This window comes from Lentilactobacillus laojiaonis (assembly GCF_020616595.1).
Taxonomy (GTDB): Bacteria; Bacillota; Bacilli; order Lactobacillales; family Lactobacillaceae; genus Lentilactobacillus; species Lentilactobacillus laojiaonis.
This window is the reverse complement of record NZ_CP085278.1, coordinates 173,015-230,685: the sequence shown is the minus strand read 5'-3', so window position 1 is coordinate 230,685 and position 57,671 is coordinate 173,015. Positions and strand designations below refer to the sequence as shown.

The 57,671-nt window shown below is 34.4% G+C and carries 48 protein-coding genes, 8 tRNA genes, 1 pseudogene and 1 riboswitch (2 of these 58 running past the window's edge); of the genes and pseudogenes, 6 read left to right on the top strand and 51 right to left on the bottom strand.

The genetic code is table 11. From position 1 onward, the window contains the following. From rpsJ to rpsL, 4 genes are all read right to left on the bottom strand, one after another. Positions 1-245, bottom strand: partial view of a 30S ribosomal protein S10 gene (gene rpsJ / locus LHL71_RS01120; RefSeq protein WP_227361217.1) — the 5' portion only. Its footprint begins 64 nt before the window's first position; the window shows 245 of its 309 coding nt (coding positions 1-245); the start codon lies at positions 243-245; its stop codon lies beyond the left edge, outside the window. 260 nt (positions 246-505) lie between these two features. Next, positions 506-2,602: an elongation factor G gene (gene fusA, locus LHL71_RS01115; protein ID WP_227361216.1), complete on the bottom strand. Its 2,097-nt coding sequence runs from the start codon at positions 2,600-2,602 to the stop codon at positions 506-508. A gap of 95 nt (positions 2,603-2,697) precedes the next feature. After that, positions 2,698-3,168 carry a 30S ribosomal protein S7 gene (gene rpsG / locus LHL71_RS01110; protein WP_227361215.1) on the bottom strand — a complete coding sequence of 157 codons (471 nt, stop codon included), beginning with the start codon at positions 3,166-3,168 and terminating at the stop codon, positions 2,698-2,700. 47 nt (positions 3,169-3,215) lie between these two features. Next, complete coding sequence (gene rpsL / locus LHL71_RS01105; RefSeq protein WP_227361214.1) at positions 3,216-3,629, bottom strand: 30S ribosomal protein S12; 414 nt, start codon at positions 3,627-3,629, stop codon at positions 3,216-3,218. Between the two features lie 246 nt (positions 3,630-3,875). Here rpsL and LHL71_RS01100 point away from each other — a divergent pair, with 246 nt between their 5' ends. Then, on the top strand, positions 3,876-4,538 hold the full coding sequence (locus LHL71_RS01100; RefSeq protein WP_227361213.1) for a prepilin peptidase: 663 nt from the start codon (positions 3,876-3,878) through the stop codon (positions 4,536-4,538). Between the two features lie 34 nt (positions 4,539-4,572). Here the strand turns inward: LHL71_RS01100 and rpoC are convergent, their stop codons facing one another. The 30 genes from rpoC to LHL71_RS00950 all read right to left on the bottom strand — a co-directional run bounded on the left by rpoC (position 4,573) and on the right by LHL71_RS00950 (position 34,891). Further along, the gene (rpoC, locus tag LHL71_RS01095) at positions 4,573-8,223 is read right to left on the bottom strand and encodes a DNA-directed RNA polymerase subunit beta' (protein ID WP_227361212.1); all 3,651 of its coding nucleotides are present in this window, start codon (positions 8,221-8,223) and stop codon (positions 4,573-4,575) included. Positions 8,224-8,240: 17 nt separating this feature from the next. Then, the gene (gene rpoB / locus LHL71_RS01090; protein WP_227361211.1) at positions 8,241-11,858 is read right to left on the bottom strand and encodes a DNA-directed RNA polymerase subunit beta; all 3,618 of its coding nucleotides are present in this window, start codon (positions 11,856-11,858) and stop codon (positions 8,241-8,243) included. A 213-nt stretch (positions 11,859-12,071) separates the two neighbouring features. Continuing rightward, a complete protein-coding gene (locus LHL71_RS01085; protein ID WP_227361210.1) occupies positions 12,072-14,537 on the bottom strand; it encodes an ATP-dependent Clp protease ATP-binding subunit in 2,466 nt (821 codons plus the stop codon). Positions 14,538-14,556: 19 nt separating this feature from the next. Next, complete coding sequence (locus LHL71_RS01080) at positions 14,557-15,021, bottom strand: CtsR family transcriptional regulator (RefSeq protein ID WP_227361595.1); 465 nt, start codon at positions 15,019-15,021, stop codon at positions 14,557-14,559. Positions 15,022-15,221: 200 nt separating this feature from the next. Beyond that, a tRNA-Pro gene (locus LHL71_RS01075) sits at positions 15,222-15,295 on the bottom strand. A 28-nt stretch (positions 15,296-15,323) separates the two neighbouring features. Continuing rightward, a tRNA-Arg gene (locus LHL71_RS01070) sits at positions 15,324-15,397 on the bottom strand. Between the two features lie 20 nt (positions 15,398-15,417). Next, a tRNA-Leu gene (locus LHL71_RS01065) sits at positions 15,418-15,503 on the bottom strand. A 12-nt stretch (positions 15,504-15,515) separates the two neighbouring features. Then, a tRNA-Gly gene (locus LHL71_RS01060) sits at positions 15,516-15,587 on the bottom strand. Positions 15,588-15,591: 4 nt separating this feature from the next. After that, a tRNA-Thr gene (locus LHL71_RS01055) sits at positions 15,592-15,665 on the bottom strand. Positions 15,666-15,685: 20 nt separating this feature from the next. Next, positions 15,686-15,767: transfer RNA gene (locus tag LHL71_RS01050), tRNA-Leu, on the bottom strand. 28 nt (positions 15,768-15,795) lie between these two features. After that, positions 15,796-15,868, bottom strand: a tRNA-Lys gene (locus LHL71_RS01045). Between the two features lie 8 nt (positions 15,869-15,876). After that, positions 15,877-15,949, bottom strand: a tRNA-Val gene (locus LHL71_RS01040). A gap of 235 nt (positions 15,950-16,184) precedes the next feature. Beyond that, positions 16,185-19,838, bottom strand: coding sequence for a YhgE/Pip family protein (locus LHL71_RS01035; RefSeq protein ID WP_227361209.1), 3,654 nt, complete (start codon positions 19,836-19,838; stop codon positions 16,185-16,187). A gap of 198 nt (positions 19,839-20,036) precedes the next feature. After that, the gene (locus LHL71_RS01030; RefSeq protein WP_227361208.1) at positions 20,037-20,699 is read right to left on the bottom strand and encodes a Crp/Fnr family transcriptional regulator; all 663 of its coding nucleotides are present in this window, start codon (positions 20,697-20,699) and stop codon (positions 20,037-20,039) included. A 20-nt stretch (positions 20,700-20,719) separates the two neighbouring features. Beyond that, complete coding sequence (locus LHL71_RS01025; protein ID WP_227361207.1) at positions 20,720-21,253, bottom strand: DNA-binding protein; 534 nt, start codon at positions 21,251-21,253, stop codon at positions 20,720-20,722. Beyond that, positions 21,253-21,483, bottom strand: coding sequence for a heavy-metal-associated domain-containing protein (locus LHL71_RS01020; RefSeq protein WP_227361206.1), 231 nt, complete (start codon positions 21,481-21,483; stop codon positions 21,253-21,255). Before LHL71_RS01020 ends, LHL71_RS01025 begins: the two co-directional genes overlap by 1 nt. 2 nt (positions 21,484-21,485) lie before the next feature. Further along, complete coding sequence (locus tag LHL71_RS01015) at positions 21,486-23,393, bottom strand: heavy metal translocating P-type ATPase (protein WP_227361205.1); 1,908 nt, start codon at positions 23,391-23,393, stop codon at positions 21,486-21,488. A gap of 80 nt (positions 23,394-23,473) precedes the next feature. Then, positions 23,474-24,748 carry a serine--tRNA ligase gene (gene serS / locus LHL71_RS01010; RefSeq protein WP_227361204.1) on the bottom strand — a complete coding sequence of 425 codons (1,275 nt, stop codon included), beginning with the start codon at positions 24,746-24,748 and terminating at the stop codon, positions 23,474-23,476. A 262-nt stretch (positions 24,749-25,010) separates the two neighbouring features. Further along, positions 25,011-25,649: a deoxynucleoside kinase gene (locus tag LHL71_RS01005; protein ID WP_227361203.1), complete on the bottom strand. Its 639-nt coding sequence runs from the start codon at positions 25,647-25,649 to the stop codon at positions 25,011-25,013. Positions 25,650-25,729: 80 nt separating this feature from the next. Next, positions 25,730-26,773, bottom strand: coding sequence for a tagatose 1,6-diphosphate aldolase (locus LHL71_RS01000; protein WP_227361202.1), 1,044 nt, complete (start codon positions 26,771-26,773; stop codon positions 25,730-25,732). 125 nt (positions 26,774-26,898) lie between these two features. Further along, the gene (locus LHL71_RS00995) at positions 26,899-28,338 is read right to left on the bottom strand and encodes an amino acid permease (protein WP_227361201.1); all 1,440 of its coding nucleotides are present in this window, start codon (positions 28,336-28,338) and stop codon (positions 26,899-26,901) included. Between the two features lie 114 nt (positions 28,339-28,452). Then, a riboswitch (Lysine riboswitch) is annotated at positions 28,453-28,634 on the bottom strand. A 63-nt stretch (positions 28,635-28,697) separates the two neighbouring features. Next, positions 28,698-29,363 carry a phosphatase PAP2 family protein gene (locus LHL71_RS00990; protein ID WP_227361200.1) on the bottom strand — a complete coding sequence of 222 codons (666 nt, stop codon included), beginning with the start codon at positions 29,361-29,363 and terminating at the stop codon, positions 28,698-28,700. A gap of 105 nt (positions 29,364-29,468) precedes the next feature. Next, positions 29,469-29,918 carry a threonine/serine exporter family protein gene (locus LHL71_RS00985; RefSeq protein ID WP_227361199.1) on the bottom strand — a complete coding sequence of 150 codons (450 nt, stop codon included), beginning with the start codon at positions 29,916-29,918 and terminating at the stop codon, positions 29,469-29,471. Positions 29,919-29,929: 11 nt separating this feature from the next. After that, positions 29,930-30,691: a threonine/serine exporter family protein gene (locus LHL71_RS00980; RefSeq protein ID WP_227361198.1), complete on the bottom strand. Its 762-nt coding sequence runs from the start codon at positions 30,689-30,691 to the stop codon at positions 29,930-29,932. Positions 30,692-30,703: 12 nt separating this feature from the next. Next, complete coding sequence (locus LHL71_RS00975; RefSeq protein WP_227361197.1) at positions 30,704-31,351, bottom strand: metal-dependent transcriptional regulator; 648 nt, start codon at positions 31,349-31,351, stop codon at positions 30,704-30,706. Continuing rightward, positions 31,352-32,251: a cation diffusion facilitator family transporter gene (locus LHL71_RS00970; RefSeq protein ID WP_227361196.1), complete on the bottom strand. Its 900-nt coding sequence runs from the start codon at positions 32,249-32,251 to the stop codon at positions 31,352-31,354. A 329-nt stretch (positions 32,252-32,580) separates the two neighbouring features. Then, positions 32,581-32,805, bottom strand: a complete 225-nt coding sequence (locus tag LHL71_RS00965) for a MerR family transcriptional regulator (RefSeq protein ID WP_227361195.1) — start codon at positions 32,803-32,805, stop codon at positions 32,581-32,583. 12 nt (positions 32,806-32,817) lie between these two features. Further along, positions 32,818-33,216: a hypothetical protein gene (locus LHL71_RS00960; RefSeq protein ID WP_227361194.1), complete on the bottom strand. Its 399-nt coding sequence runs from the start codon at positions 33,214-33,216 to the stop codon at positions 32,818-32,820. A 132-nt stretch (positions 33,217-33,348) separates the two neighbouring features. Continuing rightward, on the bottom strand, positions 33,349-33,939 hold the full coding sequence (locus tag LHL71_RS00955) for a GNAT family N-acetyltransferase (RefSeq protein WP_227361193.1): 591 nt from the start codon (positions 33,937-33,939) through the stop codon (positions 33,349-33,351). A gap of 85 nt (positions 33,940-34,024) precedes the next feature. Next, complete coding sequence (locus LHL71_RS00950) at positions 34,025-34,891, bottom strand: RluA family pseudouridine synthase (RefSeq protein ID WP_227361192.1); 867 nt, start codon at positions 34,889-34,891, stop codon at positions 34,025-34,027. Between the two features lie 158 nt (positions 34,892-35,049). Between LHL71_RS00950 and LHL71_RS00945 the strand changes: the two genes are divergently transcribed. Further along, positions 35,050-36,393: an FAD-dependent oxidoreductase gene (locus LHL71_RS00945; RefSeq protein ID WP_227361191.1), complete on the top strand. Its 1,344-nt coding sequence runs from the start codon at positions 35,050-35,052 to the stop codon at positions 36,391-36,393. Positions 36,394-36,696: 303 nt separating this feature from the next. On the opposite strand, the pseudogene LHL71_RS00940 reads toward LHL71_RS00945, so the two are convergent. The 7 genes and pseudogenes from LHL71_RS00940 to helD form a co-directional block, all read right to left on the bottom strand. Beyond that, positions 36,697-37,245: pseudogene (locus LHL71_RS00940) on the bottom strand (NADPH-dependent FMN reductase); the annotation flags it as partial. A gap of 25 nt (positions 37,246-37,270) precedes the next feature. Next, positions 37,271-37,870, bottom strand: a complete 600-nt coding sequence (locus LHL71_RS00935; protein ID WP_227361190.1) for an NADPH-dependent FMN reductase — start codon at positions 37,868-37,870, stop codon at positions 37,271-37,273. A gap of 91 nt (positions 37,871-37,961) precedes the next feature. Next, positions 37,962-38,876, bottom strand: a complete 915-nt coding sequence (locus LHL71_RS00930) for an FAD:protein FMN transferase (RefSeq protein ID WP_227361189.1) — start codon at positions 38,874-38,876, stop codon at positions 37,962-37,964. Positions 38,877-39,350: 474 nt separating this feature from the next. Beyond that, positions 39,351-40,901, bottom strand: a complete 1,551-nt coding sequence (gene guaA / locus LHL71_RS00925) for a glutamine-hydrolyzing GMP synthase (RefSeq protein ID WP_283812374.1) — start codon at positions 40,899-40,901, stop codon at positions 39,351-39,353. Positions 40,902-40,983: 82 nt separating this feature from the next. Then, positions 40,984-41,907 (bottom strand): type I pantothenate kinase, encoded by a 924-nt coding sequence (gene coaA, locus LHL71_RS00920; protein WP_227361187.1) that lies wholly within the window; start codon positions 41,905-41,907, stop codon positions 40,984-40,986. A gap of 439 nt (positions 41,908-42,346) precedes the next feature. Next, on the bottom strand, positions 42,347-43,273 hold the full coding sequence (locus tag LHL71_RS00915) for a magnesium transporter CorA family protein (RefSeq protein WP_227361186.1): 927 nt from the start codon (positions 43,271-43,273) through the stop codon (positions 42,347-42,349). 11 nt (positions 43,274-43,284) lie between these two features. Continuing rightward, positions 43,285-45,579, bottom strand: a complete 2,295-nt coding sequence (helD, locus tag LHL71_RS00910; protein WP_227361185.1) for an RNA polymerase recycling motor HelD — start codon at positions 45,577-45,579, stop codon at positions 43,285-43,287. 130 nt (positions 45,580-45,709) lie between these two features. Between helD and LHL71_RS00905 the strand changes: the two genes are divergently transcribed. Then, positions 45,710-46,366 (top strand): histidine phosphatase family protein, encoded by a 657-nt coding sequence (locus LHL71_RS00905; RefSeq protein WP_227361184.1) that lies wholly within the window; start codon positions 45,710-45,712, stop codon positions 46,364-46,366. A gap of 93 nt (positions 46,367-46,459) precedes the next feature. Then, positions 46,460-47,743, top strand: a complete 1,284-nt coding sequence (gene hflX / locus LHL71_RS00900) for a GTPase HflX (protein WP_227361183.1) — start codon at positions 46,460-46,462, stop codon at positions 47,741-47,743. Between the two features lie 39 nt (positions 47,744-47,782). Here the strand turns inward: hflX and LHL71_RS00895 are convergent, their stop codons facing one another. The 10 genes from LHL71_RS00895 to LHL71_RS00850 all read right to left on the bottom strand — a co-directional run bounded on the left by LHL71_RS00895 (position 47,783) and on the right by LHL71_RS00850 (position 55,013). Then, positions 47,783-48,451 (bottom strand): amino acid ABC transporter permease, encoded by a 669-nt coding sequence (locus LHL71_RS00895; protein WP_227361182.1) that lies wholly within the window; start codon positions 48,449-48,451, stop codon positions 47,783-47,785. An 11-nt stretch (positions 48,452-48,462) separates the two neighbouring features. Further along, positions 48,463-49,101 carry an amino acid ABC transporter permease gene (locus tag LHL71_RS00890; protein WP_227361181.1) on the bottom strand — a complete coding sequence of 213 codons (639 nt, stop codon included), beginning with the start codon at positions 49,099-49,101 and terminating at the stop codon, positions 48,463-48,465. Continuing rightward, on the bottom strand, positions 49,098-49,931 hold the full coding sequence (locus tag LHL71_RS00885; protein ID WP_227361180.1) for a transporter substrate-binding domain-containing protein: 834 nt from the start codon (positions 49,929-49,931) through the stop codon (positions 49,098-49,100). Before LHL71_RS00885 ends, LHL71_RS00890 begins: the two co-directional genes overlap by 4 nt. Positions 49,932-49,949: 18 nt before the next feature. Then, positions 49,950-50,693: an amino acid ABC transporter ATP-binding protein gene (locus LHL71_RS00880; RefSeq protein WP_283812373.1), complete on the bottom strand. Its 744-nt coding sequence runs from the start codon at positions 50,691-50,693 to the stop codon at positions 49,950-49,952. Between the two features lie 115 nt (positions 50,694-50,808). After that, entirely contained in the window at positions 50,809-51,627 is an 819-nt protein-coding gene (locus LHL71_RS00875) for a DUF6681 family protein (protein WP_227361179.1), read from the bottom strand. Continuing rightward, a complete protein-coding gene (locus LHL71_RS00870; RefSeq protein WP_227361178.1) occupies positions 51,627-52,235 on the bottom strand; it encodes a hypothetical protein in 609 nt (202 codons plus the stop codon). The genes LHL71_RS00875 and LHL71_RS00870 overlap by 1 nt, the downstream gene beginning before the upstream one ends. 85 nt (positions 52,236-52,320) lie before the next feature. Beyond that, the gene (locus LHL71_RS00865; protein WP_227361177.1) at positions 52,321-52,761 is read right to left on the bottom strand and encodes a Fur family transcriptional regulator; all 441 of its coding nucleotides are present in this window, start codon (positions 52,759-52,761) and stop codon (positions 52,321-52,323) included. 96 nt (positions 52,762-52,857) lie between these two features. Continuing rightward, a complete protein-coding gene (locus tag LHL71_RS00860) occupies positions 52,858-53,430 on the bottom strand; it encodes a guanylate kinase (protein ID WP_227361176.1) in 573 nt (190 codons plus the stop codon). Then, positions 53,417-53,857 (bottom strand): bis(5'-nucleosyl)-tetraphosphatase, encoded by a 441-nt coding sequence (locus LHL71_RS00855; protein WP_227361175.1) that lies wholly within the window; start codon positions 53,855-53,857, stop codon positions 53,417-53,419. Before LHL71_RS00855 ends, LHL71_RS00860 begins: the two co-directional genes overlap by 14 nt. Position 53,858: 1 nt before the next feature. Then, entirely contained in the window at positions 53,859-55,013 is a 1,155-nt protein-coding gene (locus LHL71_RS00850; protein WP_227361174.1) for a cation:proton antiporter, read from the bottom strand. 145 nt (positions 55,014-55,158) lie between these two features. On the opposite strand from LHL71_RS00850, the gene LHL71_RS00845 reads away from it, so the two are divergent. Next, on the top strand, positions 55,159-57,576 hold the full coding sequence (locus tag LHL71_RS00845) for a Xaa-Pro dipeptidyl-peptidase (protein ID WP_227361173.1): 2,418 nt from the start codon (positions 55,159-55,161) through the stop codon (positions 57,574-57,576). Positions 57,577-57,630: 54 nt separating this feature from the next. Next, positions 57,631-57,671, top strand: the 5' end (the start) of a protein-coding gene (locus tag LHL71_RS00840; protein WP_227361172.1) for a proline-specific peptidase family protein. 871 nt of this gene lie beyond the right edge of the window; only the first 41 of its 912 coding nucleotides appear in the window; its start codon is at positions 57,631-57,633; its stop codon lies off the right edge, out of view.

The following is a 57,671-nucleotide window of genomic DNA, read 5'->3' as shown; positions in this document are numbered from 1 at the left end:
TTTGGAGTAGGGTTTAAGATATCAATTAAACGCTTGTGAGTTAAAATTTCAAATTGTTCACGAGCATCTTTGTATTTATGTGGTGAAGCTAAAACAGTATAGATAGTACGTTCAGTTGGCAATGGAATTGGGCCAGAAATAGTAGCACCAGTTCTTTGCGCAGTTGCAACGATCTTATCTGCTGATTGATCTAAAATACGGTGTTCGTATGCCTTTAAGCGAATACGAATTTTTTGTTTTGCCATTTGTGTTACCTCCTTCGTCTATTTTAAAAATAGGACTAACTCCGTGGAAATTACCGATTCACCCATGGCAAAGCATCCGGGTGTGTCGCAACCTTTCACATCAACGCTAAATTCCTTATGTTTTTGGGTAAACTAATCCCGCAAAAACAAGTACTTAAATAGTTTACTAAATTTATTCGGTTAAATCAATACTATTTTAAATTTAATATTAAAAATAAAAAAAGAGCGATTAATATCGCTCTTTTTTCGCTTTTTATATATTAAGCTTCGGCGTTGCCACCATTTTTCTTAATAATTTCTTCTTGGATACTCTTAGGAACAGCTTCGTAGTGATCCATTGTCATAGTAAATGTACCACGACCTTGAGATGCTGAACGAAGTGTTGTAGCGTAACCAAACATTTCTGATAATGGAACAAATGAATGAATAACTTTAGCGCCACCACGGTCTTCCATACCTTCTAGACGACCACGACGAGCAGTTACTTGTCCCATGATATCTCCCATGTATTCTTCTGGAACAGTGATATCAACTTTCATAATTGGTTCTAAGATAACTGGAGCAGCTTTCTTAGCAGCATTACGTAAAGCCATTGATGCAGCAACTTTAAAGGCTGATTCATTAGAATCGACTTCATGGTAACTACCATCATATAACTTAGCTTTTAAGTCAATTAATGGGAATCCGGCAAGAACACCATTGTTCAAGGCTTCTTTTAATCCTTGTTCAACTGAAGGAATGTATTCACGAGGAACAACACCACCAACGATGGCATTTTCAAATTCGAATCCTTTACCTTCTTCGTTTGGAGTAAATTCAATCCAAACATCACCATATTGACCTTTACCACCAGATTGACGAACAAACTTACCTTGAGCAGAAGTTTGTTTAGTAAATGCTTCACGGTAAGCAACTTGAGGTGCACCGATGTTAGCTTCAACGTTAAATTCACGTTTCATACGATCAATTTGGATATCAAGTTGTAACTCACCCATTCCGGCAATTAAAGTTTCACCAGTTTCAGGGTTAGTTTCTGCTCTAAATGATGGATCTTCTTCTGCAAGTTTTTGAATTGCATCTTCCATCTTATCACGGTCAGCTTTTGATTTTGGTTCAACAGCCACTTGGATAACAGGATCAGGAATTTCCATTGATTCAAGGTGTAATGGGTGATCTGGATCAGTTAAAGAATCACCAGTAGTGGTATTCTTCAAACCAATAGCAGCAGCAATATCACCAGAGAACACTTCAGAAATTTCTTTACGTTGGTTAGAGTGCATTTGAACTAAACGACCAACACGTTCACGTTTGCCTTTAGTTGCATTAAGCACGTATGAACCTGATTCCAAAGTTCCTTGGTATACACGGATGAAAGTTAAACGACCAACGAATGGATCAGTTGCAATCTTAAATGCTAAGGCAGCAAATGGTGCATCATCGTTAGCTTTTAATTGAACTTCTTCACCATTTTCAGGATCAGTAGCGTTGTATGGCTTAACATCAAGTGGTGATGGTAAGTAATCAACAACTGCATCAAGCATCATTTGAACACCTTTATTCTTAAAGGCTGAACCAGCTAATACTGGGAACAATTCAAGGTTAAGGGTACCTTTACGGATGGCAGCCTTAATTTCTTCAATTGATAATTCTTCACCTTCAAGGTATTTTTCCATGATGTCTTCATCGATGTCAGCTAATTTTTCAATCATAATTGTACGACGTTTTTCAGCTTCTTCTTTGTATTCATCAGGAATTTCAACAGTATCCCATTTAGTTCCTAAGTCATCTTCATCATAAAGATCGGCTTTCATTTCAACTAAATCAATAACACCTTCAAATTCATCTTCGGCACCGATAGGCATTTGAATTGCTAAAGCATTAGCATTTAAACGTTCACCAATTGAGTCAACTGAAAAGTCAAAGTTGGCACCCATTTTGTCCATCTTGTTAGCAAAAACAATACGAGGAACATTGTATTCTGATGCTTGACGCCAAACAGTTTCAGTTTGAGGTTCAACACCAGCTTGGGCATCAAGAACGGCTACAGCACCATCTAAAACACGAAGTGAACGTTCAACTTCCATAGTGAAGTCAACGTGACCTGGGGTGTCAATGATGTTAACACGGTAACCTTTCCATTGTGCAGTAGTTGCAGCGGATGTAATAGTAATACCACGTTCTTGTTCTTGATCCATCCAGTCCATTTGTGAAGCTCCATCATGAGTTTCACCAATTTTGTGAATTTTACCAGTGTAGTACAAAATACGTTCGGTTGTAGTTGTCTTACCAGCATCGATGTGGGCCATGATACCGATATTACGAGTTTTTTCTAGTGGAAATTCTCGTTTGTTAGCCATTTAGTAGTACTCCTCTCGAAATAAAATCTCTTGCAAAAAGGTGGCCAATATTAGCCACCAATTTTAATTTAACTAAATTAAGATTTAGTTTACTCTTACCAGCGATAGTGAGCAAAAGCACGGTTAGCTTCAGCCATTTTATGAGTATCTTCACGTTTCTTAACTGATGCACCAGTGTTGTTAGCAGCATCCATTAATTCACGAGCAAGACGTTCGCTCATAGTGTGTTCACCACGTGAACGTGAGTAGTTAACGATCCAACGTAATGCTAAAGTTGAACGACGTTCTGGACGAACTTCGATCGGAACTTGGTAGTTAGAACCACCAACACGGCGAGCTTTAACTTCAAGAACTGGCATAACGTTCTTCATTGCTTCTTCAAATACTTCAACTGGTTCATTACCAGTTTCTTCTTTAATTAAATCAAATGCATCATATAAAATTTGTGATGCAGTTCCTCTTTTACCGTCTAACATTAAACGGTTGATTAAACGAGTAACCAATTTTGAATTGTAAATTGGATCAGGAAGTACTTCCCTTTTTTGAACATTCCCTTTTCTAGGCATTTGTTTTCCTCCTCATGGATCTAAGCGTAATTTTACGTGATTAGAAATTAGTCTTTAGGTTTCTTAGTACCGTATTTAGAACGACTTTGACGACGGTCAGTAACACCGGCAGTATCAAGCGCACCACGGATAACGTGATAACGAACCCCAGGTAAATCTTTTACACGACCACCACGGATTAAAACAACACTATGTTCTTGTAGGTTGTGTCCAATACCGGGAATATATGCAGTAACTTCGATTAAGTTAGATAAACGAACACGGGCATATTTACGTAAAGCAGAGTTAGGTTTCTTAGGAGTCATAGTACCAACACGGGTAGCTACGCCTCGTTTTTGTGGAGCTGGTGTATTAGTTTGTTTTTTCTTAAAACTATTGTAACCAAAGTTTAAAGCAGGTGCATTTGATTTTGAACTTCTAGATTTACGTCCTTTACGGACCAATTGATTAATTGTAGGCATCTAAAAATTTCTCCTTTCTGAATATCATAAATGTAAGTCCACACATCCAGGCGGTTCTTTTTTATGTAAAAAAGAATAGACAAACCCGCCGTAACATTTTTGTTAATAACAGTCAGTATGTCTGTTGTCAGGAATCTGTGATAAAAAGTACCTTGTATAATTTAACATACCATTAAAATTGAGTCAATACGTCTAGTGAATTAAATTTATTTATCGTATCTAACCTTTTAGGAGGTTTAAAGTACAATGATATTATTTTTTAAATTTATATTGGGAACGATTGTCGCTTCATTCTTAAATTTAGTGGTCATGCGTAAATTAAGAAATGAATCAATTATTTTTCCCGCATCACATTGTGATACCTGTCAGACAAAATTAGCTTGGTATGAATTAATTCCTATTTTTAGTTATTTATTTTTACAGGGTCATTGTCGCTACTGCAAAGCCACAATTTCCTCAGCAATTTTCATCTCAGAAATCACCTTAGGATTAACCTGTATTTTGTATACTAAACAATCCTGGCTAGATTATTTAATGCTGGGGTTACTATTTTATATCAGCATTTGGGATTTGCTCTCGTATACTTTTCCTAGCTGGGTATTAGCTCCCCTAACATTAATCGCAGTCTACCAAACAATTTATTCTTGGAAAATGTTAGTTATTATAGTCTTTATCTACTTTTTAATTCAATTGATTAATTTAGTGTTCCATCAATTTGGCAATGGTGATATTGATTTAATTGGTATTCTATCAATCATGTATTCATTTTATACCGTCACCAAGATTATTTTAGTAGCATGTGGATTAGCGTTACTATTTATATTTTTAAATCCCAATCATAAATTTAAATTACCATTTATTCCGTTTATAACTTTAGGATGGATCTGCATTAATTTAATTACCAAATAAAAAAGACGAATGCCTTTAGCATTCGTCTTTTTTATTATTTAGAATTTTCTTCTTCAGCTTTCATGCGCGCTTCAAGTTCACTAATTGAATATACGCCTTCAGTTAAAGATTTACCAATTTCTTCTGGTTTGATACCACGATAATCAGCCATTCCTGTACCAGCAGGGATAAGCTTACCGATGATAACATTTTCTTTTAATCCGACAAGTGGATCATTCTTACCACGAATTGCAGCATCAGTAAGTACACGAGTAGTTTCTTGGAATGAAGCAGCTGATAAGAAACTGTTAGTTTCAAGAGCGGCTTTAGTAATTCCTAAGATAACTGGTCGTGCAGTTGCAGGAATTCCGCCTGAAACAACCATATCTGCATTACTTAGTTTGAAGTCATTGATATCCATCAAAGTACCTGGTAGAAGTTCAGTATCACCTGGATCCATAATACGAACTTTACGAAGCATTTGACGAATCATAATTTCGATATGTTTATCAGAAACTTCTACCCCTTGCATACGGTAAACTTTTTGTACTTCATGCAATAGGTAATTTTCTGTTGATAAAACATCACGAACTTTCAATAACTCTTTAGGATCAACAGAACCATCATTTAATGCAGAACCACGGCGAATGAAGTCACCTTCAGTAACGCGCATTCTAGCATTAATATTAACAGTATAGTTTCTTGTATCTGCATCACCTTTAATAGTGATTGATTTAGTTCCTTCAGCAGGATTTTCTTCAATTGATTCAACCGTACCAGTAACTTCAGTAATTTCTGCCTTACCTTTTGGATTACGTGCTTCAAAAATTTCTTGAACACGAGGAAGTCCTTGAGTAATATCGGCGTTACCAGCAACACCACCGGTATGGAAGTTACGCATGGTTAATTGAGTACCTGGTTCACCAATTGATTGAGCAGCAACTGTACCAACTGCTTCACCAACTTCAACTTCGTCACCAGTAGCCATATTACGACCATAACATTTTTCACAAACCCCATGGACAGTATTACAAGTGAATGCTGAACGAATAGTTACTTTTTCAATTCCTAAATCATCAATTTGTTGTGCCATCTCTTCATCAATCATTTGATTTGCGGCAACTACAACTTCACCATTATTAGGATTAATAACTGATTTCATTGCATAACGACCAACAATACGATCAAATAATGGTTCGATCATTTCGTTACCTTCAGCAATTGAATGAACTGTTAAACCACGATCAGTTCCACAGTCTTTTTCACGAACAATAACATCTTGAGCCACATCAACCAATCGACGAGTAAGATATCCTGAGTTGGCAGTCTTAAGGGCCGTATCAGTCATACCTTTACGAGCACCGTGGGTAGAAATAAACATTTCCAAAACAGAAAGTCCTTCACGGAAGTTTGAAGTGATTGGCAATTCCATGATTTCACCATTAGGAGCGGCCATCAATCCACGCATACCAGCAAGCTGAGTAAAGTTTGATACGTTACCACGAGCTCCTGAATCACTCATCATAAAGACTGAGTTATATGAATCGAAACTTTCCATTAATTTGCCTTGAATTTCATCTTTAGCGTCATTCCAGATACCAATAACTCTTTCATAACGTTCTTGATCAGTAATTAATCCTCGACGGAATTGTTTAGTTACCATGCTTACTTTCTTGTGAGCATCATCAATGATTGCTTGTTTTTCTGGAAGTTCAATAATATCAGCGATACCAACAGTAAGTCCAGATTTAGTTGAGTCATTGTATCCAAGATCTTTCATGCGATCAAGTAATAATGAAGTCTCAGTAACTTTATATTGCTTGTAAACTTCAGCAATAATATCACTTAAGAAACCTTTCTTAAATGGAGGAACAATTTTAGTATTTTTAAGGTGTTCATGAATATCTTCACCAGCATCTAAGAAATAGCTATCCGGAACATAACCATTTAAGTTAGTTACAGTAGGTTCATTTAAATATGGGAAGCCATCAGGAAGGATCATGTTAAACATAACCTTACCAGCTGAAGTAACCATAATTTTATCTCTTTGTTCATCAGTAAATGGTTTTTGTTCATAAAAGGCTGTCTTAATACCAATACGAGTATGCCAGTGAACTAAACCATTACGATATGCTAATTCAACCTCACTAGGTGAGTTGAAGATCATACCTTCACCTTCACGACCAGATTCTTCAGTAGTTACATAGTAATTACCAATAACCATATCTTGAGAAGGTGCCACAACTGGTTTTCCATCTTTTGGTGCCAAAATGTGACCAGCAGCGAGCATCAATAATCTTGATTCAGCTTGAGCTTCATCAGATAGTGGAACGTGAATAGCCATTTGGTCTCCATCGAAATCCGCATTATAAGCTTCACAAACCAATGGATGTAATCGCATAGCTTTACCACTAACCAATGTTGGTTCAAAGGCTTGAATACCAAGACGGTGAAGTGTAGGGGCACGGTTTAATAAGACTGGGTGTTCTTTAATTACATCTTCTAAGACACCGAATACGTCGTCATCTTGACGTTCAATCTTACGTTTAGCATTCTTAATGTTAGAAGCTAATCCTCGACTAACTAATTCTTTCATGATAAATGGTTTGAATAATTCCATAGCCATAGGCACAGGAAGTCCCATTTGGTTCATTTTTAAGTTAGGACCAACATCAATAACTGAACGTCCAGAATAATCAACACGTTTACCTAATAAGTTTTGACGGAAACGTCCTTGCTTACCTTTAAGCATGTGAGAAAGAGATTTCAATGGACGGTTACCTGGTCCAGCAACTGGACGGCCACGACGTCCATTATCAATCAATGCATCCACAGCTTCTTGAAGCATACGTTTTTCATTTTGAACGATAATTCCAGGAGCATTTAAGTCTAGTAATCTCTTAAGTCGGTTATTACGGTTAATTACACGACGATAAAGATCATTTAAATCTGAGGTAGCAAAACGGCCACCTTCAAGTTGAACCATCGGACGTAAATCAGGTGGAATAACTGGAATGGTATCCATTACCATCCATGATAATTCATTATCTGAATTAACAAATGCTTCTAAAATATCTAAACGACGTACTGCACGAGTACGTTTTTGACCAGTAGCATTTTTTAATTCTTCTTTTAATTCAGCAACTTCTTTTTCAACATCAACATTGTTTAACAATGTTTTAATTGCTTCAGCACCAACTTGTGCTTCAAAACGTGGACCATATTCGCGTTTCTTATCACGATATTCACGTTCAGAAAGTAATTGTTTATTTTCCATTGGTGTATTACCTGAATCGGTAACAACATATGATGCAAAATAAATAATTTCTTCAAGTGCACGAGGACTCATATCTAAAACTAATCCCATACGACTTGGAATTCCTTTGAAATACCAAATGTGAGTTACGGGAGCAGCTAATTCAATATGACCCATTCTTTCACGACGAACTTTTGATTTAGTAACTTCTACACCACATCGATCACAAACGATTCCTTTATAACGGATACGTTTGTATTTACCACAGGCACATTCCCAATCTTTAGTTGGTCCAAAGATTCGTTCATCAAACAAACCATCTTTTTCCGGTTTTAAAGTTCGATAGTTGATAGTTTCTGGTTTTTTAACTTCACCATATGACCAACTACGAATTTTATCAGGAGATGCTAGTCCGATTTGCATACTTTCGAATTTATTAACGTCGACCACTAATTCAACCTCCCTAATTAATCGTTATTATTTAAATTTGTTGATTTAGTATTTTGATCAGCTTCCGGTTGTTTAGCACCAGTTACTTTTTGTACTAACTCTTCTTGTTGTTTAGCAATTTTACTTAGAGCATCAACGTTTACCACGTCATCATCTTCTTCATCTAAGTCACGAAGTTCAATTTCTTGTTTGCTATTATCAAGAACTTTCATGTCTAATCCTAATGCTTGTAATTCTTTAACAAGAACTCGGAATGATTCAGGAACTCCTGGCTTAGGAATTGATTCACCCTTAACAATTGCTTCATATGTCTTAACACGACCAACAACGTCATCAGATTTGTAAGTTAGAATTTCTTGAAGGGTATAAGCAGCCCCATAAGCTTCAAGAGCCCAAACTTCCATTTCACCGAAACGCTGTCCACCAAATTGAGCTTTACCACCAAGTGGTTGTTGGGTAACTAATGAGTATGGTCCAATTGAACGGGCATGGATCTTATCATCAACCATGTGGGCAAGTTTCATATAGTGCATAACCCCAACTGCGATTCGTTTATCAAATGGTTCACCAGTACGACCATCATAAAGAACAGTCTTACCATCTGAAGCCATTCCGGCTTCCTTAACTGCATCCCAGATATCACTATCTCTAGCTCCATCAAAAACAGGAGTAGCCATGTGAATTCCTAATTTACGAGCAGCCATTCCCAAATGAATTTCAAGAACTTGTCCGATATTCATACGAGAAGGAACACCCATGGGACTTAACATAATGTCGATTGGAGTACCATCTGGTAAGAATGGCATATCTTCTTCAGGAAGAACCACGGAAACAGTACCTTTATTACCATGACGACCGGCCATTTTATCTCCAACTTGGAGTTTACGTTTTTGAGCAATGTAAACACGAATCATTTTGTTAACACCTGGTGATAATTCGTCACCATTTTCGCGAGTGAAGACTTTAACGTCTTGAACGATACCGCCACCACCATGTGGTACACGTAATGAAGTATCACGAACTTCACGAGATTTTTCACCAAAAATAGCATGTAACAAACGTTCTTCAGCAGATAATTCAGTAACCCCTTTAGGAGTAACTTTACCAACTAAGATATCGCCATCATTTACTTCTGCACCAATGCGAATAGTACCAGATTCATCAAGGTTCTTAAGCGCATCTTCACCAACATTAGGAATTTCACGAGTCATTTCTTCAGGTCCTAATTTAGTGTCACGAGTTTCTGATTCGTATTCTTCAATATGAATTGAAGTATAAACATCATCAGTAACTAATCTTTCATTAATAGCAATGGCATCTTCGAAGTTGTATCCTTGCCAAGTCATGAAGGCTACAATTGGGTTTTGACCTAATGCTAATTCACCATTTTCCATTGATGGACCATCAGCTAAAACTTCATCAGCTTCAACACGGTCACCAGTTTTAACGATTGGACGTTGGTTATAATTCTTACCACCATTTGAACGACGGAATTTCATTAATTTGTAAGTATCTAGAGCACCATCGTCACGTCTAACACGAATTTCTCGAGCATCAACGTATTCAACAGTTCCATCAAATTTACAAATTAAAGCAACTCCTGAATCATGAGCAGCAGTGTATTCAATACCAGTACCAATAAGTGGAGAATGTGGATTAACCAATGGTACAGCTTGACGTTGCATGTTAGCACCCATTAAGGCACGGTTTGAATCATCATTTTCCAAGAAAGGAATACATGCAGTAGCAACTGCAACTACTTGTTTAGGAGAAACATCCATATAATCAACGTTATTGATACTAATTTCAACGTTATTTGATTTTGCACGAGCCATAACAATATCATTTTCAAATGAACCATCTTCATTTAATGGTGAGTTAGCTTGTGCAATTACAAAGTTATCTTCTTCGTCAGCAGATAAATAATCAATACGGTTAGTAACTTTATGAGTACTCCAGTCAACACGGCGATATGGAGTTTCAATAAAACCATATTTATTGATACGTGCATAACTTGAAAGGTTATTAATAAGACCGATATTTGGTCCTTCAGGAGTTTCAATTGGACACATACGACCATAATGAGTATAGTGAACGTCTCGAACTTCATATCCAGCACGATCACGAGTTAAACCACCAGGTCCAAGAGCAGATAAACGACGTTTATGTGATAATTCGCCAAGTGGATTAGTTTGGTCCATGAATTGAGAAAGTTGTGATGAACCAAAGAATTCTTTGATTGATGCAACTACCGGACGAATGTTAATTAATTGTTGTGGAGTTACTGTAGAAGTGTCTTGGATTGACATTCTTTCGCGAACTACACGTTCCATTCGTGATAAACCAATTCTAAATTGGTTTTGTAGTAATTCACCAACGGAACGAATTCGACGGTTACCCAAGTGATCAATATCATCAACTGATCCGATACCTTCTTGTAAATTAAAGAAATAATTCATTGAAGCAATGATATCGGCAGGAGTAACATGCTTAAATTCTAGATCGATATTATCGTTACCAATCATTGGAATAACATGCTCTGGATCCTTTTCTGAGTAAACCTTAATAATTTGAACAGTCATAGGTTCAGTAACAACAGCTTCTTCAGATGGATTAAAAGTATATGCCTTAAAGTCCTTATTATCTAAATAAGGTGACAATTCTTTCATTACATCTTTATCAATTACTGTGCCCTTTTGTGCAATAACTTCACCAGTTTCAGGATCAGCTAAAGTTTCAGCTAAAGTTAGTCCTAATAAACGAGTCTTTAAGCTAAGTTTTTTATTGGTTTTGTAACGACCAACTGGAGCCATATCATAACGTTTAGGATCAAAGAATCTTGCTGTCAATAAACTTCTTGATGAATCAGCAGTCTTAGGTTCACCTGGACGTAAACGTTCATAAATATCTTTTAATGATTCTTCAATACGTGAATCATCAGTATCTTTATGAACATCTTTTTCTAAAGTTAGTTCCAAACTATCATTGTTACCTAAGATATCAATGATTTCTTCGTCACTACCAAATCCTAAAGCACGAACAAGTTCAGTTAAAGGAATTTTTCTTGTACGATCAATACGTACATATGAAACATTTTTAGCATCGGTTTCAAATTCTAACCAAGCTCCACGGTTAGGAATCATAGTAGTACCAAATGAAGTACGACCATTCTTATCTTTATCTTTGTGATAATAGACACCTGGAGAACGTACTAATTGAGAAACGATTACTCGTTCAGCACCATTAATGATAAATGTTCCTTGATCAGTCATTAGTGGGAAATCGCCAAAGAATACGTCTTGGGTTTTAATTTCACCAGTTTCATGGTTAGTTAATTTTAAGGTGATGTGTAGAGGAGCAGAGTAATTTGCTTCATGTTCTCTTGCTTCTTCAACAGTGTATTTTGGTTCTAAAAGTTGATAACCAACATACTCCAATGATAATTTTCCTTGAAAATCTTCAATCGGCATAATGCCATCGAAAGTCTCTTTAAGTCCTTCATCTAAAAACCAATTATATGAATTAGTTTGAACTTCGATTAAATTTGGTAAATCAAGAACTTCTTTAATTCTTGCATAACTTCGTCTTGTACGGTGTTTTCCATATTTAACTAAGTGTCCAGCCAAGTTTTTCACCTCTCCTAAAAATTCCATGGTCGAAATATTACATTTTGATTACAATTGCCGTTTTACCCTATTTTTAAGCAAAAAAAAGCCAAAAGCAAACTATTTTGTTGCTTGCTTTTGGATTTTTATTAGGGTTAATCCGGACAATAGATCGCATTAACCATTTCGATTTACAATAAATACAACTTATACTTTAACAAATAATTTTTTAATAGTCAACAGTTACACTTCAGTTTTTTGTGTTACCTTTTTTGTGGGTTTTTTGACTGAAATATTAATTTTATTATTTCGTCCTCCAACAGTAACTGTATCCCCTGGTTTAATTTGTCCAGATAGTAATTGTTCACTTAAGGCATCTTCAACTTCAGTTTGGATAGCGCGACGAATTGGACGAGCTCCATTTTCTGGATCGTATCCTTTATCCGAAATAACACTAATAGCCGCTGGAGTTAATTTAACATCAATTCCTTGATCGTGAATACGATTAATTACTGGTTTAACCATCAAGTTAACAATTTGACTTAATTCATCCTTAGTTAATGGATGGAATACAACAGTTTCATCGATACGATTTAAGAACTCAGGTCTGAAACTCTTTTTAAGGGTTTCACGAATAGTTTGATCCATTGCTTGATAATTATTTTCAACTTCTTCAGCACCGAATCCAACTGTCTTTTTATCTCTTAAAACAGTTGCTCCTAAATTAGAAGTCATAATAATGATTGTGTTTCTGAAATCAATTTTACGACCCTTAGAATCCGTTAAATATCCATCATCTAAAACTTGTAGTAATAGATTAAAAATATCCGGATGAGCCTTTTCAACCTCATCAAACAAGACTACTGAATAAGGATGTTGGCGAACTTTTTCAGTTAATTGACCACCCTCTTCAAATCCAACATATCCAGGAGCTGAACCTACTAAACGACTAGCAGAATATTTTTCCATGTATTCACTCATATCAACTCGAATAATATCTTCTTCTGAGCCAAATACTGATTCTGCAACCGCCTTAGCCAATTCAGTTTTACCAACCCCGGTAGGTCCAAGGAACATAAATGAACCAATTGGACGATTAGGATCTTTAAGACCACTTCTAGCACGACGAATTGATCTAGCAATCGCTGAAATCGCATCACGTTGACCAATTACTCGATTATGGAGAATAGATTCTAAATTAACCAATCGTTTAGCTTCCGTATCAGTAAGCTGTTTAACCGGTACTCCCGTCCATTCTGAAACAATATCTGCAATATCTTGAGGAGTTTCTTCAATTGAATAATTAGTAGTTTCGCTTTGTTCTCGTGCTGAATCAATTTGTTGCTGAATTTCATTAGCATTTTTTCTAAACTCAGCAGCCTTATCATATTCTTGATTCATTAAAGCATCGTTTAAGTTTTTTAACGCTTCATTTAATTTAGTTTCTTCTTCTGCAATTGGAGAAGTGCCTATTTTATCAATTCGGACCTTAGCTGCTGCTTCATCCATTAAATCGATGGCCTTATCTGGTAAATATCGGTCACTAATATAGCGACTTGATAAGTTAACCGCTTCTTCAATGGCTGCATCTGTAATTTTTACATGATGATGTTGTTCATATTTAGGACGTAAGCCTTTTAAAATATTAATTGCTTCATCACTAGTTGGTTCATCAACTAGCACTTTAGCAAAACGACGTTCAAATGCAGCATCTGCTTCAATATATTTTTGATATTCATCTAAGGTAGTAGCTCCTAAAAGTTGAACTTCACCGCGAGCTAAAGCCGGTTTTAAAATATTAGATGCATCAATTGCTCCTTCAGCACCACCTGCACCAATTAATGTGTGCAATTCATCAACAAATAAGATTACGTTACCATCTTGATAAATTTCATCAATGACTTTTTTTAGACGATCTTCAAATTCACCACGATACTTGGTTCCTGCAACTAGTGAACCCATATCAAGCAACATTAAACGCTTGTTAACTAAATCAGCAGGAACTTCCCCATTATTGATTTTAAGGGCTAACCCTTCAGCAATCGCGGTTTTACCCACTCCGGGTTCTCCAACTAATACTGGATTATTTTTAGTACGGCGAGCTAAAATTTGAATAACTCTTTTAACTTCTTTGTCACGTCCAATCGTTGGGTCCAAACCACCTTGGCGAGCAATTTCAGTTAAATCACGTCCTAACGAGTCTAAAGTAGGTGTTCCTTTATCTGTTTTATTACTTTTGTTTTTAGTAGTAGCTAACACGCTACCACTAATACCCATTTTTCTTAAGACAACTTTTCTAAGTTGGGCAATATCCACGCCTAAGTTCATTAAGATTCGAGAAGAAAGGATTGAGTCATCTGTTAATAAAGCAAGTAAGATGTGTTCGGTACCAACTTTTTCAACACCGGTTTTTTTAGCTACATCACCAGCTATTGAAAGGATTTCTTTTGATTTTGGTGAGTAAGGTAAATAATCGTTTGATCCTAAGTTAGTTAAATTACCATATTCTGTAAATTGTTCAATTTCTTCGACTACATCTTCTACGGTAATAGCAAACTGATTTAATGACTTGTAAGCTACACCATTTTGTTCCATTAATAATCCCAAAAGTAGATGTTCGGTGCCAATTGCTTGATGTTTAAAATTTTTCGCTTGTACTTGAGCAATTGATAGTACGCTTTTTGCACTAGGTGTAAATAAATTATCCATTAATGATAACCCTCACTTTCTATTTTTCGTATCTTAAATGGTTTAATATCGATATCATTATATTAGCCCTAAAAATATCAATTAGGTCATTATTTGAATCAACTTCATCTGGAATCAAAGCTGCCAAAATAATGTTAGCCTCTCGCTTGCTAATAAGACCACTATTATACAAGGTTTTTACGATAGTTTCACTATCTCTTAATGATAGTTGATTACCAATCATTTCAATTAATGTATCTAAAACATCAACATCATCAAGTAAATTGACTTTCTCAATACGGATATATCCACCGCCACCTCGTTTACTTTCAACTAGGTATCCATTTTGAATGGTGAACCTAGTATTAATTACGTAATTTATTTGAGATGGAACTACATTAAATAAATTTGCAATTTGTGAACGACTTATTTCGATTTTTTCGTCTTCAGCAAGGATCTTTTTCAAATAATGTTCAATCATATCTGAAATATTTTTACCTGCCATTATATCACCTAATCCCTGACCATTTTTGACCATTATTATACAAATCCAGCTAAAAAGCAAATAAATACATTCAATATTAAAAATTAAGACATAAAAAAACGAGAAATATCTTTACCTTATTATAGTAATTAAGTAAATATCTCTCGAAATCATAATCTACAATTAATATTATAGATTTAGTATTTAAATGTAAACAAAAATCGGGAAGACAGGATTCGAACCTGCGACCCCCTGGTCCCAAACCAGGTGCTCTACCAAGCTGAGCTACTTCCCGATATTTTTTATTTTATAAAATAAAAAAATGCACCCAGTAGGAGTCGAACCTACAACCTTCTGATTCGTAGTCAGACACTCTATCCAGTTGCGCTATGGGTGCAAAATAAAATATTAAGTTAATGCCGAGGACCGGGATCGAACCGGTACGGTCATCACTGACCGCAGGATTTTAAGTCCTGTGCGTCTGCCAATTCCGCCACCCCGGCAGGGTGATACAAAGCGGAAGACGGGATTCGAACCCGCGACCCCCACCATGGCAAGGTGATGTTCTACCACTGAACTACTTCCGCATAATGCCGACTAGACGATTCGAACGCCCGACCTCTTCATTACTAGTGAAGCGCTCTAACCAACTGAGCTAAGTCGGCAACATATGCATGTTGCATAATGCGGGCGAAGGGATTCGAACCCCCACGTCATAAGACACTAGAACCTAAATCTAGCGCGTCTGCCAGTTCCGCCACGCCCGCATAACGTTAAAAAATATGAAACTGGCAATGAGTCGTGGCAGGCTCGAACTGCCGACCCTCTGATTAAAAGTCAGATGCTCTACCAACTGAGCTAACGACTCATATTAAATGGAGGATACAGGGATCGAACCTGTGACCTCCTGCTTGTAAGGCAGATGCTCTCCCAGCTGAGCTAATCCTCCATAATATGAGATAAGAAAATATGTACTTCCTTATGACAACTATTTAATAATACATTACCAAGTGACAAATGTCAATGACTAATTTAATTAGTTAATTTCGATCAACCACATGTTTCATCATTTTTCAACAAAAAATATTATATCGTATATTTTGAACTAAAGCTAGTGTTTTTTTAATTTTTTTCAATTTTATTTTAATATATCAAAAAAGACGACTAAATTAGTCGTCTTTTTTCTACATATCTAATTCTTCATCGGGAATGTTAACATATCCAGACTTAGATTTTGGTTTGGTCTTTATAATTACCAAAGCGATTAAAGCAATCGTTAAAATTAAGGCTGCTTCAATTCCATGAGCTATGGTTAACCCACTTATACCGGAACCAATGGCTGCACTTAAGCCAGCATTTGAGTATGTTATTGGCATAAATTTAGCAATTCCAGCATAAGCTGTTTTAACTGTTTGACTTGGGAAGATGTTATTTGAAACACATAGTTGGACAAAAATAAGAACACTTGCAATTCCAAAAGCAATCTTTCCGAGGTAAAGCCATAAGGCCGTTTCTAATGCCATTACAAAGGTTGCTAAGAGCATGGTAACTGCCATAAACCCTACTACATGATTTGCTTGAGTAATTAGGCCAAATACTAAACCTAATGCTGCAGATTGTGCGATAACTAATCCCAGTAATTTTAGTAATTGTTTACGATCATTTAAGGATCTTAAATAGGCAAAGGCGGCAACTAGTGCAGTGACGCCTATAAAGGTAATTAACGAAACAATAAATGGAATCATGGCGGTTCCAAAATTCTTATTGGTACTTATACTACTGTGTGTTAATGCTGATGGATCTGCAAACATTTGGGCTGTTTTATCACTTAATGGTTGTGCATTAACTTGGTCTGCTCCCGCTTGTAGAGAAGTTGCCAAAGTTTTATTTCCATTACTGATTTTTCCAACCCCATTTAATAATTTAGCATTATTGGTGGTTAATTGGTTACCACCATCGACTAATTGATTAACCCCATCCATTAAGGCCGGCGTACTTGAATTTAGTGTTGATAAACCAGTAGTTAATTGGTTACCACCATTAGCTAATTTAGAAACGCCGTTAGTTAGTGTAGGTACTTTACCATTTAAGGTAGTTAAGCCGTTAGAAATTTGAGTTGATCCAGTAGTTAATTTATTAACTCCACTACTTAAAGTAGGTACTTGTGATTTTAATGAACCTAATCCATTAGATAATTGGTTAGATCCAGTAGCTAATTTGCTTACCCCACTAGTTAGTGTAGGTACTTTACCATTTAAGGTAGTTAAACCATTAGAAATTTGAGTTGAGCCGTTTAATAATGACATAACTCCATTAGTTAGTGTAGGTACTTTACCATTTAAGGTTGAAAGTCCAGATTCTAAACTACCAGACCCAGTATCTAATTTTTTAACTCCTGAAACTAAAGTTGGAACTTGTGAGTTCAATTGGGTAAGACCAGTTGATAGCTGGTTAGTTCCATCTAACACTGCTGAACCATTATCAGCCAATTGTTGGGCACCATTATGCAATTGTGGTAATGATGGTACATTTTTATTTAATCCTGATAAATCAATATTATTATTCTTAAATGAATCCATAACCGAAACTAATGCATCTTTATTGGCTAATAAACTAACTAAGGTTGGTTCCATGGTAGAGATAGTATTTACTAACGTTCCATTAGGATCACTATCTTTTAACACTGATTGTAATTTGGTTAAAGTATTTAACGCCTTACTTAATTTACTTAAATTACTTGCGTCTGTTAATCCTGAACTATCCATTTCCTTTTGAACAAATGAAATAACATCCTCAGAAGTTTTTATGTGACCCTGAATCTTCTTAAGTTGTTCATCGCTTAAGCTACCACTCTGTTTATCAGTAGATGTATCGTTAGATAACGTATCAAGTTCTGATTCTGCTGACTTAATTTCTGATTCTGCTTGATCAACTGTCGAATTACCAGTACGTTGACTAGTAGAATTTACAGACTTGGTCTGGTTTGACAAATCATTAATATCTGCAGTTAATTTATCCTGAGCAGTTTTAACATCATTATTATTAGATGCCGAATCTACCGCAGCTAACATCGCACTTTTTTGGGCGCTCGTTAAATTTAATTTATCAGCAGTAGCACTAACTTGTTCTTTCGTCTTACTTTGAGTTGCTGTACTATCTGCAATTTTTGCTTCATCAGTTTTAATTTCTGCAATTTTTGATTGAATTGCACTATTATCCTGAGAAGAATTTGTATTAGTAGCAGTTTGACTATTTTTAATATTTTCATTAGCTTTAGCCAAGTTTGCTTTTATAGTATCGGTTGAATTTGAATTATCTGAAGCATTATCTTTATCATTTGATTTTGTCGTTATATTCAAATCATTTTTAATTAATCCCAACTCACTCTTTAATGAGAATAATGCCATATTTAGTGAACTTAATTTACTTAATCCACTATTTAAACTAGTTAAATCAATACTAGTTAATGCTTTTAAATCGTCCGACGTTATTCCAGCACTACTTAATTCAGTAAATAGTTTACTTAAGGTAGCTAAATCATCACTGCTTAAATTTTTCAAACCACTAGTATCAATATCTTTTAGCTTATTTAATTGATCAGCATTTAAATTACTAGTAGCGTTTCCATCACTATCAATCGAAACTAAACCAGAATCAACCATAGAATTGTATAGAGTATCAATTCCATCATTTACCTGATAAACACCATTGACATAGGTAACCATACTAGAATTTAAAGTTTTCCCACCATCATTTAATTGTTTTACTCCACTTGATAATGTCGGTGTGCTTTTGTTTAGGGTATTTAACCCAGTATGTAATTCCTTTGAACCCGAATATAGTTTAGAAACTCCATTAGCTAATTCTGGTGTGCTTTTATTTAAAGTCTTCAAGCCAGCGGTTTCTTTTTTAGAACCCGTAGTTAACTTCGATACCCCACTAGCTAATGCTGGCGTACTTTTATTTAACGTTTTTAAACCGTTATTTAGTTGTAAGCCACCATTATTAAGTTTAATAACTCCACTAGATAGTGCAGGAATACTTGCACTAAGTGTATTTAGTCCCGCAGTTTCTTTTTTAGAACCCGTTGCTAATTTAGAAACCCCGCTAGCTAAAGTTCCGGTACTGCCATTTAAGGTATTTAATCCGTTAGACAAAGTTTTAGAACCGGTGGCCAACTTGGACACTCCACTAGGCAAAGCGCTGACACTTGATTTAAGTGTAATTAAACCATCATCAACTTTACTTACTCCCGATGTATATGTATGTAATCCATCAGATAAGGTTACTGAACCATCTTTTAATTGAGTTGCACCACCTGCTGCCCTTTGAAAACCGGCACCAGCGGTTTTAACTGATTCAAACGTTGCCAAAGCATACGCCTTAGTGACTGCTGACTTAACTTGTGAATTTAATTGTGAAGCTGCTGTGTCACTAATTATGCGACCAATGTAATTATAGGAATCGTTAGTTTTATACGATAATTGCATTTGCTTGGGCGTTTTAGCCGTTGCTGTAGTAGCATTTTGAGAAAAATTCTTAGGAATCGTAATTACCGTATAATATTTATTTTTACTCATCCCGTCTTTAGCCTGTTCTGGTGATACAAACTTCCAGTTCAATTGCTTATTGTTCTTCAATTGACTGACTAAATTTTTTCCAACCGCCATTTGCTTTCCTTGATAGTTGACCGGTTGATCTTGATTAACTACCGCAACTGGTAATTGACTTGTCCGACCAAATGGATCCCAGATGGAATGGACAAATAAAACTGCCGCTCCGATTGGTGCAATAATTGCTGCACCAATCGCAAGCCACTTAACGTTCTTTTTATTCATATTTTTCACTCCAATAAAAATAGTTAACCCCATGTTGAATAACATATAAAAATAGCGTGATATCATCAACAAATTAGTTAATGCCATCACGCATTTTAGTTTATACCTAACTTTTTTATTAGGCAACCTGTTTTTTACCAAATAAATTCATAGAATATTCAAATTACCTACGAAAACAACCGCGTCTTCACACTTTGTTCACATAAATAAGTCTTCTAATTTATCTTGATTAATTATTTTTATCTGGGTTTTATTCCTAATAATCACATCCTGATTTTCAAACATCGTTAATTTTCGCGATAAAGTTTCTGGAGTAGTTCCTATAAAATTAGCTAATTCCTTTAACTTCATTGGTAATTTAATCGTATTGCTAGAATTAGTAATCTCTAAATCATTTAAAAATGTAGCTAAGCGCTCCTCAACTTTAGTCATTGTTAGAAAACTAGTTTGCTTTTCGAGTCGGTGTAATTTTTGAGCCATTAAATTCATGATTTTGATGCTAATATCTGGATGCTCTTTTAAAACTAGCTGAAAATCAACTTGAGTCAAATAGCAAATAGTCGTTTCCACGGTAGCTTCTCCAAAAACATTAGAGTTAACTTGGTCAAATAATTCTGCTTCACCCTCATATTCTCCCGGATGGATGAACCTAATTAGCTGTTCCTTGCCAGTAGGTGCTAATTGATAAAGTTTAATTAATCCTTTAGCTACAATCACTAACTTTTTATCCTGGCTTGGCGTTATAACTTGTTCACCTCTATTAAATTCACGATGTTTTACTAAACGATCAATTTTAGCTTGGTCACTTAACGATAGCTGTCTGAACAATGGCACTAAATTAACACAGTGGTGAACATCCATAACCCTAACCTCCTAAAAAGTTAATCTTCATCTTCATCAAAAGCTGCTTGAACATTCTTACCTCGTAGTCCTTGAATAATTTTAACTTGGTGGACTAACCAGTTATGCAAATCTAAATTAATTTGTCTTAAGCCTAACTTATCTTCTTTTTCTGCTAACTTAATCGCACGACTAGTAAATAAAGTTTGGGTTACTAAATCCGCACTAATTTCAGCTAACAAATTTTCATTGGTTTCGTATTTTAACGATCCATTTTCTTGTAACATAGTATATTCAATAAATTCATTAGTCATCGTTGGAACCGACTCACCTAAATCCCATAGGTTTTGTAATAAATTAAGATACCACTTACCTTCTTGTTCGGTCAAATCCATCAATAACCTTCTAAGCATTAAGGATTCCATTCCACTGACTGCATTAGCTGCTTGCAATAGCTTTTGTTGATGAATTTTAAGATTGGCCAAAACATGACCATCCATGGCACCAGCAGTTGGAGTATGGTGATCTTGTTCAACTTGTACTTGTTCTTGAGTAAATTTTTCTTGTGGGGTCATTATGATATCTCCTTAATTTTATAATCTTTAACTGTAAAACCTTGTTTCAAAATAGCTTGTTTTAAAGTTTCACTATCAACTTGATTTTCATCGTATTCAGCTTTTACCTTGCTAGCATTAAATAAAACTTTGACTTTAGCTACTCCATTTTCATGGGTAAGTGCATTTTGAATTTTTTGCATACATGATGGGCAACTCAATTCATCTAGTTGCATAATAACTTTTTGCATAACTATTCCTCCAATTTTTGATTTAATTTTAATTTATCCATTGCGGATTTTCCTTGATCATCATCAAGTTTGGGATGATATTTTAGTAAACGCATTCCATTTAGGATTACCAATAAAATGCTAATTTCATGAATAAACATTCCGCTAGCCATATTGACTTTATTAAAGATAAGGCCTACCAACAAAAGAACCACTGTAGCAATAGCTAACACAATGTTTTCAGTCATGTTTTTCATGTTAGCTTTACTTAAACCATAGACGTGCACCAAGGAACTTAATTTGGATCTCATTAAGACGATATCTGCTGACTCGATGGCTACATCCGTTCCACTACCAATTGCGATACCTACATCGGCTTTAACCAAGGATGGACTATCATTAATTCCATCACCTACAAAGGCTACTCGCTGGTGATTAGCTTGAAATTTACTAATTAGCTGTTCTTTATCTTGTGGCATTAAATTGGCATAAACTGCATCTAAATTTAACTCTTTAGCAATTTGATCAGCCACCTTTTGATCATCCCCAGTTAGCATTACTAATTTTTGGGCTCCCAAGTTCCTTAATTCGTTTAACGCTGAAACAGCATCAGCTCTTAAGACATCTCCGATTCCTAAAATGCCAGCCAACTGCTGATTTACTGCCACAATGACTGTAGATAATCCCTGGTCTTGAATTCGGTTTATGGTTGTCAGGTTTTCGGTCGATAATTGAATGTGCGAATTAAGCATTAATTGTTGATTACCAACTATTAATTCATGACCATCTACTTTTCCAACAACCCCTTGGCCCTTAATTACATCTGAATGTGTAACTTGATAATCCATTGATGCATCACCAAATCGTTTGATAATCGCTTCCCCTAAAGGATGTTTTAAATGGTTTTCTAAACTGGCAGCATACATAAAGGCTTGTAGGGCTTGGTCATTAAATTTTTCGACTACTTTAACTTGGGCATTTCCCTGGGTTAAGGTACCTGTCTTATCAAAGACAAAGGTGTCAATTTGATGCAAAGCATCCATTGCATTGTTACCTTTAACCAAAATTTGATTTTTAGCACCATTACCGATTCCTGCCACATTAGAAATTGGAATTCCAATCACTAAGGCCCCCGGGCATCCCAGCACTAAAATCGTGATGGCTAAGTTAAGATCTTTAGTTATAAAACCAACTATCACTCCTAGCACTAAAACTAACGGCGTATAGTAGGTGGCAAATTTATCAATAAAAGTCTGTTGTTTAGATTTACTATCCTCAGCCTCTTCAATTAACTCAATGATTTTACCAAACGTAGAATCTTCACCAACTTGAGTCGCCAGCACTTCTAAATCACCGTTATCAACTACCGTTCCTGAATAAACCTCTGTATCTAAAGTTTTACTAACTAATTTAGATTCTCCCGTAACACTGGCTTGATTTACTAAGGCCGAACCATCAACGACGGTACCATCAACGGGAATTTGTTGTCCCGTTCTAACTATCACGTGATCCCCTACCTCGACCTCATCAACATCCACTTCGACTTCTTGACCATCAGTCAATAAAATCGCTGTTTTGGGCGCTAAATCAGTTAGCTGCTTAATGGCCGAGCGAGTCTTTTTTAACGTAATTTTTTCTAGCCATTCACCAATTAAAAATAAAAATGCAACAATCGCCGCTTCATGGTATTCACCAATTAAAAGCGCCCCGATCATGGCGATACTGACTAATAAATCGATACTAACTACTTTAACTCTCAGAGCAGAAATAGCTGTACTAATAATTGGTAGTAAACCAATTACCCCAGCAATTAACATACTTAATTGTGCTATTGAAGTTAATTTAAAACCATAACTAGCTAAGGAAATTAAAATCAACCCGCCGTTAGCAATCATAATTTGGTTTTTATGTTGATTTAACCATATACTCATCTTGTCACCTCCATTTAAGTTATATCCAGTATAAAAAAAGGCCACAAAAAAAGACTTGATACTAATCAAGTCTTTTTAATTTATTTGATAATAGTTTGTCCATTCATGTAAGGTTGTAAAACTTCGGGAATATTTACTGAACCATCTTCATTTTGGTAGTTTTCTAAAATAGCAGCTACAGTTCGACCAACTGCTAATCCAGAACCATTTAGAGTATGCACAAATTTAAGTTTACCATCATCATCGCGATATTGGATATGTGCACGACGAGCTTGGAAATCAGTAGTATTAGAACAACTAGAGATTTCGCGGTAACGAGCTTGAGCTGGGAACCAAACCTCTAAATCGTTAGTTCTAGCGGCTGTAAAACTCATATCACTTGTAGTTAAAGTAATTACATGGTAGCTAAGACCCAATAATTGTAATAGTTCTTCCGCATGGTGAGTTAAAGCTTCTAAAGCATCCCAAGAATCTTCTGGCTTAGTAATTTTAACCATTTCGACCTTATTAAATTGGTGCAAGCGAATTAATCCCTTAGTGTCTTTACCGGCACTACCAGCTTCTGATCTAAATGCTGGTGATAAAGCAGTTACTGAAATTGGTAATTGTTCGCTTGGAATCACTTCATCACGGTAATAGTTAACTAGCGGAACTTCAGCAGTAGGAATTAATGATAGTTCACCATCATCCACTTCATAACCAGCCTTAGTTTCTTTAAATTTAGGAAATTGGCCAGTTCCATACATAGAAGCTTCATTTACCATGTAAGGTGTTAGCATTTCCGTGAAACCAGCTTTGTTATTTTGGTCTAAGAAGAAATTATAAACCGCGCGTTCTAAGCGAGCTCCATCACCAACATAGTAAACAAAACGACTACCTGAAACTTTAGCAGCACGTTCAAAATTTAATATCCCTAAATTCTCACCAATTTCATAGTGTTCTTTAGGTTGGAATGAAAATTCCTTAGGGGTTCCCACTTTTCTAAGTTCTTCTGATCCTTCTTCAGTTAAACTAACTGGTACTTCGGTAGCCGGAATATTTGGTAAATGAGCTGCTACACTAGTTTGCTTTTCCTCAACTTCACGCAATTGGTCATCTAAATCTTTAATTTGTTGACTAACTGATTTCATTTTATTGATAGCTTCACTAGCATCTTCTTTGTTACGTTTTAATTGTCCAATTTGATCAGATACTTCATTTCTTTGAGCCTTTAAAGTTTCTGATTCAAGAATTAAATCACGTCGTTTAGCATCAAAAGATAATAATTCATCAATCATTTCAGGCTTAACATTACGTTGAGCTAATTTCTCTTTAACAAAATCTGGTTTTTGGCGAATCATTTTAATATCTAACATAGTTAATTCCTCCTAAATTGTAAATAAAAAAAGGAATCCTCGTCTATGGGACGAAGGATTCCTTTTCGCGGTACCACCCAAGTTTGCAGAATTTCTTCTACACTCTTTAAAGTAATAACGGTTACTGTCCGTGTAGCATTACCTACCCGTTTTAAATTGTACTGGAATTTTCGATAGCAGTTCTCACCTATCTGCCTCTCTTTAATCTACTTATGGGTACAAATGAACGTTTTATATTGAATATAATTATATCAAATTTGGTTTATAAAGCAAGTTCCGCTATTTTATCTTCAATCATACTAATAACGGCTTTACGATCTTCAAGATTTTCAACAAAGTCGTAACGATCACCATTAATTTGAATTTTAGGTGATTTATTATATTGTTCATACCAATTGTTATAACGACTGTTTAAGTCTTTATAATATTCGTACAATTCAGGATCTACATCAACCTGTTCAAATGAACGACCTCGTTTTTTAATACGTTCAAGCATCGTTTCAAATGAAATATTAATGTGGATTAAAAGATCGGGATTTTTTGAATGTTCTGTATCGGCTAATTCTTGCATCATATTTTGAAGAAGTGAATCATAGATCTCAACTTCTGTTTCAGTAGCTCGACCAAGATCGGCATTTAAATGAAATAGTAGAGAATCTTCAAAAATTGAACGATCCATAATACTTCCATCATATTTCCAGGCATTTTTAATATCGCCTAAGCGTTTATTTAGAAAATCAATTTGAAGTAAGAAACCATACTTCTTCGGATTCTCATAAAACATTGGTAATATCTTGTTATCATCTACTGATTCGTAAAATGCTGGTTTTTCAAAATGTTCAGCTAACATTTGGGTCAATGAGGTCTTCCCCGCACCAATTGTTCCGGCTAATACAAGCATAATTCAACTTCCTTTTTCTTTTAATTTAACACAATATATTGTACTAATATTTGTCGATAGGTGCAATATATTGTGAAAAATTAAAGTTTGGGACGTTTGATTATTTCTAGTTCATCCATCCCACCATAGATGTCATACCAAGGTTTAGCAGTAGTACTTAAAATTTCATTTAAGTCTTCAACATTTTGTTTTCCTTGAGTTTCAAGCCAAGCTGTTAAACCAGCTTCACCTTCATTAACGAAGATGTCAACTCCATCGGCCCAAGTAGCACGGCCACTTAAAACTCCTGAGAAGGCAACATTTGCATCACCGGCTAATTTTAATTCACGTTGGTAAACATTAGTAGGTACCCCACCACTCAAGAAAATAAATGGACGAGTAGCAGCATCACTTAAATCTCTAAGATACTTCTTAGCATCCTCTTCAGTGTAAGCACTTTGTCCATCAGGATCGTCATTCCAGCCAGCAATATATTTGTAGTTAAATGGCATTTCCATTTTTAAAACATCAATATGGTAAATATCCTTAGTAAATTCTTTCATCGAATCAATTACTAATTGTGGTTTTTCTTTAGCAAATTCTAGTGAATCACTAGCATATTTATCATCATAAGTAACTACTTCAAAGAAGGTTGGTACTTCCGCAGCCATAGCTTCCGTACCATATCGTTGTGCGAAGGCTTTCTTAACATCATTGATTTCATCACTATCATTAGGATTGTAGTAAATTAGGACTTTTAAAGCATCAGCGCCTTTTTCAATCATAATTTGAGCAGATTGATTTGGAATTAAGCGAGGTAGTCTACCGGGAGTGTCTACATCATATCCGGTTTCTTCGTAAGACATGATTAAACCAGTTTTAGGGTCTTTAGCCTTAATTGCTTTAAAGCCCATTTGTTCATCTAATAACACTGCCGAACTATAAGAACTTAAAACGCTAATTACAATTTTTTTAAAATCATAAACCATTTCCATATCAAAATCTTTGCCAGCGTTTTTGGTTGCTTTTTGTAAAGCTTTAACTAATGAACCCCTTTGGTCTAAAGCTAAAGCAGTAATAATCCCCTTATCATTAGCTAATTTTTGCATTCTCTTCATTTTATTTTCAGTAATATTTTTACTCATAATTATGAAGCCTCCCCTAAAAATAATATTTATACCAATTTTTATATTATTTTATCACTTCACAATATATTATCAAGTAATTAGGATTTTTCATTTATAAATCAATCTATACCAATTTTGTATATTTATCTATCATGTGGTTTAACATCTACCTGATCCAACGGAATTATACATGTGTGATGTTTGATTTTGTAACCAAAATATAATACCAATGCCAATGGCACACTCATGTACGTTACTAAAATTTCTTGCCAATCAAAATGAATAAAGGCTGAAGGATTTTGACCAATAATTACCATAATACATAGAATTAAACAAAGCGCTGGTCCAAACGGGAACCATTTAGCATGATATTGAAGTTCATCAAGATGATGACCTTGTTTGATAAACGCTCTTCTAAATCGATAATGAGAAATGGCAATCCCAAACCAAGCAATAAAGCCAGTCAATCCAGATGCTGCCACTAACCATAAATATAGTTGTGGTCCAAAAATACTAGAAATAAAGGCTAATAATGACACTATTACAGTAACTAGTAAGGAATACATAGGAATCCCATTTTTAGCTGTTTTACCCAGTATTTTAGGTGCAAACCCATGTTGAGCTAGTGAATATAACATTCGTGTCGAAGCATACATCCCTGAATTAGCGGAAGAAATCACGGAGGTTAAAATCACTGCGTTCATTACACTAGCTGCCGCTGCTAGCCCGGCTCTTTGAAATACGATTGTAAATGGACTGATCGCCACATCTTGGGCGCCTGATCCGAGTAGCTGGGAGCTACTATAAGGAATAATGGCCGCAATGACGGCAATTGCTAAAATGTAAAATAAAATGATTCTCCAGAAAACTTCGTGAATGGCCTTGGGAACATTTTTATGGGGATCTTCAGATTCCCCAGCTGAAATTCCGACTAATTCAGTACCTTGAAACGAAAACCCTGCAACTACAAAGACTCCAATAATAGCGGGAATTCCTCCCACAAAGGGAGCTTTTTTATAGGTGAAGTTATGCAAACCAACAAAGTGTCCACCCATAATTCCCAAAATAGTTAAAACTCCAATTCCTAAGAATAAAAAGATCGTTACGACTTTAATTACCGACATCCAAAATTCAGTTTCTCCAAAGACTCCAACTGACATTAAATTGATCCCCAGAATGATGACTAAGGCAATCGCACTCCAAATCCAGGAAGGAAAGTTAGGTAACCAATAACGCATTACTAAAGCCACGGTGCTAATATCAACCGCTACCGTAATCGCCCAGTTAAACCAGTAATTCCAGCCCATGGCAAACCCTAACGCTGGATCCACATACTTAGAAGCATACGCTGCAAACGAGCCGGAAACTGGCATATTAGTAGCCATTTCTCCTAAGCTAGTCATTAAAAAGTAAACCATAATTCCCATTAAGGCATAAGCTACTAAGGCCCCACCAGGTCCAGCCTTACTAATTGCTGATCCACTGGCTACAAATAATCCGGTACCAATACTTCCCCCCAGGGCAATCATTGAAATATGTCGTGACTTTAATCCACGCTTTACATCATTACTAGTATTTTCCATAAGTAATTCTCCTATTAGCTTCAAATTTCATTATCATTTGAATTCAAATATGCTAATAAAAAAGGCCTCTTCTAAAAATTAGAAGAGGCCTTAGCCTAGAAATTAATCCCAGCTTTTATTAATAGCACTCCGCATCAATCCAATTGATGCGACAGTCCTTGGCTTATTCAGTCAAGACCCAACAATTAATTCGAAAAGTAATTAATCATTTCGGCGAATTCACCTTTCAACATTAATCATGGCTTCTTTTCAAGCTCATAATGTCTACTCATCGTTTTCGCGCCTCTATATGAAATATTAAATTAATAATGTTGATCACAATATAACTTAAATTAGTCAATTAGGCAAGTATAAGGTTCTTAATACTTAGTATTTCTCACTATACGTAGCTTAGCTAATTTAGGAGAAATAATTGGATAAAGACTTTCTGAGATTTGTAGCCAAGTATATCCAATAATCAATGCTCCTAAGGTATCACTTGGAAAATGAGCATTTAGGTAAATTCTAGAAAGCATTACTAAACACACAAAAATTACCAAGATAATTTTAAGTAATATATTGATTAAGTGATTTTTAATTAACGGTAAAACCATTACCCAAAGAATTCCACAAACTAGGACTATTCCCAAGACATGGCCACTAGGGAAACTATAACCATCATCTGAAATTAAGTGAGCTAAAGGACGCGTACGCTTAACGGCATTCTTAATCACAAAACCAATAATGTCACCAAAACCTAAGGTAAATAATGCCCAAAGAGCTGGAATTTTATATTTAAAGCCCCAAAGAAAAAATGACGTAACTAATATCCAAAAAATATCAAATTTTGGGCTAGCTATTGAGGTAATAAATGTATAAAATCCGTTCAAAAATCCAGTTACATTTTTTTGAACTAGTTGAATTACCGTTGAATCTAAAAATTGCATATAATCTGAATTTAAAACTATAAAAAAGCAAGCAAGGATTGAAAAAATCAATCCAACAATTATTTTGGCAGTTCTATTTTTACTTTTCTCTATTAACATAGTAAACTCGACCCTCTCAATTAATACAAATTCTTTATGAGTATATCATATTTACCGTTTTAATGGGCCCTTTCCCCATTTAACATATAAAAAAAGACCTAAAATTTAACTTTTAAGTCTTTTTTTGTTTAGTTTCATATTTACCTTAAAAACAATCTCAGCCACAATAAATCCCAAAGCAATAGCCCCAGCAATCCAAATAACTTGTGATAAGTAATCTAGCGCCATGACATATTTAGACATCGCAAAGTTTTTAATAAATTGGTAAGCTTGTCCTCCAGGAACTAACGGAACTAAAGCGGGAATTTGAAAAATAATTCCGGGCATTTTTTTAAATCGAGCAAATCCAATGGATAGTAATCCAATTACTAGCGATCCACCGAAATTAGCCGTACCCATCCCTCCACCAAAATAGGTAATTCCATAATAAACTAACCAACCAATCAAACCAATTATTCCAGCTTCATTTAAAGCCCGACGAGGCAAGTTAACAATCAATCCAAAGCCCACGGTTGATAAATATACACAAATAACTTTTAAAATAAACATTGTCATAATCGCATACCTCAAAGTAATTTAAGTACTACTGCAATGCCAAAGCCTAATGCCGTAGCACTAATTAGGGCTTCCAGTGCTCGCGCCTGCCCACTAACCAAATTGCCATATAAAATATCACGAACAGAATTAGTCAGTGGCACTCCCGGAACTAGCGGCATTAAACTGCCAATAATTATGTCATCACTATTAAGCCCAATGCCTAGCCTCACAGAAAGAATCGCACACACACCAATGACTAGGGCAGCAATAAATTCACTTAAAAATCTAATTTGGACATACTTACTCAGAAAATAAAATACTGCCCAGCCGAGCATACCTACCAAACAAGTAATCAAAAAATCATGCACATTATTTTGAAAAACTAAAGCTAGGGGACCACTAACTAATGCAGCCCCAATCAATTGAACCCACAAAGGAAAGACCATGATATATTTATCAATTGCTTTTAAACGATCATAAAATAATTGCAAGTCAATTTTTTTCTCTCCAAATTCTCGAGATAATTCATTAACTAAGGTTACCTTTTCTAAATCAAAGCTTCGTTTCTTGATAATACTCACACGGGCCCCAAAATCTGACGAAATGGATAATACAATTCCAGTAATCGTAATATATGATTGTGATTCATAGAATCCCGCATTACAGGCGATATGATTAACCGTATCATTAACTCGATCCATATCGGCCCCACTTTCAATCATGATTCTAGCTGCGCTTAAACAGGTCTTCATAACCATATTTTTATAATCATCGGTAAATTGTTGATCCATCTTCATCACTCCTTATTTTACAAATACATAGTGAGCCGTTTTGTACCCAATCATTAATTCTTTATTATCAGTTAGATTTTGAACTTGCATCGATTTATCAAAAGAATTTCGACTTAAAATTTTTAATTGATCCCCTAAATCTAATTTAATGTCTCCCATGTAAGTTAACAAATCATGATTATCAATGAATCGATCTACGGTAACAATTTGTCCGACCTTAGTGTCATTTAAAACTTGATGCGTCTCAATGTCATAATTGCCATTACGATCAGGAATCACTCCACCATGCGGACATTTTTTAGGGTTACCAATGAAATCATCTAAGTGATCAATCATTTCATCACTAGTAACATGCTCTAACTTTTCAGCCTCCATATGGATATCAGGTAAAGCAAACCCAAGTTTATCAATTAAAAAAGTTTCCCAAATGCGGTGTTTTCTAACCAATTCTTCAGCCAATTTAATTCCTTGATCCGTTAATTTAACACCCGCATATGGTTTATGCGTAACTAATTTTTCATCGACTAACTTGTTAACCATTTCGGTTACTGAGCCAGCAGCAATACTTAAGCTGATAGCAATTTGTTTATTACTTACTTGGTTTTTAGTGCCTCCTAATTCAAAAATAATTTTAAGATAATCTTCCTTCATCGGAGTCATTTATGGGATATCCTTTCCACGATTGTAAATTATACTTTCATCCTTACCACGGTTAACTTCCGCTTGCAGGGTAACATGAGCAATATGGTACTTTTTCTTCAAAATTTCAGTAATCTGATTATAAATTATTTCGGCTTGACTAATCGGCATATCACTTAAATTAATATGGGCTGAAAATACAATGTTATTTTCATCAATTAACCATGCATGAATATGATGTACACTTTTAACATCTTTAATCTTTAATAGATCCATTTTAATTTGATCATAATCCAGTTTAGGAGCGTTTTGCATCAAAATCACTAGCGATTCTTTAACAATCGGAATTGATTCGTAAATAATATATACCGCTACTAAAATAGTCACTAACGGATCAATAAATTCCCAATCAAAGGTCTTAATTAAAACGCCACCAACAATAATCGCTATTGATGATAAAGCATCACTTAATACATGTAAATATGTGGATTTAATATTTAAATTATTTTTGGTTCCTTTAGCTAATATAAAGGCAGAAATAAAATTAGCCAGTAAGCCAATAATTGCTACTACCAACATCAGATTTCCATTAATGGGACTAGGATTAAAGGAACGTTTAACGGCTTCATAGATCAAGCCTAAACAAATAATTACTAAAAAGATTGAATTTAAAAAAGCGGCAATTATTTGCGCACGTTTATAACCAAATGTATTAGTTTTACTCTGCGGTTTTTTACTAATTTCACTGGCAAAATAACTTAACACAATTGAAAAGGAATCTCCTAGGTTATGAAATCCATCAGATATTAATGATAGACTACCGGAAAAAACTCCCCCGATAAATTCGACAATTGTAATTAGAACATTTAATAAAGTTACAAATAGAAATTGCTTACTAGACAAGTTCTGGTGTTCATCCATAGCTTCCACCTCCTACCTTGTTTTATTATTACATTTGTCATCAAAATAAGCTATTAAAAATAAAAAAGGACATAGATTACTATGTCCTTTCGACCAGCTGCTATAAAGTTTTAATCAAATTAACTCGTTCATAATCGAAATCTGATCCAAATTTATTTGGATTCTCAATGTGCTTTAACGCACTGTTGATTCACTTCTTTTGTTACATTACCTACGCAATTTAACATACAAACGATTAAATTTCATTCAACAATAATTGTCAATAATTAACATGCAGCTGGCCTATTACTAGAATATCATCTCAAAAAGATTGAGACAATTGATTTGCCTTAGTTTAGCTGACAATGACCAATGATTGAACGTAAGTCATCAAGAGTTGAACCATTACTGATAAAACATTGAATCAAATCAAACCAATATTTATCGGTTTCATCAAAATTATTGACTTTTTCACCAGGTTTACGTCCTGATATTAATCCCAAATCAATATATTTAACAATTGTTTTTTCATCCAAATTTACTTGATTAGAAAATTCTTCTAATGTCCATTTCATGACAATCTCCTCTTAGTCCTCAATCATTCGCCAGTCGCCTTCAGCGGCTTTTGAAATTTGATTAATAAAATGCAAAATAGATTGAGCATGCTTTTCATCATGTTCATTAGCTAGATTTAAACCAGCTCCAGTGGTCATTGGTTCACTTAAAGCAAAGTTACCATCATGATTTTCACCAGTTGAAAACGCAATTACTTCTTCCCCAGTTTCAATTTGAGTAATAATGAAAAATAAACTAAATTCATCATCTTCTACCATATAAGCTGGCATGGCCCAAATTCCATCACTAATTTCGGCTAATTCATATTGATCATATTTATAGTCTTTAAAATTATCTTTAGTGACTGGTTGATCTAAAACAAACATCATTTTATTAAAAACTGGATCACCTAGTTTAATATTGTCTTCCATAACTATTTATTTCCTTTTTCCTTAGTAGATGATATTAACGCGATATAAGTTGCACTAATTGCTAAATTTACACCTAAAGCAACTATTGCAACTACCATTGTTGAAGTATTTGCACTCATGTATTTCTTTCCTTTATGCACTGATTAATTCGTTTTGATTTACCTTTTTTTGCATATGAAAATATTGGTGATCGCCAATCATTTGGGTTTGAATGGTTTTAAATCCCATCTTTTCATATAAACGTTTGGCATTCGGATTTTCATAATCCACATTTAAACCAACTACTGCTTTATGATCGTTCTTTGCTAAATTAGGAACGGCCCTTAATAACTTACTACCAATTCCATGCCCTTGGTAATTAGGATCTACTGCAATGGAATCTAAATACCATTCGTCTAAGTTAGTTTCTGAATCAGCAATAAACGGCTTAGTAAAGTCTGCACTTTGTTTGGATAAATTATATAAAACTTGATTAATATCCGTTTCATTTTCACTGGGGTAACCAAAGGCAACACCCACAACTTGACCATCGGCCTCGGCCACCACGGTAGTAGCTTTATCATACAAATAAGTATCCGTTTGATAAGCTTTCGTGATGACCTTGGCTAATCCAGGTTCTGAAACATCATCTAATACATCAAGTTCCATTTCATCGAAAATAATATCCATCAGCGGGGCTATCTGTCCAGCGTCTTCTTGTTGTGCATCTCTAATCGTAATCACAAAAATCCTCCTATAAAATCTAAACTTATTTCCATCGTTTTAATTACAGAGATATATTACTCATATTAAAGTCATTTGTCAAAATTTAGTTGTTGGCTATTAATTTTTGCATATCTGCAGGTAATTTACTTTCAAAATGAAGCGTTTGTTTAGTAAATGGATCTACAAATTCTAATAAATAAGCATGTAAAGCTTGCCGTTTAATACCTCGATCTAATGGACCGTAATAGAGCTCATCACCTAATAGTGGATGTTGCATATCAGTAAAATGCACTCTAATTTGATGAGTCCGGCCAGTATGCAATTTAATTTTAACTAAGCTGTAATCAGCATATTCCTTGACTAGCCAGTATTCCGTCCGGGCAGCTTTGCCATCTGGTCGAACTGCCTGAAAATATTGATCTTCTACTTTACCAATCGGTTTATTAATTTCACCATGTTGGGCAAGTTGACCGCCAGCCACCAATGCTAAATATTCTTTGTTAATTTTCTGTTCAGATAGCATGACATTAGCCAAACTATTAGCTAAATGATGTTTGGCAATCAAAACTATCCCACTAGTAAACCGATCTAGTCGAGTAATTATATGGGGCACTAAATTCTTAGCCCCTTGGGTAATTAAATAACCTTTAACCCGATTAACTAAAGTATCTTCTCGATTAGCCGGTCCTGGAACTGACGTTAAACCAGCTGGCTTATTTACCACTAACCAGTTAGCATCTTCGTACATAATTTCAATCGGCTGATGACTAACTAAAACGTTAGGGTCAGCTGGTTCATCTGCTAAATATACTTCGACTTCTTGATTAGGTAAAACTTCTGCTTGGTTAAAATTAATCTTGCCTTGGCCTTTTTTTAAGCTGCTATACATGCGGTGACTAATGCCATTTAAAGCTAAAAATTTTTTAATTCCGATGGGTTGATTGGATTGATTTTTAAAAGTAAATTTCAAATTATTCTCCTGATCATTTTTAATTTAATATTTATAATACCTAAAATCGATTTTTTAGTATTACAGTCTTGTTAATTTACAAACAAATTATTTTATTACCTATTAAATGTAAGTTATACTTAAATGGTAAAATTGTAAATAATTTAGGGGGATTTATTATGAAGGTTGTTGTAATTGGTTGTACTCATGCCGGAACATTTGCGATTAAACAAATTTTAACAGAGCATCCCGATGCTGAAGTTACTGTATACGAACGTAACGATAATGTTTCATTTTTATCATGCGGAATTGCTTTATATTTAGGCGGTCAAATTAAAAATGATGATCCAAGTGGATTATTTTATTCTAGTCCCGAAGAGTTAGCCGACCTAGGTGCTGACGTTAAAATGCTCCATGAAGTAACTAGTGTAGACACTAAAAATAAAACTTTATCAGTTAATAAATTAGAAGATAACAATTCATTTACAGATACATACGATAAATTAGTTATTACCACTGGTTCACTACCCATTGTTCCACCTATTAAAGGAATGGATAATGATAATGTTTACTTCTGTAAAAACTGGAACGATGCTAAAACATTATTTGAAATCTCACCCGACAAAAAACGTGTCGCTATTATTGGGGCTGGCTATATCGGGGTTGAATTAGCTGAAGCCTACCAACGTAACGGACACGAAGTTACTTTAATTGACGGTAGTGATCATATCATGAACAAGTACTATAATGGTGAATTTACCGAAATTATTGAACAACAATTTAGCGATCATAACATTAACCTAGGCTTAGGTGAACAAGTTAATGAATTAGTTGGTGATGCTCCTATTACCGTTAAAACTAATAAAAACTCATATGAAGTGGATTTAGTTATTCTTTGCGTTGGTTTTAAACCAAACACTGAATTATTCAAGGGTCAATTAGATATGATGCCAAATGGTGCCATCATCACCGACGACTACATGCAAACTTCCGTTCCAGATGTTTTTGGAGCTGGTGACAGTGTGGCCGTACACTATAACCCTACTCATAGTAACAACTATATTCCACTAGCTACTAATGCAGTTCGTCAAGGTATTTTGGTAGGTAAAAATATTTCTAAACCAACTGTTAAATACATGGGAACTCAATCATCATCGGGACTTAAACTATTTGACTTAAATCTTGCTGGAACGGGACTAACTTTAGATGCTGCTAAAGCAGCTGGTATTTCTGCTAAAGAAGTTACTCTAAAAGATAACTATCGTCCGGAATTCATGAAATCCACTACTCCTGTTTTAATGTCCTTAGTTTACAATCCTGACACCCGCAAAATTTTGGGTGGTTCACTCTTAAGTGAATATGATATTTCTCAATCAGCTAATACTTTATCAGTATGTATCCAAAATGGAAACACTATTGACGATTTAGCAATGGTTGATATGTTATTCCAACCACAATTTGACCGACCATTTAACTACTTAAATGAATTAGGCCAAGCAGCTCAAGCTCAAGAAAATAATTAAACAAAAAAGGAATTCCATCATGGAATTCCTTTTTATTTTTTAGAAATCTAAAGAAGCACTAGCTGTTGCATCATCTTCGGTGGATTTTTCAGTTGAATTAGTTTCAACTGGTTTTTCCACTGGTTTTTCTTCAACTTCTTCATCGTCGATTGAAACACTAGCGGTGCCATCATCTTCGACTTCTTTAGTAGCTGGAGTAGTTTCTTCTTCATCATCTAAAGAAACACTAGCCATAGCATCAATTTCATCTTCTTCAGCAGGACTTTCAGTTACCTTTTCATCGGCACTGACGTCTTCTACATCATCTAAAGCTTTAATAACACTAACAAATTTAACAAATTTTTCTAATGTTGATTTTAAGAAATCACTAGTACGTTCATCCTTAAGATCACCATGTTCATCAAATGAACCTCTTACATTAGCTAATAAAAATTCATTTCCTGGAAGGGTTAAGGCATTTACTCCGGGGGCTTCTAAAATTTGACGAAGGTGTAATTGAGCTCTAGAAGTTCCTTGACCAAAATAAGATGCGCCAATAATCATTACCGGTTTCTTTTCAAAGGGATGAATATCAAAAGATAGCCATTCGATTAAGCTCTTTAAGTTAGCTGGAACCGTATGATTATGCTCAGGAGTAGCAATAATTACCCCATCAGCGGCTAAAATTTTCTTATTTAGAAATTGAATTGCATCACTATTAGTTTGATTGTTGCTTTGGTTAAATAGTGGTACATCATTAGTATCTAAAATTTCTAATTCTGCAATATTATCAAAATGCACAGCAATATATTTCATTAACATGCGGTTATATGATTTGGTGGAATTTGAACCAACAATACCGACTAATTTCATTATTATACCTCTTATATTTTAATTATTATGCTTGCCAATTAAATGATTCGGCTTTTTGTTTATCTTTGCTATTGTCGAGATGTTTATTTAAATCGGCAAAAGTAACAAAGTCATCAAATAGATCATCCAAATTTTCGGCAGCCTTAGTATCAGTGAGATTACCGGCATTATCAAATGCTTGTAAGGAGTGATCTAAAAGAAATTCTGAACTAGACATAATTCGAGCATGTAATTCAGGAGCATCTAAAATTTGTCTTAAATGAGCTTGGGCTCTTGAAGTACCCAGAGATCCATATGAAGCTCCAGTAATCATTACTGGCTTGTTAACAAATGGGTAATTACCGTATGATAACCAGGCCAAAGCGTTGGATAAACTAGCTGGAACCGAGTGATCATACTCGGGAGTACTAATGATCACTCCATCACTATCATTGATTTTATTAGAAATTTCTTCAACAATGGCTGGTAATTTCATGTCTTCCGGCATATCAAATATCGGAATATCTCTAATTTCAACCAATTCTAGCTCTGCTTTATCAGCAAAATGGTTTTTCATATATTGCAAAAGTTTACGATTGGTAGATTTATCGGAATTAGTACCAACTAATGCGATGAATTTATTCATTTAAAAGTCTCCTAATTTTTTAAAATTATTATATTTTATTATTAAAATCACAATAAGATTATAATAAAAGCTTTTAAAGTGAATTTCAACACTATTTTAACAATTCCTTATTAGATTGGTAAACTTTACCATCATCAGTTACGATAATGCATTCGATATTTTCTAATTGATTGACGATTTTTAGAATTTTTGTGACTGGCTTACCAAATAAGATCGTGGTCCAGACCTCACCCATAATAGATTTTTGTGATAGAATAGTCAAACTTACTACGTTGGTTTGAATTGGATAACCGGTTTTAACGTCAAAGATGTGATGATAAGATTTACCATTTTGCTCTAAATGCCGTTCGTAAATTCCGGAAGTTACAATTGATTGATCCTTTATTTTTAAAGTCCCCAGCGAATGCCCTCTAGGTTGGCTAGGATCTTGTAACCCAATTTGCCAATATGGACGACCCACTGGATTACCTAAAGCTACAATGTTTCCACCTAGATTGATTAAGGCTGCTTTAACTTGCTGCTGGTTTAAATACTCAATGATTAAGTCAGCAATAAAACCTTTAGCTAAAGCTCCTAAATCAATGGTCATTTGGGGGTTAGCCAAATACACTGATTTATCATATGCATCTAAAATGATATTAGCCGGATCAGTTAATTGTAATTTTTGTTGAATTTCTTGATCGGTTGGCACCCGAGCATCTTTAAACCCGATTCGCCAAGTTTGAACTAACGGTCCAATCGCAATATTTAAATTACTATTTGGTAGTTGACTGTAAATTTTTCCAATTTCAATTAATTCATAGAGTTTTTCATCAACTTTAACCGCTTGTTTACCAGCAAATTTAGTTATTTGCATCAATTCTGAAGTATAATCATTTGCACTGAAGCGATGTTCATATTCTTTTAATAATTCATCCACAGCCACTAAAATCGGTTCTGGATCGGCATGTTCAATCGTGATAGTAATAATCGTTCCCATTAAATGAAGTTTATGACTTTTTTGCATGTTAAAGTTCCTTTGTTTTAATTTATTGTTTAGAATAGCATATAATTTATTTTAATAAAAAACGCCCCCTTATTAAATAAGGAGGCGCTTTTTATTAAATGTATGTGTAACTATGGGGTGTGTTATAAACAAATCATTGTCTATATTCAGTTAATTGAATATAAATGGCAATCAAGTGAGCTAATAAAATATACCATTTATTAACGTTAATTTTAGTAAAATCATTCGTTTGTCATGGACTTGTAACAAATCAATTCCAATATTTTTGTCGTTATAATACTGATATATCAGCATTTTAATAAAACCACTGTTTATTTTTTTATGAGATATTAATCAGTAATTTGGTACGGAAAAACCCCCAACTAAAATTAGTTGGAGGCCTTAGAGTTATGATTTAGCAGCGATTATTAAATAATCGCCATTAATAGGTTAACCCTATTAATGAATTTTTACAATTAAATAGAATCGCTTATTTTATTCCCATTCAATAGTTGCCGGTGGCTTGCTCGTAATGTCATACACTACTCGATTAATTCCATCGATTTCATTTACAATTCTAACAGATACCTTTTGTAAGATATCCCATGGAATTTTAGCAAAGTCAGCTGTCATTCCATCGATTGAATTAACGGCACGAATAGCAATAGTGTAGTCATAAGTACGACCATCACCCATTACTCCCACACTCTTAAAGCCAGGAAGTACCGTGAAGTATTGCCAAACTTCTTGATCAAGTCCGTTTTTAGCAAATTCATCACGTAAGATGTAGTCACTATCACGAACAATTTGAAGTTTATCTTCAGTAATGTCACCGATTACTCGAATACCAAGTCCTGGTCCTGGGAAAGGTTGACGCCAAACCAATTCATGGTCAATGCCCAATTTTTCACCTAGAACTCGAACTTCATCCTTGAATAAGGTATTCAAAGGTTCGATTAATTCAAAATGCATATCTTCTGGTAAACCACCCACGTTATGGTGTGATTTGATAGTTTGAGCGGTATCAGTACCACTTTCAATGATGTCAGTATATAAAGTACCTTGCGCTAAGAAATCAATTCCAGATAATTTTTGAGCTTCATCATTAAAGACTTCAATAAATTCATTACCAATAATCTTACGTTTAGTTTCTGGATCAGAAACACCACTAAGTTTATTTAAGAAGCGATCTTTAGCATCAACTTTGATAATGTTTAGACCTAATTTATCGGCTAAACTATTCATTACTTGATCAGCTTCATATTTTCTAAGCAATCCATGATCTACAAAAATTGATACTAATTGATCCCCAATAGCTTTATGCAAAAGTACTCCAACAACACTAGAATCTACCCCGCCAGATAATCCAAGTAGGACTTTTTTGTCGCCTACTTTTTCACGGATATCTTTAACTGCTAACTCAATGAAGTCATCCATGGTCCAATTAGTTTTGGCACCACAAACTTCAATAAAGTTTTGCAACATCTCTTTACCGAATTCTGTATTTTGAACTTCGGCATGGAATTGTACTCCATAAAAATTACGGTCTAAATCTTGCATAGCAGAGATAGGACAATCTTTACTGGTAGCAACCGCCTCAAAGCCAGCTGGTACTTCAGTAACTAAGTCCCCATGACTCATCCATACACTTTGCTTTTTAGGTAAACCTTTAAATAAACGGGCATTATCTGTGGTAACTTCAATATCAGCATGACCGTATTCACTGTTTTCAGCCTTCTTTACTTGGCCTCCAAGATCATAAGTCATCAATTGCATACCATAACAGATACCTAAAATTGGAATTCCTAATTTAAAAATCTCAGGATCTACTTTAAAAGCATCCTTACCATAAACACTGTTAGGACCACCTGAAAAAATGATTCCCTTGGGATTAAGTTTCTTAATCTCATCTACGGACATTTTATGAGATTTTAGTTCGGAATATACGCCTAAATCACGAATTCGTCTTGTAATCAATTGGTTATATTGACTACCAAAATCTAGCACTAATATCTCGTCAAAAACTGATAGATCAACGTTAGACACATAAAACACCCTTTCAAATTTGTTATTTACCATGATAATTCATAAACCAATGATAGTCAATGGTTATCTTAAAACACAAACATTAATATTTTCTCAGATATAATTTATCGACTCGATGATGCTTAACTTTATGCATAATCATGTCGGCTCGACTCTTGGTTGGTAAAATATTTTCTTCTAAATTGGGTAAATCAATTTTCTTCCAAACTAATTTAGCCATATCAAAAGCTTCTGCTCGATCCCCCACTGCATATCGATAATAATAGTTACTAGGATCTTGGAAAGCTGTTTCCATTAATTTACCAAAACGCTCTAAATACCAACTTTCAATTAGATCAGTGTCAGCATCCACATAAATTGAAAAATCTGTAAAATCACTAATATAAATTTGCTCGTTCGATGGTAATTGTAAAGTATTAATTCCTTCCACAATTAAAATATCTGGACGATCAATAATATCAAAACGGTTGGGAATAATATCGTATACTTGATGTGAATACACCGGTGCCATCGCGTTAGGCATCCCGGATTTAACATTATTTAAAAAGGTAATTAATTTGGCCATATCATAACTTTCCGGAAATCCTTTTCGATCCGATAAATTACGCTGGCGTAACTCCTTATTGGAAAACAAAAAACCATCCGTAGTAATTAACTGGATTTTTTTATCGGGCAAATAATAATCCAGTAACTCTTCTAGTAAGCGAGCAGTAGTAGATTTCCCGACCGCCACACTCCCTGAAATTCCAATAATAAAAGGAACTTTTCTTTCAGGTTTCTTTAAAAATCTAGATTTAGTATCTTGCCATTGATCAAAGTTTTTATTTTGTAAATTTATTAAATGAATTAATGGAATGTAAATATCCGAAACATCTTGTAGCGAAATTTTATCATTAAACGCTTTGATTTTTTTTAAATCTAATTGGTCAATTGGTAAATCATTTTCAATATAAAATTTTTTCCACTCATCTTTAGAAAAAACGTAGTAATTCATTAAATCTTCCATTGAACTTCTCCATCTTTAATTTTATTAAATTATAGCATTTAAAAAGACCACTAACTTTAAAGTTAGCGGTCTTTATTATTATTCATTTGATAATACCAGCGCACCCATAAGTATAAGCAAGCCAGTAGCGCAATTGAAAATTCTAAAAAATTAAAAATTTTAAAACCTAAGACTGAAGCAAAGGTAATTCCAATTAGAAATACCGTATAAAATACCGGTACTAGAAGACTAAATCCATGTTGATCTAGCCAATCCTGAAAAAATATTCCAATTATTAAGATAATGCAAAACATTACCAACAATGATTTAATCAATTTAAGCTTCCCCTTTATTCTTTCCCTTACTATCATAAATTAAAATATTCATAATTTAAAGATAAATCTTAAGAAAAAGTAAAGAAATTAAATAATTAAAAATTGTTAATTCGGAAAATTAATTTTCAGCGATTACTAAGATGTTGGTATAACTCATAAAATCCCCATAGTAGTAAAGTAAAGAATACCGCAACACCAATTGTTACTAACCATCCCATTTTTGACGATACCATCGGTAATTGCACGTTCTGTCCAAAAAATCCAAAAATAATAGTAGGAACTGCCAAAATAATCGACCAAATAGTTAAAAATTTCATAGTGTTATTCAAACTATTGTCTAAGATATTCGAGTAAGCATCCGAAACGTGCTTAATAACCGCACTAGCCATTTGAGCCATTTCTAATCCTTGAGAAATTTCAATTTGGACATCTTTTAATTGTTCTGATTGAACTTGGTTTAATTTTACAAACTTATTGTATTCTAATTCATTTAAAACTCGATTATCAGAATCTAGAGCCGTTAAATAGTAGACTAATTGAGTTTGTAATCCCATTAATTGGGTAATCGATTTACGACTAGTCGTTTGGTTTAAGCCTTTTTGTACCATCTGACGCCGTTTATCAATCGCATGAATTACATCGTAATACCGATATGCCAATGAGTAGATAATTAGCAAAATTGTATCCATGGGATTAAGTTGATCGAGATCCATGTCTTCAGGAATTTTAATCAACTTTTGCGGATCAAACTTAGTTACACTAGTCATAAAAATCAAAAGTTTATCAGCTTTAAATATAAAAGTAATTGGCGCTGTCGGATCTTTCACGTTGGAACTATCTTTATCCTTTAGAGTAGCAATATCATAAACAATTAAATTCCAATCTCCTCCGGGAGAAAATTCAATTCGTGAACGTTCATCATAATCCCGAGCATACATTAGCATTTCAGCATCAATATCATAATCTTGACTTAACGTATCGATATCTTCTAAGGATTCGTTTAAAACACTAATAATTTCGCAATTTGGCGATAATTGGTTTTTGGTAATCATCTTACATTCCCCTAATTTAATTCATATTCATCTTTAGGAACTAGCTCAAACAATGGTGATAAATGACCGATGGCCACAATCGTTAAGCGGTGCATGGCTCTAGTTCCAATGGTGTAAACTAATTGGCGATCATCTTCATCATGATAAGCTAACGATGAAGCATCCCACATAATTACACTATCGAATTCCAATCCCTTGGCAAGATAAGATGGAATCACCAAAGTACCATTGGTTAACCGTTGATTTTCTGTCTTAATCAAATTAGGAGTTAAGCCGTCAGCTTTTAAGCGTTCCGTAATAGCTTCACATTCTTTTAAGTTTTTACCAATAATTGCAGTGGTTCCATGTTCATCTAAATTAATTTTAACTTGGCGTTCAACTTGCTTAACCGCTGCATCTAAACCGTCAGTTACATAAATATGAGGGACTTCTCCTTGACGATCAAACGCTTCAATAGCTTCTCCATCTTTGAGTAAGTGCTTAGTAAAGTCGGTAATTTGTTTGGTTGATCGATAAGACTTAGTTAATTGTACTACTTGAGTTTTATCAGGATCAAACATGGTACTTAATTCCGACAATAAGCGATGACTATTTTCGTGTGTAAAAATAGCCTGGTTTAAGTCTCCCAATAAAGTAAATTTAGCCCGTGGGAAATTATATTTTAGATAAGCCAATTGGAAAGCCGAGTAATCTTGAATTTCATCAATAAATACATATCGCATTTCGCGATCCCCGCGTTTTCCAGTAATTAGATCATAGAGATAAAGATATGGAGAAACGTCCGCCATAGATAATTTACCTTCTTTAAAATCACCAATTACTCGATCAACTTCCTTATTCCATTGATCTCTAGTTAAACCATGTTTTTCTAAATTAATAATTTGTGGAATACTGCGTAACATATGAATGAATTGATTGTTAATGCGTAAAAATCTTGCACGTGTGATTTGCTTTTGAGCTTTACCAAAGGCTTTAATGACAATTTGACGAGCCAAGAAATTAAATTCCTTATCAGCATTTAAAATTTCTTCTTCCGCACTTTTATGCATTTCTTGAATGTCTTGTTTGGTTAAATTTTGAACTGCTTCTTCAACCCAATCTTTTCGCATTTCTGCAGAAATTTTGCGATTTAAAAGTTTTAATAGTGATTCTTTAGTTTCAGACAAACGATTTCTTAAATTATAGTTTTCGTTGAAGCTATAATAAATTTCAGCGATTTTTTCTTTAGAAATTAAAATTTCACCATTAAAGACAATGTTTTTAAATAACATATCTTCTTTATTCAAATGGTTAGCATAAGCAGAAACGGCTTTAAAATATTGTAAACTATTTTTTAAATTATTAATCGGTTTGAGTTCTTCGATAAATTGATCACTAAAGCGTTGAGATAAAGTTTCTACCTTAATTTTAGGTAAACGATGGGAACTATATTGGTAATAGGTCATTTGGACCATATTTTGTTCACCCAATTCCGGTAACACTTGATTAATGTAATCATTAAATAATTGATTAGGTGAGAATAAAATCACTTGTCCTGGATTTAAATTACCTCGATACTGGTACAGTAGATAGGCTACTCGTTGTAAGATGGCTGCAGTTTTACCTGATCCAGCCGATCCTTGGACGAATAGTAAATCCGATTTAGTATCACGAATAATTTTATTTTGTTCTTTTTGAATTGTAGTAACAATACTCTTCATCTTGGTATTAGATTGATGTCCTAATGCATCTAATAGCATTTGGTCACCCACTACTTCTTCAGTATCAAATACCGTTTTAATCTTACCATCACTAATTTGGAACTGGCGTTTTAATTGGACGTTAACTTTTTGTTCACCATCAGGGGTTTGGTAGGTGACATCACCAATGCCACCATCATAATAAATACTAGAAATTGGAGCTCGCCAATCGTATACCAAGTAATGATCTGGTTGATCAGTAAATGAAGATAGGCCAATATAAATGGTTTCGGTTTTAGGTTCTCCCATCTCATGAAAATCAATTCTGGCAAAATATGGATTTTGTTCTAACTTATTTAAGGTTTCAATTTTTTTAGCTGCAAAATCACGACGATTTTCACGTTCGGACAGCATTTGTTGTTGCTGGCGAATCGACATTGCCGTATCCATCATGCCACTATAAGTTTGGGTTTTAATCCGGACATCATTTGTAAAGTTTTTATTGATTTCCTCTAGATCTTGATTAGCTGTTTTAACTTTTTTAGCTTCCGTAGTTTTAGCAATCTGAATGCGATCAATTACTAAGTCTAAATGTTTTTGTTCATCAGCTTTAATATCATTACTCATATTACCCCTCCAAAAAAGTAAATTCTTGACTAATTAGTCTATCATACAATCAACTACCAAGTAAATTATTATCCTAAATTTATGTTACAATTAGCTTAATAAAAATCTGTTCTTTTTAAGGAGGATCATCATGTCAATTAACTTGTATTTTGTTAGACACGGTCAAACTTATTTAAATAAATATCATCGTATCCAAGGGGTAGCCGATACTACTCTTACTGAAAAAGGAATTGATGATGCGATCAATGCCGGAAAACGATTGAGTAAAATTAAATTCGATCAAGCTTATTCCAGTGATTCACCACGAGCAATTAAAACCGGTCAAATCATCTTAAGAGAAAATCCAGCTGATATCAAAGAACCAACTATTGAAACTGCCTTTCGTGAAGAAAATTTTGGTTACTTTGAAGGTAACGATGATGCTAATTCATGGCATATGATTGGGGGCCCTTATGGTAAAAATACCTTTAATGATATTATTGCTGAATTTACTATTGAAGGTTCTAAAGATATGATCGCCAATGCCGATCCTTACCACGATGCAGAAAACAACGATCAATTCTGGAAACGACTTCAACCAGGGATTGATAAAGTTATCGCCAATGCTAAAGATGGCGATAATATTTTAGTAGCCAGCCATGGTACTTTAATTCGTAGTATGGTTAGCAAATATGATAAATCAATTAACGTAGCCCAATCCACATTAAATGGTAGTGTTACTAAATTTGTATGGGATGGTTCTAAGATGTCAGTGGCTTACTTTAATAACGTGACTGATGAAATATAAAATAAAAAGACCTATTTTAGGTCTTTTTATTTTATCTAATGCTAATTTACGTTACAATTAATTCGTAAACTTAAGAACTAGGAGGCGTTTAAAATGCCCCAAGAAGAAACTAAAACATCTGTCATCACCATTGGATTAGATCGTGGTGATACCAATTTTGATTATTCCATGGAAGAACTAAATAATTTAGTCTTAGCTAATAATATGGATTCTATTGAGACCATTACCCAAAAATTAGATCGTCCCGATCCAGCAACCTACTTTGGTAAGGGTAAAATTGAGCTATTGGGTCAAACTGTTCAAGATCTCGGCGTGGATACCGTAATCGCTAACGATGAATTATCACCTAGTCAGATTCGAAATATTGAAAAAAATATTAATGCTCGAATCATTGACCGTACAGGATTAATTCTGGAAATTTTTGCCAATCGGGCTCAATCTAAAGAAGCCAAGTTACAAGTTGAGCTGGCTAAATTAAAATACCAATTACCTAGATTGCATACTAGTGCTAGTCAACGATTAGACCAACAAACTGGTACCAGTGCTGGTGGTGGTTTTACTAACCGTGGTTCTGGTGAATCTCAATTAGAATTAAACCGACGAACTCTACAAAATAAAATTGATCATGTTAAAGGCGAATTAAAAGAAGCACAAAAAGCCAACGATACTAAACGTAAACAACGTGATAAAAATGATATTCCTACCGTTGCACTTGTTGGTTATACTAATGCCGGTAAATCTACGGTGATGAACGGTATGATTCAAAAGTTTGGCATGCATGAAGAAAAACAAGTAATGGTTAAAGATATGCTCTTTGCCACTTTAGATACTTCTGTTCGCCAATTGACTTTACCTGATCAAAAGAAATTTTTACTTAGTGATACAGTTGGTTTCGTTAGTCAATTGCCTCACAACCTAGTCGAAGCCTTTAAATCAACCTTAGCTGAAGCAGCTAATGCTGATTTACTCATTCAAGTAGTTGACTACTCTGATCCGGATTATAAGTTAATGATGCAAACCACCGAAGAAACGCTAAAAGAGATTGGTGTTACTAACATCCCTATGATTATTGCTTTTAACAAAGCTGATAAGTTAGATAATCAACCTTATCCTACTAGAGAAGGTAATGACCTAATCATGTCGGCCTTGAATTCCGAATCCTTAGATGATCTAACGGCTATGATTAAGGATGAAATTTTTGATAACTACCAAGTAGTTAAATTATTAATTCCATTTGATAAAGGTAATATTGTAGCTTATTTAAATGACAATACTCACGTAATTTCTACTGACTACACTGATGCCGGTACCTTAATTGAAGCTGAAGTAACGAACGTCGATGCTGATCGCTTTATTGATTACCAAGTTAGTGAATAATAATAAAAAATCACCTTACCATTTTGGTAAGGTGATTTTTTATTTTGCTAAGCGTTTTTCAACTCGTTGCTCATAATAATTAGCAACCTTAGAAATTGAATAGCAAATTATAAAGTACATTACTGCTAAGGCTAAAAACATCGGAATCGTATAATTAGTATTTTGACCATAAATAATTTGAGCATGGTTGGTTAATTCTGGTAAAACAATAATTGTAGCTAACGATGTATCTTTAACCAAAGAAATGAATTGGCTAACTAAAGCCGGGACCATATTTTTAATGGCTTGTGGTAAAACTACGTGACGTAAAGTTTGTCCATAAGTTAAACCATTAGCGATCGCCCCTTCGGTTTGTCCCTTAGGGATTGAAAGAATGCCTGCTCGCATTATTTCCGCAATCATCATTGATTCAAAAATAATTAGGGCCAAAATTGAGGCCCAAAGTGGATTGGTTTTAATACCAATTTCCGGTAACCCAAAATAAGTAAAAAAGATGACTAAGATCAAAGGAACGTTGCGAATAATATCAATAATGAATCCCACAATTAGGGATACAAATTTTATTTTTCGGTAACGAATAATCCCTAAAACTGTCCCAATAATCGAACTAAAAAATATCGAAATAATTGAAACAAAAATCGTTACTCCTAACCCAATTAGGAGAAAACGAATATTAATCCATGAATAAGCCGCTAAAAAATTATGCATGAGATTTCCTCCTAAGAAAGTTTGCGTTCTAAGTGTTGCATATAATAACTAAGTGGCAAAGTTATGATTAAATATAAAACACCAATACACATATAAGTACTAATACTTTTAAGTGAATCAGCTGCAATTACATTACCTTCATACATTAAATCAAATCCAGCAACAAACGCTAAAATTGATGAGTTTTTAATTAAGTTAACAAATTGATTACCTAACGGTGGAATTACATATTTAAAAGCTTGTGGCAACACAATGTATCGCATAGATTGTTTAAATGTTAATCCATTAGATAAGGCGCCTTCCATTTGTCCCTTATCAACTGATAAAATTCCTGCTCGCACAGTTTCTGCAATAAAAGCTGAAGAATATAGCGTTAATCCAATTGTACCGGCGACAAAGCCACTAATCTTAACAAAGTACATTGGTACTACCACATAAAATATCATGGTAATTACTAACAAAGGAATATTTCTAAAGATTTCAATATAAATTTTACTAATTTTTTGTAGTAATTTATTAGGCATAACTTCTAAAATGGCAAAAATTGAACCCAGAATTAAGGCAAAAAATAGTGCAATTACACTACATAAAATTGTTTGCCCAAATCCATATAACAAATCACTGCCATAATTTTGGAATATCTCAATCATTTTTCAGCCTCCTTATAATTGAATCCGGGAATGCTGCCAAACCATTTATGTAAAATTCGATTGTATTCTCCAGATTGCTTAAGTTCTTTTAAGGCCTGATTGATTGCCCGCTTCATTGGTTGTTGTTGCTTACTTACCGCAATTCCATAAGCATCATTGGTAAAATTACCACCCACTACTGAATAACCCGGATTTTGAGAAACCATTCCATATAAGATCCCATTATCGGTCGTTAAAGCTTGGCCTTGACCAGATTTTAAGGCCGTAAAGGCTTGCGAATAATCAGACAATTGTAAAACTTTAGCCTTGGACGCATACTTTTTAACATTTTGCACTGAGTTAGTGCCCACTACCCCTAATACAACTGCTCCAGAATAATTAAGATCTTGAATATTTTTAATTTTACTATCGCTTTTGACTAACAAAGATTGTCCAGCACTAAAATATGGATTCGTAAAGGCTACTTGGCGCTTTCTTTGGGGCGTCATAGTCATAGTAGCAATCACTGCATCAATATTTCCGTTAGCTAACAATGGAATTCTAGTCTGTGAAGTTACTTGAATAAATTTAGCCTGTCCTTTATTACCCACCATTTTTTTAGTAAGGGCTTTAGCCAAATCAATTTCAAACCCCTTAATTTGGTTATCTTTTACATCCATCAAACCAAATAAACGCGTATCAGCTTTAACTCCCCAAGTAATGGTTTTTGTTGTTTGATCATTTTTTAAAATATTTTTATCGGCCAGGGATTCATCTTTACATCCGCTTAAAGTTACCAAAGCAAATAAAATGGCCAGGGCCGTTCCTAATCGAAAAATTGTTTTTTTCATCTGACTGTCTCCCAATTACTAATCTTCATGACTAATAATTTTATTTAAAAATTGACTTGCCCGTTCGTTTTTAGGGTGCTTAAAGAAAGCTTCCGTAGAATCGTCTTCTAAAATGGTTCCTTGATCCATAAATACTACACGATTAGCAACTTCTCTAGCAAAGCCCATTTCATGAGTTACCACTACCATAGTCATGCTAGAATCTTCTGCAATTTCTTTCATTACTTTTAAAACATCCCCAATCATTTCGGGATCTAAAGCACTGGTAGGTTCATCAAATAGTAGGCATTTAGGCTTCATTGCCAATGATCTTGCGATGGCGATTCGTTGTTGTTGCCCCCCCGAAAGTTGGCTAGGATATTTATTAGCCTGGCTAGCTAAGCCGACCTTTTCTAGAAGTTCCATGGCAATTCGTTTATTTTCTTCATCTTCTCTATGTAATACAATTTTAGGAGCTAACATAATATTTTCCAAAATGGTTTTGTTAGCGTATAAGTTAAAATGTTGAAAAACCATCCCAACATCTTTTCTAATTTTATTAATATCGGTTTTTTTATCTAATAAATCATATCCGTTTACAATTAGTTGACCAGATTGAATATCTTCTAATCCGTTAATAGTTCGAATTAAAGTTGATTTACCGGATCCAGATGGGCCAATTAGCACCACCGTTTCTCCATCATTAATTGTTAAATTAATATCTTTTAATGCGTGAAAGTTATTATAGTATTTTTGTACATTTTTAAATTCAATCATCGGCATAACTTTTTATCCTCCAAAGTAACTAATACAGTTAATTTAATTATAGACCATAATTTATAATAAGTTTGTATAATATTGTACAATACACGAAAAAAGGCTAAAACCATTGCTGGTTTTAGTCTTTTACTTCATAGGCTACACGAGTTCGTATTTGATAATCTTTAGTATGTTCTGTTAAATTGCTTCGTCCTAGGCTCTTATAGGAACCTCCGACTACTTCTACAGAAGCTAAGTATAATTTAATTTTAGTCAAATCCATCGTATTTATATATTGTAGCCCAACTTGTTGAATATTGCCAATTGGCAATAAATTAGCTTGGTTCATTCCACCATAAATTACTAGTTGGTGATCTTGGGTTCGCATTTCAAAACAGGGAATCATGACCCCCTTACCAATGGCATAAAATTCAGTCGCACTTCCATTTTGTAAAGTATTCTGAATCTCTTTATCATCTAATCCTTGGTAATCATGTCTTAATAAACCACTGCGTTCTAAATCAATAACCAAACTATTTAAATTCTCTTGCTGCATGAGATCCATTTTTACTTTAGCCGGTAAAATATGATGCGTATCAAAAAATCCATTACTTGGTATAGATTGATTTAAATTAGTTGGTACTGCTTTTGAATTATCGGCAGTAGGTTTAGGATGTAAATGAAGTAACTTGGCAATAACCGGTGAGGCATCTAATTTAAATTGAACTTTTGTAAAATAATAAAATAAATTACAAATGGTTAAGTATAGTAAAATTACCGCTACCAGTAAAACTAAGGAGCCCCTTGAGTAATATTGATTTTTTAGTAATCTTATCCCTACATAAAATAAATATCCATCACCTAACATCCCCAAAATCGTATATATTCGACTTTTGAGGGTGGTACTGATATTAAAATATCCTAAGTAGTGGTTGACCATATCTAAGAAACTAAACATTAGTTATCATCCCCCACTTCATTGGTAGCATTACTAGTATCCGATCCAGTAGTATTAGCACTTGTAGCTGTTTTTCCAGCATAATTACTAGTCGAGTTAGTTGCTTTATTAGCACTATTAGGATTAGTTTGAGTCCCAGTACCAGTTGTATCACTACTTGAATCATTACTAGTTGAATTGCTAGTATCCGAATTATCAACTGCATTATTTGTTCCAGTTGAATTACTACTATTAGAATTAGTTGCATTACTATCTTGTGAACTAGAATTATCTACACTAGAATCACTAGTTTCTCCAGAATCTACCTCAGTGTTATCTTGAGAGCTTTTTTCTGATTCATCTTTAGAATCATCAACTGTCTGCTTATCATTTGAATTCTTTTGAGTATCTTCTTTGGTATCTTTTTGGTCTTCTGAAGTAACTTTAGAAGTTGACTTTTTACCTAAAACTGCACTAGTTAATTGCTTTTGACTAACGGTTTGTGTTGCTTTAGGCGTTCCTTCGTTAGTACCACTAACATGGTTAACAACCACATTAGTTGTTCCTAATGCCAAAGAAATTGATAAAATGGCAAACGGAGTTACCAATGGAGGAATTCGATTATCCATATAAATTAATTACTTCCTTTCTCATGTTTCAAGAGATTATCGCATATAATTGTCAACAAAGTGTAAACTTTTTATTAACAATTCATTAAATTGACGAATTAACACAATCAGCACATTCTCCATAAATTTGGAATAAATGGCCACTAATTTGACAACCACCTAATTGCGCCATAATCTTAGGATCAATCGGACAATTCTCTAACTCAATTACCTTCCCACACTGGTTACAAACAAAGTGATGGTGGTGTTCATTTTTAAAATCACATTGAAAACAGACCGCCGCTTGGTCGCCTTGTGCCTGGCGTTCAACTAGTCCCAATTGAGTAAATTCATCAATATTACGATATATCGTATTATGACTCATTCTAGGAAAAGTTTTGCGCATGTATTCATCTATTTTAGTTACATCAACATAACAATGTTTGGCATTATTAGCTAAGTAATCTAACATAGCTTTACGTTGCTTAGTTATTTTTAATTTGTTATCTCGTAAAATTTTAGTTGCTTCATCAATTAATGTTGGCATGCATCCACCTCGTAAAAGTAATAATTACAATTTAGAAAATAATAGCATAATTAATTAAACTTCTCAACAACCTAAAAATGGACTAAATCTAATGATTTAGTCCATTTTTAGGTTATCTTGAACGATCTGATCAATTTCTTGTTGAGTCATTTGCCAATTATTATTTTTAACTACGTAAGCTTGACCAACTAATTCATCTGGCAGCTTTAAATCTCTAATGTATTCCAAACTGTTGATACGGCTATCTATGTTGGCCTGCTGATCTCCACGATCCAGCATTCGTTGATAAAGAATTTGAGCATCATCAACCTCTAAAAAGATGATGACTGCCTCATCTTTTAATTGATTTTTATAAGTAATGGCACCATTAGTGTCTAAAACTATAGTTGCTAACGGAGACTTTTCAAAAGCTCGTGTTAAGCCCTCAAAAGATGATCCATAATAGTTGCCCGCATACTCTACAAATTCTAGATAGTGGTTTTCCTTAAATGAATCCAGAGTTTCAAAATAATAATCGATATTATCTTTTTCCTGTTCCCGTGGTTTTCTAGTAGTATGCGTAATTACTTTTTCCATATGGTATTTATCAACCAAATAATTACTAACGGTAGTTTTACCACTACCCGCTGCTCCGGTAATCACAAAAACTTTATTTTTAGTCACTAACATGCCCACCTAAATGTTCTTTTTGATTTATATAACGGTTGGCATCAATTAAAATATCTTTTAAATTATCATACGTTAACCGTTCCTTAGCATCCACAAAAGTAAACCAACCATCGGCTTTAATTTCGGCTACCTGGCGTTTAACAGTTGCCTCGTTAGATACCTGGCTAACAAAAAAAGTTACGTCTTTATGATGTCCATTTTTCATATCATATTCCACTTTTTCTTGAAAACCCTCGTCGATTTGAGCATCAATACCAGTTTCTTCTTTAATCTCACGAATTGCAGTTGCTACTAAATCTTCACCAGCCTCAACATGGCCTTTAGGAATTCCCCAAAAATCTGAGGTAGCACTTTGTAATAACAAATATAAAATTTCATTATCCTTAATTTGATAAACGACTGCTCCACTTGCGTATTCAGTAATCAAATCACTCACTCCTTTGATCTAATTTTGGAATTAAATATTTTAAAAATAGTGGTGCAAAAATAGTAGTTAAAACTATTACGATAATCACTTCAGAATACAAATTAGCTAGTAATAAATGTGAACTAAAACCAATTTGAGCTACAATTAAAGCCATCTCGCCTCTAGAAATCATGCCGCCACCGATCACATTAGAACTCAACCAATTAATTTTAGTCAATTTGGCACCTAACGCACCGCCTAACCATTTAGTTAAAACTGCTAAAATAAACATTCCTACAATTAATCCTAGACTGTTCATAATATGGTCAAACCGCATACTCAATCCAATACTTACAAAAAAGATCGGGATAAAGAAAGCATAGCCAATGGGATTGACATCTTTAACCACTTCTTTTAAATATTTGGTTTGAGAAATGGCAACTCCAGCAAAGAAGGCCCCGACTACGTCACTTAAACCAATAGATTCTGCTAACCAAGCCATGCCAAAGCATAAACCTAAAGAAACCATTGTAGCAGAGCCATTGATTGGTAAGCGATTAGCCACATTTAATAACCTTGGTGCTAACCAGGTTATTAATCCATAAACTAGGATAAAGTACGCCACTTGCATGGCTAAATTCAACCAGATATTTCCTTGGGATTGACCAACTCCAAATGAACTGACAAATACACTTAGCAAAATTACAGCAATGATATCATCAACTACTGCCGCTCCTAAAATTACCGTTCCTTCTACCGAATCTAATTTCTTAAATTCTCTAAGTACCTCTACACTAATCGAGACCGAGGTAGCCGAAAAGATAATTCCTAAGAAAATAGCGTGTTCAAAATTCATTTTTAAAATAGATCCTAAAATATAAAAACAAATCATTGGAGCAACTACCCCAAAGATAGCCACACTTAAAGCGGGTTTAAAATACTTCTTGAGTAACTCTAAGTCGCTCTCCATTCCAGCAATGAACATTAGCAAAACTACACCAATTTCTGCACCCACCTTAACTAAGCTAGTTTCTTGAACTAAGTTAAGTATGCCTGGTCCCAAGATAATTCCGGCAATTAATTGCCCCACCACCCCGGGCATTCCTAACCGTATACTTATCGCCGAAGCCAATAAGGTGCTTAATAAAATCAACACAATAATGCCGAAATAATGCATATAATTCTCCTTTTAACAATTCTGGTTAATAACTAAATATTATCATTTAAATTCCTTAAAGACTAGATTTTAGAATATTATGAAATTAGGCTATAATAAATGTTATAGATGCATAATATTTTTGAAATACCAAAGGAGATTCTTCATGAAAAATAATCAGTTTGCCTTTATTCCTACTGAACATAATCAAATTATAAATGAACTTATTGATACTAGATTCTTAACTCCTAAAACCAAAAAAGTAACCGATCCCGTTATGTTATGGCGCCAATTTCTGGTTAAATTTTTTATCGAACACCAAGGACTCTCAACTCGAATTCATAAATTAGAAAATTTAATGGCAACTAAAAATAAAAATGCCAATGACTATACGCTCCATAATAAATTAGTTTCTAAAACTGCATTTTATAATGTGGGTTTACAGCTTTTGGGATATCAAGTAGATTTAGATTTTGAATTAGATCATCCCATCAAATTCATGCATGATCAGCATTTAATGGTTGCTAACATGGATGAAAAATTAACCTGTGATAACTTAATCGACGCTTGGTATGTTTTATTAAATTCTCGTACTAAGCAAGGACCTTTACTAATCGATTATTTAGCTAGTCAAGGGTATTATGCTCAATATTTTAGTGACTCCATTTTAAAAAAGCCTTTGATTTTCAACGGCAAAACTCAAGCGGTTTTTGATACCTCTAAATTAATTTATGACGTGGTTTACGTGGAAACTGACTTAGATACTGATCAAGATGGAAAACGTGACTTAGTTAAAGTGGAAGTTATTCGTCCCAAAGAAACTGAAGATGGACTTAAAGTTCCCACTCTATATACAGCAAGTCCTTATAATCAAGGAACCAATGATGAAGCTGGCGAAAAAATGATGCATAACGTCAATCGCCCGATTTCCGTGAAACCAGCTACTGATAATTTAGAATTCACCCAAGAAAGTTTACCTAAATCACCAGAGCCTAGAGCCATTAATGGTTCGACTTCTGTAGCTGAAGCCTCCTTTAGTCAACCACAGTCTTATTCACTCAATGATTACTTCTTGGCCCGTGGTTTTGCAGTGGTATACTGTGCTGGTATTGGTACCAAAAGTTCTGGTGGTTTTCGAACTACCGGTTCTCAAGCCGAAACTCGCTCCACTACAGCCGTTATTGAATGGTTAAATGGTAAACGCACTGCCTTTACCAACCATACCGATAACATTGAAATTAAAGCATTTTGGTCTAATCACCATGTAGGAATGACTGGGAAATCTTACTTAGGAACTTTAGCTACAGCCGCTGCTACTACTGGGGTTGATGGCCTAAAAGCTTGCATCGTAGAAGCGGGTATTTCTAATTGGTACAACTATTACCGCGAAAATGGATTGGTAGTTGCTCCCGGTGGTTTCCAAGGTGAAGATGCCGATGTGCTAGCCGAAGAAACTTTCAGCCGTCAATTAAACGCTGGTGATTATTTACCCCTTAAAGATAAATGGATTCAGCAACTTAAACGTATTACTGCCGGACAAGATCGTGAATCTGGAAACTATAATTCATTTTGGCAAAATCGCAACTATCTACCAGATGTTAAAAATATCCAAGCTGATATGTTAATTGTGCATGGGTTAAATGATACTAACGTCAAACCAATTCATGCTAACCAACTTTGGAATGCTTTAAAATCCACCACTACTACCCAAAAAATGATTTTACATCAAGGCCAACATATCTATATCAATAACTTACTATCTCTAGATTTTAATGATATTGCCAACGTATGGTTAACCAATAAATTATTAGATATTGAAAATCACGCTAACGATGTCTTACCAGACGTCTTGGTACAAGATAATACTCAAGAAGCTACCTGGAATATTTATAATGATTGGGATAATTTCCAAGATAAAAAGGTAATTAATTTAAATGATCCTAAATTCAATAATCATAACGATTTAGAAGAATTCAGTGATCAATTGGATGACGAAAACTTTAAAATCTATACTAATAGTTACGAACAATGGCACCATGATTTAGTTAATAATAATAGTCCTCTTGATAACCATGTCATCCGCCTAATAACACAACCAATTAGTCAGGAACGTTTAATTGATGGAACTATTCAACTTAATTTATCCGCTAAAGTCAACTCCGATCACGGACTTATAAGTGTCGCAATCGTCGACTACGGAATTAAAAATGCCTTAGAAACCACTCCATCTATTTTAGATCCTAAAGGATTACCCTTAGGCTTTAGATGGAAGAATGATGATCTTAAAGAATTTAAATTCCAAAAACATCCGGTGGATTATAAAATCATTACCAATGGACACATTAATTTACAAAATTTAAAAAATAGCTACGAAGTTAATTCAGTTACTAAAGATCAATTCATGCAAGTTAACTTAGCAATGCAACCTACTTTCTACCGATTATTATCCGGTCACCAATTAGGAATAATCATTTACGCCACCGATTTTGAATATACACTACGTGGAAATGAAGCCCTAACTTATACCATTAACATGTCAAATTCACAAATCACCTTACCAATTCACAAAAACGATAAGAATTAATCGTCAAAAAGTGCTATCATTAATACTAATTTATAAGAAATCAGGTGAATTTTTATGCGCGAAGGCACAACTATTATTACATTAGATAACGGTTA

Bases quoted from the DNA above. Each gene is read 5' to 3' on its own strand.
- fusA (WP_227361216.1), bottom strand. From the start codon at position 2,602: ATGGCTAACAAACGAGAATTTCCACTAGAAAAAACTCGTAATATCGGT.
- rpsG (WP_227361215.1), bottom strand. From the start codon at position 3,168: ATGCCTAGAAAAGGGAATGTTCAAAAAAGGGAAGTACTTCCTGATCCA.
- rpsL (WP_227361214.1), bottom strand. From the start codon at position 3,629: ATGCCTACAATTAATCAATTGGTCCGTAAAGGACGTAAATCTAGAAGT.
- LHL71_RS01100 (WP_227361213.1), top strand. From the start codon at position 3,876: ATGATATTATTTTTTAAATTTATATTGGGAACGATTGTCGCTTCATTC.
- LHL71_RS01085 (WP_227361210.1), bottom strand. From the start codon at position 14,537: ATGGATAATTTATTTACACCTAGTGCAAAAAGCGTACTATCAATTGCT.
- LHL71_RS01080 (WP_227361595.1), bottom strand. From the start codon at position 15,021: ATGGCAGGTAAAAATATTTCAGATATGATTGAACATTATTTGAAAAAG.
- LHL71_RS01035 (WP_227361209.1), bottom strand. From the start codon at position 19,838: ATGAATAAAAAGAACGTTAAGTGGCTTGCGATTGGTGCAGCAATTATT.
- LHL71_RS01030 (WP_227361208.1), bottom strand. From the start codon at position 20,699: ATGGATGTTCACCACTGTGTTAATTTAGTGCCATTGTTCAGACAGCTA.
- LHL71_RS01025 (WP_227361207.1), bottom strand. From the start codon at position 21,253: ATGACCCCACAAGAAAAATTTACTCAAGAACAAGTACAAGTTGAACAA.
- LHL71_RS01020 (WP_227361206.1), bottom strand. From the start codon at position 21,483: ATGCAAAAAGTTATTATGCAACTAGATGAATTGAGTTGCCCATCATGT.
- LHL71_RS01015 (WP_227361205.1), bottom strand. From the start codon at position 23,393: ATGAGTATATGGTTAAATCAACATAAAAACCAAATTATGATTGCTAAC.
- serS (WP_227361204.1), bottom strand. From the start codon at position 24,748: ATGTTAGATATTAAAATGATTCGCCAAAAACCAGATTTTGTTAAAGAG.
- LHL71_RS01005 (WP_227361203.1), bottom strand. From the start codon at position 25,649: ATGCTTGTATTAGCCGGAACAATTGGTGCGGGGAAGACCTCATTGACC.
- LHL71_RS01000 (WP_227361202.1), bottom strand. From the start codon at position 26,773: ATGAGTAAAAATATTACTGAAAATAAAATGAAGAGAATGCAAAAATTA.
- LHL71_RS00995 (WP_227361201.1), bottom strand. From the start codon at position 28,338: ATGGAAAATACTAGTAATGATGTAAAGCGTGGATTAAAGTCACGACAT.
- LHL71_RS00990 (WP_227361200.1), bottom strand. From the start codon at position 29,363: ATGTTAATAGAGAAAAGTAAAAATAGAACTGCCAAAATAATTGTTGGA.
- LHL71_RS00985 (WP_227361199.1), bottom strand. From the start codon at position 29,918: ATGACAATGTTTATTTTAAAAGTTATTTGTGTATATTTATCAACCGTG.
- LHL71_RS00980 (WP_227361198.1), bottom strand. From the start codon at position 30,691: ATGGATCAACAATTTACCGATGATTATAAAAATATGGTTATGAAGACC.
- LHL71_RS00975 (WP_227361197.1), bottom strand. From the start codon at position 31,351: ATGACTCCGATGAAGGAAGATTATCTTAAAATTATTTTTGAATTAGGA.
- LHL71_RS00970 (WP_227361196.1), bottom strand. From the start codon at position 32,251: ATGGATGAACACCAGAACTTGTCTAGTAAGCAATTTCTATTTGTAACT.
- LHL71_RS00965 (WP_227361195.1), bottom strand. From the start codon at position 32,805: ATGAAATGGACATTAGAAGAATTTTCTAATCAAGTAAATTTGGATGAA.
- LHL71_RS00960 (WP_227361194.1), bottom strand. From the start codon at position 33,216: ATGGAAGACAATATTAAACTAGGTGATCCAGTTTTTAATAAAATGATG.
- LHL71_RS00945 (WP_227361191.1), top strand. From the start codon at position 35,050: ATGAAGGTTGTTGTAATTGGTTGTACTCATGCCGGAACATTTGCGATT.
- LHL71_RS00935 (WP_227361190.1), bottom strand. From the start codon at position 37,870: ATGAATAAATTCATCGCATTAGTTGGTACTAATTCCGATAAATCTACC.
- LHL71_RS00930 (WP_227361189.1), bottom strand. From the start codon at position 38,876: ATGCAAAAAAGTCATAAACTTCATTTAATGGGAACGATTATTACTATC.
- coaA (WP_227361187.1), bottom strand. From the start codon at position 41,907: ATGGAAGATTTAATGAATTACTACGTTTTTTCTAAAGATGAGTGGAAA.
- LHL71_RS00915 (WP_227361186.1), bottom strand. From the start codon at position 43,273: ATGATTACCAAAAACCAATTATCGCCAAATTGCGAAATTATTAGTGTT.
- helD (WP_227361185.1), bottom strand. From the start codon at position 45,579: ATGAGTAATGATATTAAAGCTGATGAACAAAAACATTTAGACTTAGTA.
- LHL71_RS00905 (WP_227361184.1), top strand. From the start codon at position 45,710: ATGTCAATTAACTTGTATTTTGTTAGACACGGTCAAACTTATTTAAAT.
- hflX (WP_227361183.1), top strand. From the start codon at position 46,460: ATGCCCCAAGAAGAAACTAAAACATCTGTCATCACCATTGGATTAGAT.
- LHL71_RS00895 (WP_227361182.1), bottom strand. From the start codon at position 48,451: ATGCATAATTTTTTAGCGGCTTATTCATGGATTAATATTCGTTTTCTC.
- LHL71_RS00890 (WP_227361181.1), bottom strand. From the start codon at position 49,101: ATGATTGAGATATTCCAAAATTATGGCAGTGATTTGTTATATGGATTT.
- LHL71_RS00885 (WP_227361180.1), bottom strand. From the start codon at position 49,931: ATGAAAAAAACAATTTTTCGATTAGGAACGGCCCTGGCCATTTTATTT.
- LHL71_RS00880 (WP_283812373.1), bottom strand. From the start codon at position 50,693: ATGCCGATGATTGAATTTAAAAATGTACAAAAATACTATAATAACTTT.
- LHL71_RS00875 (WP_227361179.1), bottom strand. From the start codon at position 51,627: ATGTTTAGTTTCTTAGATATGGTCAACCACTACTTAGGATATTTTAAT.
- LHL71_RS00870 (WP_227361178.1), bottom strand. From the start codon at position 52,235: ATGGATAATCGAATTCCTCCATTGGTAACTCCGTTTGCCATTTTATCA.
- LHL71_RS00865 (WP_227361177.1), bottom strand. From the start codon at position 52,761: ATGCCAACATTAATTGATGAAGCAACTAAAATTTTACGAGATAACAAA.
- LHL71_RS00860 (WP_227361176.1), bottom strand. From the start codon at position 53,430: ATGTTAGTGACTAAAAATAAAGTTTTTGTGATTACCGGAGCAGCGGGT.
- LHL71_RS00850 (WP_227361174.1), bottom strand. From the start codon at position 55,013: ATGCATTATTTCGGCATTATTGTGTTGATTTTATTAAGCACCTTATTG.
- LHL71_RS00845 (WP_227361173.1), top strand. From the start codon at position 55,159: ATGAAAAATAATCAGTTTGCCTTTATTCCTACTGAACATAATCAAATT.